The sequence below is a fragment of the Streptomyces erythrochromogenes genome (genome assembly GCF_040684695.1).
GTDB classification, from domain to species: Bacteria; Actinomycetota; Actinomycetes; order Streptomycetales; family Streptomycetaceae; genus Streptomyces; species Streptomyces erythrochromogenes_C.
This window is the reverse complement of sequence record NZ_JBFBGM010000035.1, coordinates 1-48,036: the sequence shown is the minus strand read 5'-3', so window position 1 is coordinate 48,036 and position 48,036 is coordinate 1. Positions and strand designations below refer to the sequence as shown.

The following is a 48,036-nucleotide window of genomic DNA, read 5'->3' as shown; positions in this document are numbered from 1 at the left end:
GAGAGGTGCGACGGTTCGAGGAAGCCATCGACACCCTCACCCAGGCCACCACCATCCACAAGGAACTCGACGACCGCCACGGCGAAGGCCAGGCATTGAACAACCTCGGCCTCGCCCAGCGAGAGGTGCGACGGTTCGAGGAAGCCATCGACACCCTCACCCAGGCCACCACCATCCACAAGGAACTCGACGACCGCCACGGCGAAGGCCAGGCACTGGACAACCTCGGCCTCGCCCTGCGAGAGGTGCAACGGTTCGAGGAAGCCATCAGCACCCACACCCAGGCCACCACCATCTTCCGAGCAGCCGGTGACCGCCATCGCGAAGGAATCGCGCTGAACAACCTCGGCGGCGTCCTGCAGCGTGCACGCCGGTTCGAGGAAGCCATTGACGCCCACACCCAGGCCACCACGATCTTCCACGAAGCCGGCAACCGCCACGGCGAAGGGACCGCGATGAGTAACCTCGGCGGCGCCCTGTTGCAGGCGCGGCGGTTCGAGGAAGCCATCGACACCCTCACCCAGGCCACCGCCCTCCACAGGAACGCCGGCGACGACCACGGCGCGGGAGGCGCGCTGAACAACCTCGGCCTCGCCCTGCTGCAGGTGCGACGGTTCGAGGAAGCCATCGACACCCTCACCCAGGCCACCACCATCTCCCGGGAACTCGACGACCACAACGAAGGCCAGGCACTGGACAACCTCGGCCTCGCCCTGCGAGAGGCGCGGCGGTTCGAGGAAGCCATCAACACCCTCACCCAGGCCACCGCCCTCCACAGGAACGCCGGCGACCGCCAGCGCGAAGGAAACGCACTGGGCAACCTCGGCCTCGCCCTGCAGGAGGTTCGGCGGTTCGAGGAAGCCGTCAACGCCTTCGCTCAGGCCACCACGATCTTCCGGGAAACCGGCGACCGCCACAGCGAAGGCCAGGCACTGTACAACCTGGGCAACTCACTACAAGAGGTATGGCGGTTCGAGGAAGCCATCGACGCCCACACCCAGGCCACCACGATCTTCCGGGAAATCGGCGACAGCCACGGCAACAGCCAGGGTCGGACGGCGTAAATCGCGCATAGCGGGTTCTGGCTGGAGTGAGCCCGACACGAACCGCCCGGGCGGGCAGCGGAGCGGGCCGTCGCCCTGTGGGGGCGACGGCCCGTGTGTGTCGGTCAGTGGCCGGTGGCCTTGGGGGCCGGCCGGGGGTGGGGGTTAGCGGCGGCGGCCCCAGGTCTCGGTGTCGACGGTGCGGCCGCGGTCGTCGCGGAGGGTGGCGGTGTCGGAGCGGTTGTCCCAGACGTAGTCGCGGCGGTCCTGGTAGAGGTCGGTGCGGGTGTCGCGGCCGTTGCCGGTGTGGATGCGGATCGTGGCACGGGAGCCGATGCGGACGTTGTCGAAGCGGTAGCGGTTGCCGTCGTTGTCGCGCAGGGTCCAGCCGCGGAGGTTGATCGGGTTGCGGGTGGTGTTGGTGATCTCCACCCACTCCGCGTTCAGGGAGCGGTTCGAGCGGTCCTCGCGTCCGGGGCTGTCGGCCTGGACCCGGCTGATCTCCACCCGCGGCCGCTGCTGGTGGTGACGGTCGCCGTCGTGCGCGGCGGCCGGCAGTGCGGCGGCGGAGACGATCGCACCGGCCGCCAGGACGGTGGCGGCGATACGGCGTACGGAGGAAGAAGCAGAAGACATGGGTGACGCTCCCTCAAGAACAGTCCCCCACCAGCCGAAACACGGTGGTGAAGGCGTTTGTCGTGATCGGCCCGGTTGAGCCGAGGACCCAAACTCTCGACCCGACACGAGGCTGGCGACAGGCCCCGACGACGCCGGTTACCGGACACGGACATATCCGTCACAGTCGACTTCCGGATGCACGCATTCCGCCCGAGCGTGCCCCTGACATTCACTGACCGCTACATCCACCCGCCCCGCAAACCGGACATCAGGGTCAACACGCTCCGGCGCACCACGGGGCGCACTTCTTCGTCGCCTCACCCGCTCGGACCAGGCGGTCGCGTAACAGCCGTTCTGCGGAATTCTTCGCACGTTGGTTCGGGATTCGTGCATGCGTCCCGGCCTGCGGCGCGCAAAAGGGCACGGCGGAGCGGGATGGTTCGGCCGTGGTCAGCCGGCGGGGTGGGGTCCCGGGGGTTCGGGCCGGCAGTCGCGGCAGTGACCGGGGGCGGGCGCGCGGAAGGCGCGGTCGCAGGTCTCGCAGTTCCGGAGCGGGTGTCTGACGGCGTCCGGCGCTGTCGCCGGGACGCTGAACGGCGGAACCGGCGGGAGCTGGGCCGCGAGGCGGTGCGCCAGCAGGGCGGCCGGGCGGTGCAGGGGTTCCGGCGGCAGCCCGGCCGTCAGGGCGTGGTGCACGGCGCTCGGCGGCAGGTCGCGCTCCAGCCAGGCCGCGACCGCCGGGGCGAGGTGCTCGACCTCCGTGGCGGAGAGCAGCAGGCGGGGATCCCCGCGGCGGAGGCCGGCGAGGACCTCGACGGCGGACCGCAGGAGGTCGGGGGCCGGGTACGCGGGCTGCGGCACGGCCGGGAGGGCGCGGCGCGGCGGCTCGCCCTCCCGGCGGGCGGGGCGCCGGGACCGCGGCTCCGGCCCCGGCGCATCCGCAGCGGCGGCACCGGCGCCGGAGCGGCCCGGCTGGTTGCAGGAGACCGTGCGGGTGACGACGCGGCCGCTGCTGGTGCGCTCGCAGGTGCGGCGCAGATAGCCGTGCGCCTCCAGCTCGCGCAGGGCCGCGGCGATGCGCGTCTTCCCCTCGGGGAACCGGGCCGCGAGGGTCCGGATGTCGATGAGCGCACCGCCGGGCAGCGACTGGATGTGCACCGCCAGGCCGATGGCCAGCAGCGACAGCTCGGCGTGCTGGGCCAGGTGGTTGCCGATCACCGTGAAGCGGCTGGTGTGGCGGGAGTTGTCGTGGATGACGCCGCCGGAGCGGGTGTTCGCACGAGTGCCCCGGGAAGGGTGGTTTTCCCCGCCGTTACGGGACCGGGCGTGCGGGCGCACGCTACTGTTCTGGGTATCCATCAGGAAGGTGCTTCTTCCTCGGTGGTCAGGCCCCCGCACTGGGATTCGCACTCCCGGCGGGGGCCGACGCATGTCAGCGGTGGTGTGGCCTGTCGCGCTGAGCGTAGATCAGTCAACCCGCCCCGAAGCCAGTCAAGTTGGTCTTTTTCACTCAAGCGAGTGAGCGTGCTCCGTGGGCGGAGACGAGTGGGACTTGGTGGGCCTCGGTGGGGCTTGGTGGGGCTTGGTGGGGTCCTTTCCGCTCGTGTCTTGGGTCCTGGGACCGTCCCCGCCACCGGCGTCCCACCGCGCGGTCGCCGGTCCCGGGTTCCGGTGCCGGTTGCCGGTCCCGGTCGCCGCCGCGGACCCCGGTTCCTACGATGGGAAGGTCGGCTCGGGGACGTGCATCAGAGGTGATCCCCCATGGGCCGGTACCGGACGCCCACCGCCCTCGCGGCGGCCTCCCTGCTGCTGACCGCGCTGTGCGCGGGCCAGGCCCCCGCCGCCGCCCCGCCCGGCCGGGTCGGCATCGACCCGGTGGTCGCCGAGAAGCTCGACGACGCGATCACCGCGGCCATGCGCGAGGCCGGCATCCCCGGCGTGGGAGTCGGCCTGTGGATCGACGGCGACGACTCCTACGTGCGCTCCTTCGGCACCTCCGACAAGACCACCGGCGTTCCCCTCAAGACCGACATGCACACCCGCATCGGCAGCGTCACCAAGACCTTCGCCATCACCGGCGTACTCCAGCTCGTCGACGACGGGAAGGTGCGGCTCGACGCGCCGATCTCGACCTACCTGGACGGGGTGCCGGGCGGCGAGAAGATCACCGTCCGGCAGCTCGCCGAGATGCGCAGCGGCCTCTACAACTACACCGAGGACCCGCGCTGGATGGCCGCCCTCAAGGCCGACCCGTACCGCTCCTGGACCCCGCAGCAGCTGCTGGAGATCGCCTTCCGGCACCCCGCCGACTTCGCGCCGGGCGCCCGCTGGGAGTACTCCAACACCAACACCGTCCTGCTCGGCCTGCTCGTCGAGAAGGTCAGCGGACAGCCCCTGCACACCTACCTGGAGCAGGAGGTCTTCGAACCGGCCGACCTCGACTCGACCTCGCTGCCGACCGGCGCGGAGATCACCAGCCCGTACGTGCACGGCTACACGAACTTCACCCCGGACGGCGCGACCGTCGACGCCTCCCAGTGGAACCCGTCCTGGGGCTGGGCGGCCGGCGCGATGATCTCCACCATCGACGACCTGCACTCCTGGGTCCCCACCCTGGTCAGCGGACGGCTGCCCGACGGCGACCGGATGCTGGAGCCCGCCACCCAGGCGCAGCGCCTGCGCATGCTGCCCACCGGGCACCCCGGGGTGCGCTACGGGCTCGGCATCGCCGACATCGCCGGCTGGATCGGCCACAACGGCGAGCTTCCCGGCTACGAGACCATCGCCGTCCGGCTCCCGCAGGACCGGGCCACCATGGTGATCGTCGTGAACTCGGACGTCGACGGGAAGTTCGGCAGCCTGAGCAGCCTCATCGCCAACGCTGTCACCGAGATCGTCACCCCGGAGCACGTGTGGGAGCTCCCGGCGGCGGCCCAGCCCAACCAGGTCCCGCAGCCGTCCACGCCCTCCACGCCCGCGACGCCCTCCACGCCCTCCCCGAGCAGCTAGACCATCGGGCCGTTCGGTCCGGCCCTGCGGCCCCTTCGGCCCTGTCACCGGTGACCTGCGGATTCCTAGGCTCGCCGCATGATCGACAACAGGCTCCGCTTACCGCGCACCGTGCTGCCCTCCGCCACCTGCCTCGCCCTCGCGGCCGCCGCCCTCCTGCCGAGCGGGGCGCACGCCGCCCCCACAGGACCGGCAGCAGCGGCCGCGGCCGGCGGCACCACGCTCTCCCCTGCCGGACACCGCTTCTCCGCCGTGGCCGAAGGGCCCGTCGTGTTCGAAGCCGGCCCCATCGTGGTCACCTGCACGGCTTCCTCCACCCTCCCGGGTGCCGAGGGCCGCAACACCCTCCCCGATCGTCCCAGTCCCGCGGGACCGGCGAGCGTCCGCATCAGCCCGCCCGCCTTCAAGGACTGCACCACCGACGCCCCCGGTCTACGGGTCGCCGTCGAGACCAACGAGCAGGCCGGCCCCTGGCAGGTACTGCTCCAGCACGGCTCCCCCAGCACGGCCCGGCTGTCCATCCCCGCGGGCGGCTTCGTCCTGCGCACCAGCGGCCTGCTGGCCTGCACCGCGGTCGCCGCCCCCTCCGTACCCGCCACCGCCGACGGCGCCTGGGACGAACGGGAGCGGTCCGCCCTGGTCCTCGACCGCGCCCCGATCCCGGTGAAGATCACGGGCTCCTTCTTCTGCGCCACCTCGGTCACCACGGCGACCATCACGGCACGCTACGCGGTCACCGACACCACCGACCCGACCCGGCGCATCACGGTGGGCCCCTGGCCGGTTGCCTAGGGGATGTCGGCCGGGCGGCCCTTCGGTCGGCGCAGGCCGGCCGCGGTGAGGCGGCGGACCAGTTCCTTGCTGCCGATCTCGACCGCGCCCGCGCCGACCGCGTCGGCGTAGCGGTGCGAGGGCACGTCGTAGTGGTCCCGCTCGAAAGCCCGCGGCGGACAGCCGATGCCCGCCGCGAAGGCGTGCAGTTCCTCGTACGAGACGTCGCTGACCAGGTGGGACCACATGCGGCCGTGGCCCGGCCAGGTCGGCGGGTCGATGTAGACGGTCACCGGCGGCTCACCGCAGGCCGAGGACGGGGCCCAGGCCGCCGACCGCGGCCACTCTCACGCCCGCCTCCGAGCACACCCAGTGCGGGTCGGGTCCCAGCTCCGGCTCCACGTCCAGGGCGTGGGGATCGCCGTGGTTGCAGACCGGGCACAGCGGCCAGCGCCCGTACTTCTCCAGCAGCAAGTCCTGTACGTCCTGGGCGACGAGCCCCGGCAGGTAGTCGACGCCCTCCGGCCACTGCTCCACCCACCACCGGCGGTGCGTGACCGAGTCCTCGACGAGGGAGACGACATCGGCATCGGCGACCTCACCTGCGGCGAGATCGGCGAGCACGAGTGCGCGGGCGACGTGCAGCGCCTGTTCCAGGGGGGTCGTATGGTCCATGGGGCCATTGTGGACCTGCCCGGCGCCGGTGAAGAAGGCCCGCCCCTCCCGGGCCCAACGGCGGATTCACCGCCACCCCGCCTGAAATGGCTTTCGCGCGTGACGAGAGAGCCGAGAGAAACCTCCGCCCGGCCGCCCGACCGCCCGACCGCCCGATGGCCTGCGGCCCAGCCCGCCGCCCCTCCCGAGTCCGCTCCGGCCGGCCGCGCCCCGGCCGTCCCTGCCGCCCGCGCCGGGCGCACCGGCCGGGACCGCCCAGGTGGGGACCCGCCCGCCTGTCTACGGGCCGCCACCGCACCACGCCGCACCGTCGGACACACCCGAGCCCGTCCGCTCCGCAGGCGTCCCACCCGCCCTGCGGGCCCGGCGGTCCCCGCGGCTCCGAACGCCGCACGACTCGCAGCCCGGATCCCGGCGGGTGCCGGGCGTGCCCAGGTCCGGCCGGGGTCTGCCGACCCCACGGCATACGCGGCCCCGCCCGCTCCGCAGGCGTCCCCGCGCCCTGCCGGCCCCCGTGGTTTCGGAGGGGCGCGGCGGCCGGGACCGGGTCCATGGCGTCCCGCCCGCCCGGAACGACCGTCCCCGGTGGTACCGGACTCCGCCCCCTCCGCATCGCGGAACCGAGCCGTGCCCGGCCGTACGGCGCCCGGGGTGCGTCCGTCGGGCCGCCATGGGCTGCGCGTACCCGAGCGGGTCCGTCGCCGTGGCACGGTGCCGTGGTGCGCCCGGGCGGGCGGGGCCGCCGCCGGCCTCCGCCACGCGGTGCTCCCCCGGGCCCGGAGGCACGCCGGTACGCCGGTACGCCCGACAACACCGCCGGCGGCGGACCGTAGGACACGACCCGGGCCCGGGTACGCCCGGCACCCGCCGAGATCCCGGCACGGGACCACCGCCGCGCGGGCCGACCGTACGGGACGCCGCCGGGCGGGCCCGGACCGTACGGGCGCGGCACGGACCGGCACGGGGTACGGGTACGGCCGACACGCGCCGGGGTGCCGCACGGGACGCCGCCGGGCGGGCAGGATCCTGCCGACGCTGCCCGGGACCCGGGCAACCGGCACGACGCACCGACCTCAGACCCCACCGAACCGCCGGAGGCCCCCGCCATGACCGCGTACGCCGAACTCCGCGCCCAGCTGGAGACGCTGACCACCGAGGCCTTCCGTCCCGAACTCGCCGAGATCGACCGGCTGTCCACCCTCGACATCGCCCGCACCATGAACGCCGAGGACGCCACCGTCCCGGCCGCCGTCGCCGCCCGGCTGCCGCAGATCGCCGCCGCAATCGACGCGATCGCCGAACGCATGGCCCGCGGCGGCCGCCTCGTCTACGCCGGCGCCGGCACGGCCGGCCGGATGGGCGTCCTGGACGCCAGTGAGTGCCCGCCCACCTTCAACACCGACCCGGCCGACGTCGTCGGCCTGATCGCGGGCGGCCCCTCCGCCATGGTCAAGGCCGTCGAGGGCTCCGAGGACTCCCCGCAGCTGGCCGCCGAGGACCTGGCCGCGCTGCGCATCGGCCCCGACGACACCGTCATCGGCATCTCCGCCTCCGGCCGCACCCCGTACGCGATCGGCGCCGTCGAGTCCGCCCGCGCCCGCGGCGCGCTCACCGTCGGCCTGTCCTGCAACGCCGGATCCGCGCTCGCCGCCGCGGCCGACCACGGCATCGAGGTCGTCGTCGGCCCCGAACTGCTCACCGGATCCACCCGCCTCAAGGCCGGCACCGCCCAGAAGCTCGTCCTCAACCTCATCTCGACGATCACCATGATCCGCCTGGGCAAGACCTACGGGAACCTCATGGTCGACATGCGCTCCTCCAACGAGAAGCTGCGCGCCCGCGCCCGCCGCATCGTGGCCCTGGCCACCGGCGCGCCCGACGAGGAGATCGAGGCCGCGCTCACCGCCACCGGCGGCGAGGTCAAGAACGCCATCCTCGTCGTCCTCGGCGGGGTCGACGGCCCGACCGCCGCCGAACTCCTCGCCGCCACCCACGGCCACCTCCGCGCGGCCCTCGCCCAGCCCGGCGCCCAGGCCGACGCCCAGGCCGACGCGCACGACCGGACCCGCTGACCCCACCCCCTACGGCAAGGCGACCACCACATGCCCACTGAGCCCACCGAGCCCACCACGCCCGCCACGCCCGCCACGCCCGCCGACAAGAACCGCGCCACGGCCGCCGCGATCCTCCCCCTCGTGGGCGGCCCGGACAACGTCACCTCGATCGCGCACTGCATGACCCGCCTGCGCATCGTGCTGCGCGACCGCTCGCTCGTCCGGGACGAGGCCCTCAAGGCCCTCCCGGCGGTCCTCGGCGTGGTGGAGGACGACACGTACCAGATCGTGCTCGGCCCGGGCGCCGTCGCCCGCGTCACCCCGGAGTTCGAGGCGCTGGTGGAGGAGGGCCGCTCGGCAGCACCACCCGCGGCACCCCCTACCGCCACCACCCCCCACCCGGTCACCGCCGACGAACTGGCTTCCCAGGGAGCGGCCCTGAAGGAGGCCCGGAAGGCGCGCAACGCCACCCCCTTCAAGCTGCTGCTGCGCCGGATCGCGAACATCTTCGTGCCGCTCATCCCGGCCCTCATCGGCTGCGGGATCATCGCGGGCCTGAACGGCCTCCTCATGAACCTGGGCTGGCTGCCCGGCGTCGTCCCCGCGCTCACCGCCATCGCGTCCGGCTTCATGTCGCTGATCGCCGTGTTCGTCGGCTACAACACCGCCAAGGAGTTCGGCGGCACCCCGATCCTGGGCGGCGCGGTCGCCGCGATCATCGTCTTCCCCGGCGTCGCGAAGATCACCGCCTTCGGTGCCGAGCTCCGGCCCGGCCAGGGCGGCGTCCTCGGCGCCCTCGCCGCCGCCCTCCTCGCCGTGTACGTGGAGAAGCGCTGCCGGCGCCTGGTCCCGGAGGCCCTGGACGTCCTCGTCACCCCCACCCTCACGGTCCTGGTCTCCGGCCTGGTCACCCTCTTCGGCCTGATGTTCCTCGCAGGTGAGGCCTCCGCCGCCATCGGCACCTTCGCCGATTCGCTGCTCTCCACCGGCGGCGCCTTCGCGGGCCTGGTCCTGGGCGGGCTCTTCCTCCCCCTGGTGATGCTCGGCCTGCACCAGGCCCTGATCCCCATCCACACCACGCTCATCGAACAGTCCGGCCACACCGTCCTGCTGCCGATCCTCGCCATGGCGGGCGCGGGCCAGGTCGGCGCGGCCATCGCCGTCCACTGCTGCCTCCCCCGCAACGGCTCCCTGCGCGCCACCATCAAGTCGGCCCTCCCCGCCGGCTTCCTCGGCATCGGCGAACCACTGATCTACGGCGTCTCCCTGCCGCTCGGCCGCCCCTTCGTCACCGCCTGCGTCGGCGGCGCGGCCGGCGGCGCCTTCGTCGGCCTCTTCAACCAGCTGGGCATCGCCTTCGGCTCCACCGCCATCGGACCCTCCGGCTGGGCCCTCTTCCCCCTGCTGGACGGCACCTCGAACCCCGGCGTCACCGTCGCCATCTACGCCGGCGGCCTGCTGACCGGCTACCTGGTGGGCTTCCTCGCCACCTACTTCTTCGGCTTCACCGGCCAGATGCTCACCGACCTCAACACCGACCCCGACCCCGACCCCGACCCCGACACCGACCCGGACCCGGACAGCGGCCCCGACGGCCCGGACGCGGTGTCCGGCCCCCCGAAGGAACGGGCCCTGGCCTGACACCCGCCCCGGCGGGGATGCTGGACCCGTGCAGCTCCCCGCCGAGGCCGTCGCCGCCACCGCCCTGATCGAGGTCGTACGCCTCACGGCACCGCCCGCGCGCCCCGGCCGTCCCTTCACCGGCACCCCGGTGGGCCACTGGGCCGCGGCGGAGGCGGAGTCCGCCCTCGCCCTCATCGGATCCCTGCCGGGCAGTGTGCAGCACCGCTGCGGATTCCGTCCCGGCTGGGCGGTCCGCGCGTACGAGGCCACGCTCACCCTCGCCCTGTTCGAGGCGCAGTTCTGCTTCGGCTGCCACGAGGTCCGCCTGCACGGCCCGTACGTCCCGCCCACCCCGGAACGGCAGTTCTTCGCCCCGGACGCTCCCGAGTCCCGCGCCCTCCTCGCCCGTTTCCGGCACTTCCGCGAAGGAACGGGCATGATCGGACCATGATCGATCCGATACCTCCCGTGGTCCCCGCCGGGCGCATGCGCGACCTCGCCCAGCCCGAACTGGCCCTCCCCGGCGGGATGCTCCTGCGCCCCTGGACCCCGGACGACGCCCCCACGCTCGTCGCGGCCCACGCCGACCCGGACGTCCGGCACTGGAACCGCCCGAGCCGGCTGGACCTGGCCGGGGCCGAGGCCCGGATCGCCCTCTGGCGCGAACGCTGGCAGGCGGAGAAGGCCGGGACCTGGGCCATCGCCCCCGAAGGCGGCCGGGCCCTCGGCCTGATCGGCCTGGCCGACATCGACCTCGCGGGCGGCAGCGGCGAGATCCTCTACTGGCTGCTGCCCGCCGGACGCGGCACGGGCGTCACCGTGAAGGCCACCGACCGCCTGGCCCGCTGGGCCTTCGACGACCTCGGCCTGCACCGCGTACGCATCACCCACTCCGTGGCCAACCCGGCCTCCTGCGCCGTCGCGACGAAGGCCGGCTTCCCCCTCGAAGGCACCATGCGCGGCGCCCTCCTGCACGCGGACGGCTGGCACGACGAACACCTTCACGCCCGCCTCCGCACCGACGCCACCCCGTAGAAGGACCGCATGGACACCGCAGCACTCCAACAGACCCTGAACGAGACCATCGAGCACCTGGTCGTGCACCACGGGTACACCACCTACATGCGCGACTACGAGGTCGTCATCTACGTATGGGACGCCCCCCAGGGTCCGATCCACCTGCGGTATCTCTTCCGGTACTGCGTGGAGGCCCGATGCGAGACGTTCCTGGCCGCGGACACCTGGCGGGCCTCCTTGGACGACCGCCTCCTCGACCGCGAAACCGCCGACCCCGACCTCGGCGGCTATGTGTGGGGCGCGAAGTACCACGAGATGTACGGGGCCGAGCTCCGCCCCGGGTCGGAGGCCGCCCGCCGCTGGTCGAAGGCCGTCGGCATCGACTTCCAGGAGGTGCACATCGAGACCAACGCGCACGATCTGACACTGGTCTTCTCGGACCTCGAAGTGAGCGAGGTCCCGGTCGGGTACACCCCCTTCGTCGCGGACTGAGCACCAGGCCTCCACCTGCGGCCCAGGTGGTCACCGCCACGCACCCCGCATCACCCCCGGGTCGCGCAGGTCGTCGCAGACCCCCTCGTCCATCAGCTCCACGAAGCGCCGCCGCAGGTCAGCGGCGGGCGGTGCGTCGTCCCGGATCGCGTCGTGGCGCGGATCGACCTCACCGTCCCGGACCAGCGTGACCCGCTGCCGTCCCGGCGGCGGAGGAGCCGGCGGCCCGCCCTGCCACCCGGCGTCGGCGAAGTCCTTCTCCAGCCAGCACAGCTTCCAGGCCAGCGCGAACTCCCAGCTCTGCGCCACCTCGAAGAAGCCCTCCAGAGCGGCCTCGCACCGGGTCCGCTCCCGGTCCCGGTCCCGGTCGGGGTCGCACTCGCTCATGGGTGGGCCCGCTCGTGGAGTACGGCGGCCAGTCGGAGCGCGGTGTCCAGGTTGCAGCGTCCCAGGTCGACCAGTGGCAGCCCGTACGTGCCGGCCGCCGAGACCCGTTCCACGCCCAGGGAGGGAAAGACGACGCCGACCCCGTCGAGGGCCTCCTTCAGTTCCCGTACGGCCTCCTCGGCCGCCTGGATACGTTCCGTGGGCGTGAGCACCATGTACTGCGCCTTTCTACGCTGAGTGGTCGGGTTCTGCACACAGCGTGGCGACGGGCTGGCTAGCCTTTCAAGCAAGCACCCAGAACAACCCCACCTGTTGGCCCGGGAGTTGCCATGGCAGGTAAGAACCTCGACCCCTCCTCCTCACCCCGTGCCCTGCTCGGCGCCGAACTGCGCGTGGCGCGCGAGAGGGCGGGGATGAGCCAGGCCGAGTTGGGCGAACCGCTCTTCGTGAGCGGCTCGTTCATCGGCCAACTCGAAGCGGGCACGCGCCGGATGCACATCGACTTCGCCCGTCAGATCGACGACATCCTCGATACGAACGGCTTCTTCGCCCGCAACTGCGGAGCCTTGGCCAAGTCTAAATACCCGAACCACTTCGCCGAGGCGGCCGAGGCAGAAGCGGAAGCGAAGACGATCCGCGAGTACGCGCCTCTGGCACTGCCCGGGATGCTCCAGACGGAGGCGTACGCACGGGAGGTCTTCATCGCGTACCAGCCGACGGCTCCGGACGAAGCCATCTCCGAGCTGGTCACGAACCGGCTGGATCGCGCCAAGCTACTGGCCAACCCAACAACACCACTGTTTTGGTGCGTGCTTGACGAGACCCTCCTCCGGAGGGTCGTCGGCAGCAAGAGGGTGATGGCGGAAGCCCTACGACACATCGCGGCTCTGGCCCGTACACGGCGAATCTTCGTCCAGGTACTGCCGTTCAGCGCAGGGGCACATTCGTCCATGGGGGGCACCCTGAAGCTGATGACCTTCGAGACTGCTCCGCCGCTCGCCTACGTGCAAGGGAACGCAATGGGCGTGCTGCTGGACGATCCGGCCACGGTTGTGAGGCACTCGCTGACCTACGATCTCCTCACTGCCAGCGCACTGTCACCGACCCAATCGCTGGCCTTGATCGAATCCGCGGCGGAGGATTACGAGCATGACCAGCATGCCTGAGTGCGACCTGTTGACGGCCATATGGCACAAGTCCAGCTACAGCGACGGCACCGGAGGCGACTGCCTGGAGATGGCCACCTGGCCGAAGACCACCCCCGCCGGGCCCAGCGGCAGCGTCACGGTGCCCGTCCGGGACTCCAAGGTGCCGGACGGCCCTCACCTCACCTTCCGCGGGTCCGCGTGGACGGCGTTCGTCGCCAGCCTGTGATCCCACCGGGCAGGGCGCCCGGCGGTTGCCGCGCGCCCTGGACCGGGCCGGGTCAGAGGCCGTTCGTGAACAGCAGCTTGTCGGGGCCGTTGTCGCTGAGGTTCTGGATGACGTCCTCGGTGGCCTCGTTCTTCAGGAAGTTCGCCACCTCGACCGGGCGGGCGCTGGGGTGCGCGGCCTTGTAGAGGGCGGCCACGCCCGTGACGTGCGGGGCGGCCATCGAGGTGCCGTTCATCGACACCGTGCCGCCGCCCAGCCGCGCGGAGATGATGTCCTGACCGGGGGCGTAGAGGTCGAGGAGCTCGCCCCAGTTGGAGAAGTCCGTCTCCTGGTCGAAGCGGTTGGTCGCGCCGACGGTCACCGCGTCGGGGGTGGAGGCGGGCGAGATGAAGCGGGCGTCGCGGTTGTCGTTGCCGGCCGCGAGGATCGGCAGCACGCCCCGGTCGAACACGGCGGCGGTGGCGTTGTTGACCGGCTCGTAGCGGTCCCCGCCGAGCGAGGCGTTCAGGACGGCGGGCTGGCGGGCGTTCGCGGCGACCCAGTCCAGGCCGGCGATGATCCCCGACCAGGAACCGCGGTTGTCGCAGCCGAGGACGCGGACGCTGACGAGGGTCACCTTGTGCGCCACGCCGACGTTCGTGCCGCCGACCGTGCCCGCGACGTGCGTGCCGTGGCCGTGGCAGTCCTGGCCGTTGCGGCCGTCCCCGATGGCGTCGAAGCCGAAGAGCGCCCGGCCGCCGAACTCGGGGTGGCGGTAGTCGATCCCGCTGTCGAGGATGAACGCGTACACGCCCTGGCCGTTGGTGTTGGGGCTGAACTGGTTGTCGAGCGGCAGGAACCGCTGGTCGATGCGGTCCAAGCCCCAGGAGTTCGAGGGCGCCTTGGTGGCGACCCCGGCCGGCGGCGCCGGCGGACCGGTCACCTGCCCGTCCTGCGCCACGGACAGCACGCCGCGCGTGTGCCGGACGGCCTTCAGCTGCTTCTCGGTGAGGGTGGCGGCGAAGCCGTTCAGCGCCGTCTCGTAGGTGAACTTCGCCTTCACGCCGACGGACTCGGCGACCTTCTCGGGATCGACGGACTTGGCGAGGGTGACGATGTAGCTGCCGGAGATGGCGTTCGCGGAGGTGATCAGCGGCGCCGGGGTCGGCTCCGGGGCGGCGGCGGAGGCCGTCCCGGCCGCCACCGGGGTGACGGTGAGCAGGGCGGCGGTGGCGAGGCGGGCGAGCAGGCGCATGACAGCGGGCTCCCTTGCGGGGTGGGGTGGGGGTGGGGGGTGGCATGGGGGAGCCGCGCCCGCGGCGTCGTACGCCTCCGCGGGAGCGGCCCCTCCTTGCATCGGGCCGCGGCCCGGCGCGGCTTGACCCGCTGCCCCCGCCCGGCCCATCGGTTCGCGGCCCCGTCAACCCGGATCGTCGGCACGCTGCAGAAAGGGTTAACCGCTTCTGCGGCCGGGCCTGTGACCCGGGCCCGGCGGGCCGGTGGCGGCCGCGGCAAGATCACCCGTACGGTCCGCCGCCACCCCAGGGGGGCGCACGACCGGTGCGCCGCCCGTGCGCCCGCCACACCTTCGGACGTCGTTGACCCGCACCGCGGCGCGTGATGGCCTCCCCCCATGCGCATCCTCCTGAGCCGAGCGGGCCGAGCCCTGCCCGTGGTCGCGGCCGCCGCCGCGCTGGCCGCCGTCACCGCCCTGCCCGTGGCCACCGCCACCGCTGCCACCACCGCTGCCGCGGCCTCACCCGTGACCCGTGCGGCCGCCGGCGACGAAGCCCCGTACATCGTCACCGTGCACAAGGACGTCGACCCGGCGACGGTGGCCCGGATGGTCGGTGCCTCCCCGGACTACGTCTACCGCACCGCCCTGCACGGCTTCTCCGCCCGGCTGAGCCCCGGCCAGGTCGCGGCCCTGCACGTCATCCCCGGTGTGGAGTCCGTCCAGGAGGACGGCGGCGTGTCCTCCTTCGGCACGACCGGCTGACCGGCTGACCGCACCGGCCCGCGGCACGTCCGCCCCGGCCGCACCGGACGCCCTGCCGCCCGGCTCCGCCCCGACCCCGCCCGGCGCTTAGGGTTACGTGGATCAACCCATCGGTTGGTCACGGGGGATCGGGGGGAGACCGATGAACAGCGCGACCGATGTGTTCCAGCCGCTGCGGGCCGACGATCCGCGGACCGTGGGCGGCTACCGCCTCGCCGCCCGGCTCGGGGCGGGGGGCATGGGCCGGGTGTACCTGTCGCACACCCAGGGCGGCCGCCCCGTCGCGATCAAGGTGGTGCATCCCGAGCTGGCCGAGGACCCGACCTTCCGGCGGCGCTTCCGCCGGGAGGTGGAGGCCGCGCGGCGGGTCCGGGGCGCCTACACGGCCGAGTTGATCGACGCCGACGCGGAGGCGACGCCTCCGTGGCTGGCCACCGTCTACGTGCCCGGCCCCTCGCTGTCGGAGGCCGTCGCCCGGCGCGGGCCGCTGCCGGACGCCGCGGTGGTGTGGCTGATGGCCGGCGTGGCCGAGGCCCTCGTGGCCGTCCACGGCGCGGGCATCGTGCACCGGGACCTGAAGCCGTCGAACGTGCTGCTGGCCGCCGACGGGCCCCGGGTCATCGACTTCGGCATCTCGCAGGCCTCCGGCCTGACGGCCACCGCCACCGGCAACACCATCGGCACACCCCAGTACATGGCCCCCGAGCAGGGGCTGGCGGGCGAGACCACGCCGGCCACCGACGTCTTCGCGCTGGGGCAGACCGCGGCGTTCGCCGCGCTGGGCAAGCCGCTGTACGGGGACGGGCCGTCCATGACCGTGCTGTTCCGGATCGTGCACTCCAAGCCCGACCTGACGCAGCTGCCGGAGCCGCTGCGTCCGCTGTTCGCGCTGTGCCTGGCCACCGAACCTGGGGAACGGGCCACCCCGGCGGAGATCCTGGCCTGGTGCCGCGCGTACCTGGGCGAGGAGGCCACCGCGGGCGGCGGACCTGCCGTCTGGCGGGAGGTGGCCGGCCTGGAGGAGGAGATACCGGAGCCGGTCGCACGCCCCGCCGCGGCGGGCACGGCCTCGGGAAACGGCACCTCGGAGGACACGGCCTCGGGCGGCGCGGGCTCGGGCGGCGCGGGCTCGGGCGGCGCTGCCCCGGGCGGCGCGGCACACGTGACGGCCGCCCCCGCGGGAGCCGCGGCGCAGGACGCGGAACACCCCACGGCCGCCCCGGCCGGGGCCTCGGCGGTACCGGCGACATCGGCAGTGGCGGCCGTATCGGCGGCGTCGACAGCGGCGGCGACAGCGGCGGCAGCCACCGGACGCAAGCGGCGACGGGCCTCGCGGATCGTCACCGTGGCGGCGGCGACGGGTGCGCTCACGCTGGGGGGCCTGGGCTGGAAGCTCATGGACATGACGGACCGGGCCGCCGAACGCGAGGCGGCCACGGCCAAGTCGGCCGCCCTGGCCCCGTCGGCCGTGCCCACCCCGACGCCCACTCCGACGCCGAGCGCCTCCGAGCCGCCCAAGCCCGTCCCGTACCCGGGGCTGGAGCTGAACGAGGAGAACTCGATCAGCATCAAGGAGCCCGTCCAGCACGACGACGGCGACCGCACGGGGGACATCCGCATGGAGTGCGGGCTTGCCAGCGGCTGCACGATGAAGAGCGACGCGGTGGTGTTCTCCATGCCCGAGAAGGCGGGCACCGGCAATCTCGAAACGTGCCGCGAGAAACTCGCCTTCGCCCGGCAGAACAAGCTGACGCTGCACGTCATGGCGGCCGGCAGCGAGGTGTGCATGAAGCACCCGTCCGGTGACATCGCGCTGTTCGTCATCGGCATCAAGTCGGCCCCGGGCCTGTCGAAGGACCCCAGCTGGATCAGGACCGACATGACGGTCTGGCGCGCCGCCTCCTGACGCAGGACGTCACGCCGCCCGCTGCGGCGCGTCCGCGTCGAGGGCCACGACGAGGAAGGCGTCCCGGTCGAGGTCCATCACGACGGTCGCCCGCTGGCCCCGCTCCCGGCACCTGGCCGCGTACTCCTCGGCGGGCCAGCTGCCGTAGGGGTCACCGGCGGGAAAGGAGTTCAGCACCTTCGTACGGCGCACGGCTGCCACCTCCTGCTCCTGGACGACGGACCGTCCTCACCGCCCGGATGCCCCGTCCGCCGCCTCCCATGCACCTGCCGGACGGCGGTCGTGGTCGCGGCGGCAACACCAGGGGTGTTGGCCGACCATGCCAGACCGGCCGCGCCGGCCCGGCCGCGCTAGCCGCGCGCCGCCTCGACGAAGGCGCGGATCAGGTCCGGCGACTTCACGCCGCGTTCCCGCTCGACCCCGCTGGACACGTCCACGCCCCACGCCCCGGTGGCCGCGAGCGCCTCGCGCACGTTGCCCGGGTTCAGCCCGCCGGCCAGCAGCCACCGGCCCTCGGGCGCGGTGAAGTCCGCCGAGCCCCAGTTCCACGGCTTGCCGGAACCCGGGTCGGGGGCGTCGAGCAGCAGCAGGTCCTCGCCGTACTCGCCACAGCGCTCCACGCGCCGGGCGGTGGCCCGCAGCAGGGTACGGCCCTCGGTGCGCAGCGCCGCGAAGTCCCCGGGGCCCTCCTCGCCGTGCAGCTGGACCCCCCGTACGCCGCTCTCCTCGGCGAAGCGGCGCACCTCATCGACGGACTGCCCGCGGAACACCCCCACGGTCAGCACCGTGGCCGGCACCCGGGCCGCCAGCTCGCGCGCCGTGGCGGCGTCGACCGTACGGGGGCTGCCGGGCGCGAACACGAAGCCGACGGCATCCGCCCCGGCCGCCACCGCGGCGTCGACGTCCGGCGCGGTGCGCAGCCCGCAGATCTTGACGAAGAGGTCAGCCATGCGACCAGCCTATGCGGCCGCGCCCGCGCTCCGGCGTCAGCGGCCGACCTGCACGGGCCCCAGCACCGCCCCGCCGATGGCCGCGGCGAGATGCGCCGCACCGACCTCGTCGGCGGACCGGAAGTGCACGTAGACCGTGTGCCGACCGTCGGGATGCTCCCCGTTGACGTCCAGCTCCACGCGCTGGTTCGTCGGGTCGGCCGAGTGGGACGGTATCTCGGGCACCCAGGGCCACGCCCCGTACCAGAGCAACGTGGCCGCGCCCCCACCCAGCGCCCGCAGCAGCGCCCCCTCGACCGGGCCCGGAGCCGCGTAGGAGTCCACGGTCAGCGGCAGCACCGCGGCCAGCTCCCGGTCGCCGCCGGGCAGCGCGGCACCCAGGTACCAGGTGTCCGCAGCCCAGTCGTACGACGGTTCGAACAGGCCGGTCGGCATCAGCGTCCCGAGCACCCGGGCCTCGGTGACGGTGGTCGCCTGCGCGCACAGCCACATCTCCGGTTCGAGCGGCCGCATCCGCGCGCAGAGCACCCGGGCCCGCCGGTACGCCTCGTCGAGGTCGTCCGTCCGGTAGACCGGATACGCCCGTGAACTCCCCACGTCAGCCCCGCTCCGGCGCGCCCAGCACGGCCCCGCCGATCGCGGCGGCGAGCCGCTCGGCCCGGCCGGGGTCACCCCACTTGGTCACGTGGACGTACAGCGTGTGCACCCCGGTCACCTGCCGGTCCCAGTCGCACGTGTCGCTGTTGAGGACGAGCTGCACGGCGTCGTACTTGGGCGAGCCGAACGAGCCCAGCTCGGGCTCGTCGGGCCAGCAGCCCTCCCACTCCAGGGAGGCCGGCCCGGCGCCCACGGCGCGGACGAAGCCCTCGCCGTCCACTCCGTCCGGCAGCTTCGTGCGGACGAAGTCGAGCGGTAGCTCCGGCGCCAGTTCGGCGTCGGTGGCGGTCCGCACGTCCGCGTCGAAGTCGAGGGGCTCGCCCGTCGCCGGGTCCTCGCGCATCCCGGCGTGGTCGTAGAACGCATCCGGTATCAGGCGCACCATCCGCCGCAGGTCCTCGACCGTCCGCAGCTCGGCCCCCACGTAGACCTGCGCGTACCGCGTGGCCAGCAGCCCGCGCAGATGTCGCGCCTTCTCGTATGCCTCGGCGGGATCGGCGGTGCGCAGCACGGGATAAGCGACGGAGTTCCCCATGGCCGTACGTTCACACGCCCCCACCCACCCCGGCCAGCGGTTTTAGCCACCCGATCGAGGGGGCCGCTCCCAGACCCCGACGTGGCCCGCGCAGCCGCACTAGCCTTGAACGGCACGGGCTCAGCGCTGCATGCCATCCGGAGGAATACGGTGACCATCATGATCGAGCGGGCCACACCCATAGATGAGTTGTCGGCGCCACCAGCCTTCGAGGACCTCCTGCGCACGGCCGCGGAGATGGACACGCCAGACGGCTTCAAGGCCGAGCTCATCCGGGGGAAGATCGTCGTGTCACCGTTTTCCAAGCTGCGCTACTACCACCCCATGCGTGTCCTGCGGGAACGGCTGCAGGCCCGAGCGCCCAAGGGGCACTACGCGGACGTCGCTCCCTTCCTCTTCCGGTTTCCGGAGGCGGAGCGCGCCTTCTGCCCCGATCTCTTCGTCGCGGACGGTTCCGCCTTCGAGGAGGACGGACGGCACGCGGACGGAGCCGCGCTGTCCCTGGTCGCGGAGTTCACCTCGGTGTCCACGAAGGACGCCGACTGGAACGAGAAGCTCGACGTGTACGGGCGCCTCGTACCGGTCTACCTCGTCGTCGACATGCAGGACTCGGAGATCACCTGCTTCCACGACCCGTCGCCCCACGGGTACCGCGCCCGCACGACGGTGTCCTTCGGCGAGCCCCTGCGCATCCCCGCGCCGTTCGACTTCACGCTCGACACCACGATCTGACCGTCCCCGGCCCGGCCAGGCCCCGGCCTGGCCCCGGACCGGGAACGCCCGAGGGCGGCACCCCCGTGGGGGTGCCGCCCTCGTTCGAGAACAGCCGATCAGCCAGGGGCCGATCAGAAGTCCATGTCACCGCCCGGCATGCCGCCCGGAGCGGCCGCGGCCTTCTCCGGCTTGTCGGCGATGACGGCCTCGGTGGTCAGGAACAGCGCGGCGATCGACGCGGCGTTCTGCAGCGCGGAGCGCGTGACCTTCGCCGGGTCGATGATGCCCTCGGCGATCATGTCGACGTACTCGCCGGACGCGGCGTTCAGGCCGTGACCGATCGGAAGGTTGCGCACCTTCTCGACGACGACGCCACCCTCGAGACCACCGTTGACGGCGATCTGCTTGAGCGGGGCCTCCAGGGCGAGCTTCACGGCGTTGGCGCCGGTCGCCTCGTCACCCTCGAGCTCCAGCTTCTCGAAGACCGCGGAGGCCTGCAGCAGGGCCACGCCACCACCGGCGACGATGCCCTCCTCGACGGCCGCCTTCGCGTTGCGAACGGCGTCCTCGATGCGGTGCTTGCGCTCCTTGAGCTCGACCTCGGTCGCGGCACCGGCCTTGATGACGGCCACGCCGCCGGCCAGCTTCGCGAGGCGCTCCTGGAGCTTCTCGCGGTCGTAGTCCGAGTCGGAGTTCTCGATCTCGGCGCGGATCTGGTTCACGCGGCCCTGGACCTGGTCGCTGTCACCGGCACCGTCGACGATGGTCGTCTCGTCCTTGGTGATGACGACCTTGCGGGCGCGGCCGAGCAGGTCGAGACCGGCGTTCTCCAGCTTGAGGCCGACCTCCTCGGAGATGACCGTGCCGCCCGTGAGGATGGCGATGTCACCGAGCATGGCCTTGCGGCGGTCACCGAAGCCCGGGGCCTTGACGGCGACGGACTTGAAGGTGCCACGGATCTTGTTGACGACGAGGGTGGAGAGCGCCTCGCCCTCGACGTCCTCGGCGATGATCAGCAGCGGCTTGCCGGACTGCATGACCTTCTCCAGGAGCGGCAGCAGGTCCTTGACCGAGCCGATCTTGGAGTTGACGATCAGGATGTACGGGTCGTCGAGGGACGACTCCATGCGCTCCATGTCGGTGGCGAAGTACGCCGAGATGTAGCCCTTGTCGAAGCGCATGCCCTCGGTGAGCTCAAGCTCCAGACCGAAGGTCTGGGACTCCTCGACGGTGATGACGCCTTCCTTGCCGACCTTGTCCATGGCCTCGGCGATGAGCTCGCCGATCTGGGTGTCGGCGGCGGAGATGGAGGCCGTCGAAGCGATCTGCTCCTTGGTCTCGACATCCTTGGCCTGGGCGAGCAGGGCGGCGGAGACGGCCTCGACGGCCTTCTCGATACCACGCTTGAGGGCCATCGGGTTGGCACCGGCGGCCACGTTGCGCAGGCCCTCGCGGACGAGCGCCTGGGCCAGGACGGTGGCGGTGGTCGTACCGTCGCCGGCGACGTCGTCCGTCTTCTTGGCGACTTCCTTGACCAGCTCGGCGCCGATCTTCTCGTACGGGTCCTCGAGCTCGATCTCCTTGGCGATGGAGACACCATCGTTGGTGATCGTGGGGGCGCCCCACTTCTTCTCAAGGACGACGTTGCGACCCTTGGGGCCAAGGGTGACCTTGACGGCGTCGGCGAGCTGGTTCATCCCACGCTCGAGGCCGCGGCGGGCCTCCTCGTCGAACGCAATGATCTTGGCCATCTGAAGTGGTCCTCCCGGACAGCGGTGGATTGCTCCCAGGACCGCGCCCGCGCCCGCGACGGACGGCCTGCGTGCCCGGCGGTTCCTTCCCACCGGACCCTGCGGGCCTCACCGACCCGGTCCTCGTTTCAGTAGCACTCTCACTCGTAGAGTGCTAACGCCAATGATTAGCACTCGACCCCCGAGAGTGCAAGCGGCTCAGGGGAACACCCCCCGCGCCGCCGGGGACACGCGAGGGGCCCACATCCCGTGTCCGGGATGTGGGCCCCTCGTAGGTCTTCCGGGTCTTCGACGGAAGACCGAGCGTCGGTGGTCGATGCTCCGGGACTAGCCGAGCGCGAGCTTGACCATGTCCGCCTGCGGACCCTTCTGGCCCTGCGAGATCTCGAACTCGACCCGCTGACCCTCTTCAAGGGTGCGGTACCCGTCCATCTGGATGGCGCTGTAGTGGACGAACACATCCGCACCACCGTCGACCGCGATGAAGCCGTAGCCCTTCTCCGCGTTGAACCACTTGACGGTGCCCTGAGCCATGCCTAACTCCCCTATTACTGGCCCTTGCGCGGGAACGCACTTCGCGTTACCGGGTCAGAACTTGCGTCGGAACGCTTCGACCGAGGCTGAATGTATCTGCGCGAGTGCTGTCTGCAACAGGTCAATCCGACGAGAAATCTGGACACCGAGAAACATTGAAATAGAGTGAAAATTTGGCATATTCCAGGGCAACTCGGGCCTGGCAAATTTCGCCAAAGCCCCATACCGCACCTGCACATTGACCCGATGTCGACCCTCACGCGACCCGTTCATATGCGGCGGGCAAGTCCAGCGGAGGGGACTTCCCCAACTCTACCGTGCCCAATCAAGCAGAATTACCCCCTCCACTTTTAGCGGAGGGGGTAATTTCGGTTTTCCGGGTGGGTCAGCAGCCGCCCGCGACGGCCGGGATGATCGAGACGCCGGCGCCGTCCGGCGTCACCGCCGCCAGCCCGCCCTCGAAGCGCACGTCGTCGTCGTTGACGTAGACGTTCACGAACCGGCGGAGCTTGCCCTGGTCGTCCAGGACGCGCGCGGCGATGCCCGGGTGGTTCTTCTCCAGGGACTCGATGACCTCGGCGAGGGTCGCGCCCTCGGCCGGGACCTCGGCCTGACCGCCGGTGTAGGTGCGCAGGATGGTGGGGATGCGGACGTTGACGCTCATGGCGCTACTGCCTTTCCGGGAGTGAGGAGATGTGGTCAGGCCAGGCCGGCGGCGCGGAACGCGTCCAGGCTGGGGCGGATGGTGGCGGTCTGCCCGCTGTCCGCGGCCACCGCCTCCAGGGTCTTGAGGCCGTCGCCGGTGTTGAGGACGACGGTGGTCAGCGCCGGGTCGAGCTGCCCGTTCTCGATGAGCTTCTTCGTCACGCCGACGGTCACGCCGCCCGCGGTCTCGGCGAAGATGCCCTCGGTCTGCGCGAGGATCTTGATGGCCTCGACGACCTGCTCGTCGGTCACGTCCTCGACGAAGCCGCCGGTGCGGCGCGCGATGTCCAGGACGTACGGGCCGTCCGCCGGGTTGCCGATCGCGAGGGACTTGGCGATGGTGTTCGGCTTCTGCGGGCGGACCACGTCGTGACCGGCCTTGAAGGCGGTCGACACCGGGGAGCAGCCCTCGGCCTGGGCGCCGAAGATCTTGTACGGCTTGTCCTCGACGAGGCCGAGCCTGATCAGCTCCTGCAGACCCTTGTCGATCTTCGTCAGCTGCGAGCCGGACGCGATCGGGATGACGATCTGGTCGGGCAGCTGCCAGCCGAGCTGCTCGCAGATCTCGTACGCCAGGGTCTTGGAGCCCTCGCCGTAGTAGGGGCGGAGGTTGACGTTGACGAAGCCCCAGCCCTCGCCCAGCGGGTCGCCGATGAGCTCGGAGCAGAAGCGGTTGACGTCGTCGTAGTTGCCCTCGATGCCGACCAGGTCGCCGCCGTACACACCGGCCATGACGACCTTGCCCTGCTCCAGGTCGTGCGGGATGAACACGCAGGAGCGGAAGCCGGCCCGGGCGGCCGCGGCGCCGACGGCGCCGGCCAGGTTGCCGGTGGAGGAGCAGGACAGCGTGGTGAAGCCGAAGGCGCGGGCGGCCTCGACGGCGATGGCCACGACGCGGTCCTTGAAGGAGTGCGTCGGGTTGCCGGAGTCGTCCTTGACGTACAGCTTGCCGGTGACGCCCAGCTCCTTGGCCAGGTTGGCCGCGTCGACGAGCTTGGTGAAGCCCGGGTTCAGGCTCGGCTTGGACGCCACGTCGGCGGGGACGGGCAGCAGCGGCGCGTAGCGCCAGATGTTGTTCGGACCGGCCTCGATCGCGGCGCGCAGGGCTTCGGGGTCACCGGTGGGGAGGTCGTAGGCGACTTCCAGAGGTCCGAAGCACTCGGCGCACGCGAAGATGGGACCGAGCTCGAAGCGGGTACCGCACTCGCGACAGGAAAGGCCCGTGGCAGGTCCGAGATCGACAGAGGTGGCGACAGTCTGTGCAGCCATGATGGCGAGGCCCTTTCTCCTCATCTTCCCCATGGCGCATTTCGCCATGAGACGGAATTGGCACCTTCCCTAGCCGGGGACCTCGCTGACGAGCGCTGCTGCGCGATCGCGAGAACCGACTGGAGGGTTGCCGGGGCTTCAACGGGCCGTGTCCCTCTGCCCCTCTGGATGAGCGGTATGGCACCGGCACACGCGCTCTGTGGCGCGCCGGTGCGTTTGTACGCGGGGGACCCCGGCATGCGGTGGTCCTTCGCGTTGTTCAAGACTGTAACCGAAGGGACGGGCGGTTGAGACAGCCGTCCGAACCGCGAGATGGATCACGAAACGGCCGATAACGCCGACGAGCAGGGAGTGCTGAGGGTGCTGGAAGAGGTGGAGCGATGGCTGGCCGACCGCTCCTGGTCCGCCGCCGACCGACCGCTCGACCAGCTGCTCGACCTCAAACGGGCGGCCGGAACCACGGTCAGCGTGGTGCTGCCCGCGCTGGACGAGGAGGCGACGGTCGGCGCGATCGTCGAGGTCGTCCGGCGTGAGCTGATCGAGGGACTGCCGGTCCCGCTCGTGGACGAGCTGGTCGTGGTCGACTCGGGCTCGGCCGACCGGACCGCCGAGGTCGCGGCGAAGGCCGGCGCCCGGGTGGTGCACCGCGACGAGATCCTGCCGAGGATCCCGGCGCTGCCCGGCAAGGGCGAGGTGCTGTGGCGCTCGCTGCTGGCCACCACCGGCGACGTCGTCTGCTTCGTGGACGCCGACCTGCGGGACTTCTCGGCCTCCTTCGTCTCGGGGATCGTGGGCCCGCTGCTGACCGACCCCGGCGTGCAGTTCGTCAAGGCGATGTACGACCGGCCCCTCGGCGACGCCCCCGGCCAGGGCGGCCGGGTCACCGAGCTGGTGGCCCGGCCCCTGCTGAACCTGCACTGGCCGCAGCTGGCCGGCTTCGTGCAGCCGCTGGGCGGCGAGTACGCCGTGCGCCGCTCGCTGCTGGAGCGGCTGCCGTTCCCCGTCGGCTACGGCGTCGAGCTGGGCCTGCTGGTCGACGCCCTGCACACGGTCGGGCTGGACGCGCTGGCCCAGGTGGACGTGGGCGTACGCCTCCACCGCCACCAGGACGGGCAGGCGCTGGGCCGGATGGCCGCGGCGATCTACCGCACGGCCCAGGTGCGGCTCTCGCGCGGGCACCTCGTACGGCCGGAGCTGACGCAGTTCGAGCGGGGCCCGGAGGGCTTCGTGCCGCGCACGTACCCCGTGGACACCGAGGAACGGCCGCCGATGCTGGGCGTGAAGGAGTACGGCCGGCGCCACGTCGCGTGACCGTGTCCATACGTTTGAGCGAGCGCGGGCCGGGCTAGGTTCGGCCCATGGCTTCTCAGGTACTCGTCGCGGCGAACCGCGGCCCGCTCTCCTACGCCCTCTCGGACGACGGGACGCTCAGCGCCCGGCGCGGCGGGGGCGGTCTCGTCTCCGGACTCTCGGCGGCCCTCGCGGAGCAGCCGGGGGCGCTGTGGATCTGCGCGGCGCTGTCGGACGCGGACCGGGAGGCGGTCCGCCGGGACGTCTCCGAGCCGGGCGTCCGGATGCTGGACATCGATCCCACGATGTACGACGACGCGTACAACGGCATCGCGAACTCGGTGCTGTGGTTCACCCACCACCACCTCTACGACGTGCCGCGCGAGCCGGTCTTCGACGCGGGGTTCCGGCGCCGCTGGGACTCCTACGTGGCGTACAACGAGGCCTTCGCGCGCGCCCTCGCCGAGGAGGCGGCGCAGGGCGCCCGCGTGCTGGTGCAGGACTACCACCTGGCGCTGGTCCCGGGGCAGCTGCGGGAGCTGCGGCCGGACCTGCGGATCGCCCACTTCACGCACACGCCGTGGGCCTCGCGGGAGTTCCTGGACATGCTCCCGGCCGACGTCGCCGGGCAGTTGGTGTGGGGGATGCTCGGGGCGGACGTGGTGGGCTTCCACACCCGCGCCTGGGCCGACGCCTTCGCGGGCGCCGCGCAGCCGGACGACGCAGGGCGCGTGGCCGTCTTCCCGCTGGGTGTGGACGCGGACGAGCTGCGGGCGCTCGCGCACCGGCCGGAGGTGGACGGGAAGCTGGCCGAGCTGCGGGCGGAGGTCGCGGGCCGCCTGACGATCGCCCGCGTGGACCGGACCGAGCTGTCGAAGAACATCCTGCGGGGCCTGCTGGCCTACCGGGAGCTGCTGGAGGTCCGCCCCGAGTGGCGCGGCCGGGTGGTGCACCTGGCCTCGGCGTACCCGTCGCGGCAGGACCTGAAGGTGTACCGGGACTACACGGCGGCCGTCTCGGAGCTGGCCGCGGAGATCAACGCGGAGTTCGGGACGGAGGACTGGCAGCCGGTGCTGGTGTCGGTGAAGGACGACTTCGCGCGGTCGCTGGCGGTCTACCGGATGGCGGACGTGGCGCTGGTGAACCCGGTGCGGGACGGGATGAACCTGGTGGCCAAGGAGATCCCGGTGGTCTCGGAGGCGGGGTGCGCGGTGGTGCTGTCGACGGGGGCGGGCGCGTACGAGGAGCTCCGCGAGGACGCGCTGACGGTGAACCCGTACGACGTCTCGCAGACGGCGCAGGCTCTGCACGCGGCGCTGTCCATGCCGGTGGCCGAGCGTGCGGAACGCACCAAGCGCCTGGCGGCGGCCGCCACGGCCCTCCCCCCGGCCCAGTGGTTCACGGCCCAGCTCGCCGCCCTGGAGGCCTGAAGCTGCCGGGCTCTGCCCGGACCCGCTCCTCAAACGCCGGAGGGGCTGGAGTCTGCGACGGCTCGGGCCAGGGCGGCCAGGAAGGCGGCCACGGAGCCCGGTCCGGGGAGGACGAGGTCGGCGCGCGCGGCGAGTTCGGGCACTTCGGCCGAGCCGCTGCACACCAGCAGTCCCGGCAGGCCGTCGGCCCTGCGCTTCTCGACGGCCGAGTACGCGGCGAGGTCGCCCAGGTCGTCGCCGGCGTACAGCACCGTCTCCGCGTCCCGCTCCGCCAGGAACTCCGTCAGGGCCACGCCCTTGTCCATGCCCGGGGGCCTCAGCTCCAGCACGGCCCGTCCCGGTTCGACCATCAGCCCGTGCCGGGCGGCGAGCTCCGTGAGGGGTTCGCGCAGGGCGGCGAAGGCCGCCGCCGGGTCGTCGGCCCGCCGGGTGTGGACGGCGAGCGCCCGGCCCTTCTCCTCGATCCAGGTGCCGCGCCAGGCTCCGATGGAGTCGAGGAACCCGGGCAGCTCGGCCCGTACGGCCGCCACTCCGGGGTGCTCGGCGGGGGCGTGGACTATGCCGGTGACGGCGTCCCAGCGTTCGGCGCCGTAGTGGCCGAGGACGACGAGGTGCTCCAGTCCGGGCACTCCGGCGAAGCCCCCGTAGCGGACGGCGACGCCCGCGGGCCGCCCGGTGACCACGGCCACCGAGTCCACCTCGGGGGCGAGCGCCGAGAGCGCGGGAACGGCTTCGGGATGTGCCCGGGCCTGGTCCGGGTCCGGGACGATGTCGGCGAGGGTGCCGTCGAAGTCCAGGGCGACCACGGACCGGCGGGGTGCGCGGAGCAGGGCTTCGAGTCCCTCGCGTCCGGCTGCGGTGACGGGCATCGGCAGATCGTGCGGATGGCTCCCCATACGCACGACCCTAACGGCCCGGCGGCCCGGCGGCTACGGCTATCGCCGGGATCGCTGGGCCTCGCGGATCCTGCGCAGGCGGTTGACGGTGCCCGGGGCGTGGGCCAGCGCCCGCGGGTCGTCCATGAGGGCGTTGAGCAGCTGGTAGTAGCGGACGGGGGTCATCCCCAGCCCTTCCCTTATGGCCCGTTCCTTGGCTCCGGGCCCCGGCCAGGTGCGTCCCTCGTACGCGAGCACCGCGGCCTCCGCGGCCGTCAGCTGCCCCTCGTCCGTCATACCGCCAGGTTAACGCCGCCGTCCGACAGACGGCGGCGTGCCCCGTGCCGGCGGGCTCAGCCCTTGTCCGCCGCGCGCGCCGCGGTGGCGATCTCCTCCAGCACCTTGGTGGGCTGGCCGCCGGGCTGGACGGCCGTGCCGATCTTCTGCTTGATGTCCTCGCTGACGCCCGCCCAGGACTTCTTGCCGACCGGGTAGAGCCGCGAGCTGGGCAGCGCCGCCAGGAAGGGCTTCAGCTGGGCGGCGGAGCCGTTCGTGGCGGCCTGCTTGGCCTGGAAGCCGGTGGTGGTGGCGGGCAGCAGGTCGTACTTCTCGGTGAAGGCCGTCACGTTCTTGGGCTGGTACAGGTAGTCCAGGAACTTGCCGGACTGCTCGCGGTGGCCGTTCTTGAAGGCCATCACCCAGTCCGCGACGCCCATCGCCGGCTGCGCGGAGCCGTCGGACGCGGGCAGCGGCACCATGCCATACTTCACGCCCTTGGCCTCGGCCTGCTTCATCAGCGTCGGGTGGCCGTTGAGCATGCCGACCTCGCCCTTGGTGAAGGCCTCGAAGGCGGCCTGGCGGTCCAGCTTGGCCGGCTCGACCGGCCCGGTGAGCCCCTGGCCGACCATCTTGTCGCGCAGGAACTCCAGCGACTTGACGTTGTCGGCGGAGTCGATGGAGTAGCCCTCTTCGTTGTCGGTGTAGCCGCCACCGCCCGCGAGCATCCACATCATCGTCTCGGCCTGTGCCTCCTCGCGGCCCAGGGGCAGCGCGAAGGGGGTGGCCACGCCGGCGCCCTTGAGCTTCTTCGCGGCGGCCTCCAGGTCGGCCCAGCTCTTCGGCTGCCAGCCCTTGCCGTCCTTGCCGATCACGCCCGCGTCGGCCAGCAGCTTCTCGTTGTAGAAGAGCAGCCGGGTGCTGGAGACGAAGGGCATGCCGTACTGGGTCTGCTTGACCTTCCCGGCGTCCGCGAGCGGGGCGAGGAAGTCGGCCTCGGTCTTCACCGAGAGCAGCTCGGCCGTGGAGTACAGCTTGCCGGCGGCCGCGTAGTCGGCGTAGGCGCCGATCTGCGCGATGTCGGGGGCCTTGCCGGCCTTGACCATCTCGGCGACCTTGGCGTCGACCTCGGACCACGAGTAGACGCTGACCTCGACCTTCACGTCGGGGTGCTCCTTCTGGAAGCCCTCGGCGAGGCCCTTCCAGTAGGCCGTCGAGGAGTTCTGCGGATTGTCCCCGTAGTCGGCCGCCACGACCCGCAGGGTCACCTCGTTGTCTCCGGTGAGTCCGCCGATGGCTCCGCAGCCCGTCAGCGTCACGGCGGTCAGGCACAGCGCGGCGCCGGACGCGGCCAGGCTCTGGTAACGGCCCTTCACAGGTATCGATCCACCCCTTGTTGTACGTACGATCCACGTAAGGTCTACACCACTTTGGCGGCTCGTCCACATCAGGCCCCCCACCAGGGCGCCCGATTTGTATGGCCACTCAACAATCCCCCTCATTGGACTAGACCTTTCGCCCCCGAGCACGCGAGACTGTCTCTGTGAAACCCGTGAAACACGTCATCGCCCTCGATGTGGGCGGCACCGGGATGAAGGCCGCCCTCGTCGCCGACGACGGCACCCTGCTGCACGAGGCGCGCCGCGCCACCGGCCGCGAGCGGGGCCCGGACGCCGTCGTCGAGACGATCCAGGACTTCGCCGCCGAGCTCCTCGCCACCGGCCGGGAACGCTTCGGACGGGCCGCCTCGGCGGCCGGCGTCGCCGTCCCGGGCATCGTCGACGCCGACCACGGGATCGCCGTCTACGCGGCGAACCTCGGCTGGCGCGACGTCCCGCTGCGCGCGCTGCTCGCCGCGCGCCTGGGCGGCATCCCCGTGGCCCTCGGCCACGACGTGCGCACGGGCGGCCTCGCCGAGGGCCGCATCGGCGCCGGCCGGGGCGCCGACCGCTTCCTCTTCGTCCCGCTCGGCACCGGCATCGCCGGCGCCATCGGCATCGCCGGCCGCATCGAGGCCGGCGCCCACGGGTACGCGGGCGAGATCGGGCACATCGTGGTCCGCCCCGGCGGCCCCGACTGCGGCTGCGGCCAGCGCGGCTGCCTGGAGACCCTCGCCTCCGCCGCCGCCGTCAGCCGCGCCTGGGCGGCCGCCTCCGGCGACCCCGGGGCCGACGCCGCCGACTGCGCCAAGGCCGTCGAGTCCGGTGACGGGCGGGCCCGCGAGGTCTGGCTGGCCGCCGTGGGAGCCCTCGCCGACGGGCTGGTCACGGCGATCACCCTGCTGGACCCGCGCACGCTGATCATCGGTGGCGGGCTCGCCGAGGCGGGGGAAACCTTGTTCACACCACTACGGAAGGCCGTGGAGGAGCGCGTGACGTTCCAGCGGCTCCCCCACATCGTGCCGGCGGCCCTCGGGGACACCGCCGGCTGCCTGGGCGCAGGGCTGCTCGCCTGGGACCTACTCGCCACGGAGGTACCGGCCTGATGTCCGGAAGCGCACACAGCACTGTTCTCTCCGGCGCCAGGGTGGTGCTGCCCACCGGGACCGTGGCGGGCGGGCGGGTCATCGTCGACGGCGACCGCATCGCCGGCAGCGCCCGCGAGGGCGCCGAGATCGTCGACCTGACCGGGCACTGGATCGTCCCCGGCTTCGTCGACATGCACAACCACGGCGGCGGCGGGGCCTCGTTCACCTCCGGCACCGCCGAGGACGTACTCCAGGGCGTGCGCACGCACCGCGCGCACGGCACCACCACCCTGGTCGCCTCCACCGTCACCGGGGACCTCGACGAACTCGCCCGGCGGGCCGGGCTGCTGGCCGAGCTGACCCAGGCGGGCGAGATCGCCGGCATCCACTTCGAGGGGCCGTTCATCAACCCCTGCCGCAAGGGCGCCCACAAGGAGGACCTGCTGCGCGACCCCGACCCGGCCGAGGTCCGCAAGCTCATCGACGCGGCCCACGGCGCCGCCCGCATGTTCACCCTGGCCACCGAACTCCCGGGCGGCCTGGACTCCGTACGGCTGCTGGCCGAGCACGGCGTCATCGCCGCGATCGGGCACACCGACGCCAGTTACGAGCAGACGCGCGCCGCCATCGACGCGGGCGCGACCGTGGCCACCCACCTCTTCAACGCGATGCCCGCGCTCGCGCACCGCGAACCCGGTCCGATCGCCGCCCTCCTGGAGGACGAGCGGATCACCGTCGAGCTCATCAACGACGGCACCCACCTGCACCCCGCCGCCCTCGAACTGGCCTTCCACCACGCGGGCGCGCACCGCGTCGCACTGATCACCGACGCCATGGACGCGGCCGGCTTCGGCGACGGCACCTACCACCTCGGCCCGCTGGAGGTCGAGGTCAGGGGCGGTGTGGCCCGCCTCGTCGAGGGCGGCTCCATCGCCGGCTCGACCCTCACCCTGGACACCGCCTTCAAGCGCTCGGTGACCCTCGACAAGCTGCCGGTGGAGTCCGTGGTCCAGGCGATCTCCGCCAACCCGGCCAAGCTGCTCGGCCTGTACGACGAGGTCGGCTCGCTGGAGCCCGGCAAGTACGCGGACCTCGTCGTCCTGGACGCCGCCTTCGACCTCAAGGGCGTCATGCGGCGCGGCGAATGGGTCGTCAGCCCCGCTCTCCGCGAGGCCGTCTGACGGCCCGGCGGCCGGACAGAGGGTAGGCGGTCGGCCCGTGGGACTGGGCCGACCGCCCTGCGTTTGGCATGATCCCGGCAGCAACAGACCCGGGGGTGCCCATGATCCTGACCGTGACGCTCAACACCGCACTCGACGTCACCTACCGCGTGCCGCGGCTGCTTCCGCACGCCTCGCACCGGGTCACCGCCGTCACCGAACGGCCCGGCGGCAAAGGGCTCAACGTGGCCCGCGTCCTGGCGGCGCTCGGCCACCAGGTCACCGCGACGGGCTTCGCCGGCGGCCCGGTCGGCTCCGTCGTGCGCGACGCGCTGGCCGCCTGCCCCGGGGTGGTGGACGCCCTGCTCCCCTGCGAGGGCGCCTCGCGCCGCACCCTGGCCGTGGTCGACGAAACCTCGGGCGACACCACGCAGTTCAACGAGCCGGGCCCGCTGATCACGCCCGCGGAGTGGTCGCGGTTCCTCGCGCACTACGAGGAGCTCGTGGCCGGGGCGCGGGCGGTGGCCCTGTGCGGAAGCCTCCCGCCGGGCGTGCCGGTGGGCGCGTACGCGGTGCTCGTACGGGCGGCCCGCGCGGCCGGGGTCCCCGTCCTGCTGGACACCAGCGGCGAGGCCCTGCGCCGCGGGGTCGCCGCCCGGCCCGAGATCATCAAGCCGAACGCCGCCGAGCTGGCCGAGCTCACCGGCTCCCGCGACCCGCTCCCCGCAAGCCGCGACGCCCGCCGCCGCGGCGCGCACGCGGTGGTCACCTCGCTGGGCCCGGCCGGCCTGCTGGCCGCCACCGCCCGGGGCGCCTGGCAGGCGGCCCCGCCGCGCCCGCTGTCCGGCAACCCCACGGGAGCGGGCGACTCCGTCGTCGCCGGCCTGCTGTCCGCCCTGGCGGAGGGCCTGGACTGGCCGGACCGCCTCACCCGCGCGGTCGCCCTCTCCGCGGCCACGGTCCTGGCCCCGGTCGCGGGAGAGTTCGACCCCCGCACCTACGAAGAGGTACGGGGGTCGGTGGAGGTCACGCCCGTCTAGCGGGCGCAGGAGCGGATCAGCCCTGTTCCAGCCAGAGCTGGTCGAGGACGACGTCGCACTGGTTGCCCGCCTCGCACGAGATCTTGATCGTGTTGGCGCCCTGCTTGAGGTCCACCAGCGAGTACGTGTTCGTCCAGCCCTTGGCCCAGTCGCCCGGGGCCGCCTTGGAGAAGTTCGCCATGTTGACCGGCCGGGTCTGCACCTCGCCGTTGACGGTCAGCGTGGTGCTGGCGTCCTTGCCCGGCACCCCGTAGGTCATCTTCAGCTTGTACTTGCCCGTCTTGGGAACGTCCAGCGACCAGGTGGCCGCCGCACCCACCGCGTTCAGGCCCGTCACGTACTGGCCGTTCTCGCTCTTCGCGCCCGGCAGCGTGTTCTGCAGGTTCGCGCCGCCCGTGAGGGACATGCCGGCGCCGCCGAAGTCGGCCTTCGGCAGCGGGGCCTGCGACGGCTTCGCGCTCGGGGTCGGGCTCGCCGGGTCCTGCGGGGCCTGCGACTGCTGGCCGCCGTTCGCCGTGTCGCTGCCCTTGTCCTCGCCCTTGTCCTTGTCGCCGAACGCGAGGGCAGCGCCGATGCCGATCACGACCGCGCCGACCACCGCGACGGCCGCGATCAGCAGGCCGCGCCGGCTGGAGCCGCCGCCGTGGCCGCCGTGACCGCCGGGCTGCCCGATCGTCTGGGTCTGGTGCTGCGGGGACTGGGGCTGCTGCGGAACGCCGTAGCCGCCGGCCTGGAGCGCCTCGGGGGCCTGGTACTGGGCCTGGTAGCCGGGGCTCTGCTGGTGCGGGACGGGGCCGCGCTGGCCGCCGCCGTTCCTGCGCTCGCCCACCGTCCGCACCTGGTGGTGCGAGGTGCGGGGGACGCCGGGCTGGGGACCGGGGTGACCGCCCGCCGCGCCGGGGTAGCCGTACCCGCCGCCCGATGTGGGCGGGGTGGCTCCCGCCGCCTGGCCGTCCTCGTAGAGGTAGCCGAACGGATCATCGTCCTCGGGCTTGTTCGCCCCACCGTGCGGGCCGTTGTTCGCGGGCGTCGTCATCGCAGGTCACTCCTTTCGACCCACGGGAGCCTACCCCGAACACGTGCGCACACGGGTGACGGACCGCCTCAGCCCGCCCGGCGGTGCGCCTTGGAGCGGGACCTCTTCTCGATGTACATCCGCTGGTCGGCCGAGCGCAGCACCTCGTCCGCGGACATGCCGCAGCTGGCCCAGCCGATGCCGAAACTCGCGCCCACACGCACCGCGCGGCCGTCCACGCGGATCGGCGGGATGATCGCGTTGCGCAGCCGGACGGCGAGGTCCGCGGCGTCCGCGGCACCGAGGCCGTCGGCCAGAACGACGAATTCGTCACCACCCAGCCGGGCGACGGTGTCACCGTCCCTGACGCCCGTCGTCAGCCTCCGGGCGACCTCGATCAGGACCGCGTCGCCCGTGTGGTGCCCGAACCTGTCGTTGATCGACTTGAAGCCGTCGAGGTCGCAGAAGAGGACCGCCAGCCCCTTCGTCCCGTCGTCGACGTCGGTCGCGGGCGCCACCGTGTGCACGTGGTGGTCGTACGGTCCGTCCGTCGGGGCGGTCGGCGCCCCGGGGAAGTCGAAGGGATCGGACGCGGTGTACCGGTCGGGGCCGTCGGGCTGGAATCCGTGCTCGCCCGCACCACCCGCGGCACCCGCCTCCCGCCGCACCTCGTGTCCGTCGTGCCCGCCGTGCACCTCGCGCCCCTCGTAGGCCGCGTCCAGGGCCTCGATCGCGCTGGCCCGCGCGGACTGTGGCCTGCGGCACAACCGGGCGCCGAGCCGGGCCCGCAGTTCGGCGCTGTTGGGCAGGCCGGTCAGCGAGTCGTGGCTGGCCCGGTGGGCGAGCTGGAGCTCGTGGCGCTTGCGCTCCTCGATGTCCTCGACGTGCGTGAGCAGGAAGCGCGGCCCGTCGGCGGCGTCCGCCACGACGGAGTTGCGCAGCGAGACCCACACGTACGTGCCGTCCCGGCGGCCCAGGCGCAGCTCGGCGCGGCCGCCCTCGGCGGAGGTGCGCAGCAGGGTGCCGATGTCCTCGGGGTGGACCAGGTCGGAGAAGGAGTAGCGGCGCAGTACGGAGGCGGGACGGCCGAGCAGCCGGCACAGCGCGTCGTTGGTCCGCAGCAGGCGGCCGTGCTGGTCGCCGCCCATCTCGGCGATGGCCATGCCGCTGGGGGCGTACTCGAAGGCCTGGCGGAACGACTCTTCACTGGCGCGGAGCGCCTGCTGCTCGCGTTCCAGCCGGACGAGGGCGCGCTGCATGTTCGCGCGGAGCCTCGCATTGCTGATCGCAATCGCCGCCTGGAAGGCGTACATCTGGAGCGCTTCGCGGCCCCAGGCACCGGGCCGGCGGCCGTTGCGCGGTCTGTCCACCGAAATGACACCCAGAAGTTCCCCGCCGGACGCGTACATGGGTGCGTAGAGCCGGTCCTCGGGGTGCCACTCGTCCTCGAAGCGCGGATCGGGGCCGTCGGTGTGCCACTGGGGGACGTCGTCCTCCAGCAGGACCCAGCCCTCCGTGTGCGGGATGAAGCGGAGCCCGTCCCAGCACTCACCCATCGTCAGACGGCGCTCCCAGGAGGCGCGGGAGCCCACGCGACCTGTGATGAGGGCCTCCGCGGCAGGGTCGCCCGCGAAGGCGGCGACGACCAGATCCCCGTCGGGGCGAACGAGGTTGACACAGGCGAGCTCATAGCCGAGGCCCACGACGATGCCGTCCACGACGGTCTGCAGAGTGTCCGCCAGGCTCCGGGCCGTATTGAGATCGGCCACCACCCGGTGCAGCTGCCGCAGGGTCGCAAGACGGACGTACGGCTCCGACTCGGTCTCCATTGCTCGCTCTCCCCGAGACCTCGACAGCAACTCCAGGTTTGTCATCGGCGTTTCGTTGCGGTGTCCCGTCCACTGAATCACAGTGAGCTGTGCGGCAGGTACACAGGGTCAACAAATCTTGCCCTCTGTGACTCAAGTCACATGAGATGAATAACGGTACGCGCTGGGACGGTTCGGACTGGGAGCGCTCCCCCGGCTTCTCGTGAGCAAACGATACGCCCGGGCCTAGGCCGAGGGGCGGGGGCACGACTCGGACCAGGGCCCGATGTGCCGTACGAGAGGGCGAGATTAGCGTTTCAGGGTGCTGAAGACGACCCCCGTACCCGCCCCGCCCGACACGAGCCCCCATGCTGAGGGGGTGAGCAATGACGAGTTCCGCGCCGCGATGTCCCGGCTGACCGCGGGCGTGTGCCTGATCACCGCGCACGAGACCCCGCTGACGGCCGACGGGCCGCGCGGCGAGGACGTCGGCATGACGGCGACCGCCTTCCTGTCCGTGTCCCTCGACCCGCCCCTGGTCCTGGTGAGCCTGCGCGAGGGCTCCCGCATGGACGACCTGCTGGCGGAGCAGCCGCTGTGGGCGGTCTCCGTCCTCGCCGACCACCAGCTCCAGATCGCGGGCCGCTTCGCGATGAAGGGCCGCATCAGCGACCGGCTGCTCTTCGCGGACCTGCCGTACGTACGCGGCGAGGCCTCCGGCGCGCCCCTGCTGAGCGGCGCCCTCGCCACCCTGGAGTGCCGGACGGAGAACCGCGTCGAGGCGGGTGACCACACCCTGGTGATCGGCCGGGTCCTGACCGCCGCGCTGCCCTCCCCGGACTCCGCGCCGCTGACGTACTTCCGCGGGCGCTACCGGCACCTGGGCTGATCCCCCGGGCGGCCCCCCGGGCCGAACCCGCGGGCCCGGCTCCCGGGCCGATCCCGCAGGACCGGCTCCCGCCGCGGCTACCGGTCCCGGCGCGGCTACCAGTCCCGGCCGGTCCGGCCCCGCTTGGTCTCGGCCCGCGCCTTCTTCTCGCGCAGCCGCCGCTCGTTGATCCCGCGCGGGATCTTCGTCGCCCGGCGCTGCTTGGGCGGCGGCGCCGTCGCCTCCGCCAGCAGCGAGGCCAGCCGGACCAGGGCCATCTCCCGGTTGCGCAGCTGCGAGCGGTGCTCGGAGGCCCGTACGGTCACCACCCCGCCCACCAGCCGGCCCGCGAGGCGCTCCAGCGCCCGCTCCTTCCAGACCTCGGGCAGCGCCTTGGTCGCCGCCAGGTCGAACAGCAGCTCCACGCGCGAGTCCGAGGTGTTCACGTGCTGCCCGCCGGGCCCTGAGGACCGCGAGAAACGCCAGGAGAGCTCCCCCTCGGGGAGCGCGACCGAACCGCGGATGACATAGGGACCAGGCATGCCCCCTATGATCCGCGCCCGCCGGGCCCGCGTCACCCGCATTTGTCGTCATCCGGAATTCAGGACGGGAACCCGACCGGCCTCTCGTCGCGTTATAGAGGTCAGCGGTACCTTGACCGCCTGTACGTGCATGTTGGATGAGGAAAGGGACATTCCCATGGCTGTCAGCCTGTCCAAGGGCGGCAACGTCTCGCTCACGAAGGAGGCCCCGGGCCTCGCTGCCGTCACGGTCGGTCTCGGCTGGGACGTCCGTACGACCACCGGTGTCGACTTCGACCTCGACGCCTCGGCCATCGCCGTCAACGCGATGGGCAAGGTCGTCTCCGACGGCCACTTCGTCTTCTTCAACAACAAGTCCACCCCGGACCAGACCATCGTCCACACCGGTGACAACCGCACCGGCGAGGGCGCGGGCGACGACGAGGCCATCAACGTCAACCTCGCCGGCCTGCCCGCCGACGTGGACAAGATCGTCTTCCCGGTCTCGATCTACGACGCCGAGAGCCGCAGCCAGAACTTCGGCCAGGTCCGCAACGCCTACATCCGCGTCGTGAACCAGGCCGGCGGCGCCGAGATCGCCCGCTACGACCTCTCCGAGGACGCGGCGACCGAGACCGCCATGGTCTTCGGCGAGCTCTACCGCAACGGCGCCGAGTGGAAGTTCCGCGCGGTCGGCCAGGGCTACGCCTCGGGCCTCACCGGCATCGCCCAGGACTTCGGCGTCAACGTCTGAGTCGGCACGGTCCGCCGCTGACGGACACCAGCGGTGGCGAAGCCCCCTCCCGGCCGTCCGGGGAGGGGGTTTCGCTACCGTTCCGCAGGTGATCCTCCAACCGCTGGTCCCCGTGGACGGCGCCCTCCCCGGCCCGGTCCTGACCGAGATCGCCGCCCTCTACTCGACCAACCACGCGTTCTTCGAACTCAGCGGCGACTTCCCCGACCCGAACCGCATCACGGTCGAACAGGTCGCTGCCTCCCTCGCCGACGAACTCGCCCACGACGGCGCGGAGATCCTCCTCGCCCGCAGCGCGGGCCGCCTCGTCGGCCTGGCCGCCACCCTGGACCGCAACCCGGCCGCCGCCCCGGGGGACGACGACCCGTGGATCGGGCTCCTGCTCATCGACGCCACCGCGCACCGCGAGGGCTACGGCCGCGCCGTGGCCACCCTGGTCGAGGACCGCTTCCGCGCCGCCGGGCGCACCGGCGTGCAGATCGCCGTACTGGACAACAACCCCAAGGGCCTGGCCTTCTGGCAGACCCAGGGGTACTCGCCCGTGCGCCGCGCCAAGGACCGCGAACTGGGCCGCGACTGCACGGTGCTGCGCAAGCCCCTCGACACGGACCGGCTCGACACGGCCTAGGAGGGGACGGCGGTCCTACTTCGGGCGGTCCTTCCCGTACAGCCAGACGTCCCAGACCCGCTTCAGGTCGTGGCCCGTCTTCTGCTGCGCGTAGGCGGTGAAGTCGGCCGTACTCGCGTTGCCGTACCGGTGGTCGGCGGCCCAGCCGCGCACCAGGGCGAAGAACTTCTCGTCGCCGACCTCCTGCCGGATCCGCTGCAGGACCATCGCGCCGCGCTGGTACACCGGACTCGCGGAGATGTCCTGCGGCCCGGGCGGGTCGGCCGGCGGGAAGGCGTCCCAACCGGAATCCGCCGCCGCGTCGACCTCCGTGTCCCCGGACAGCAGGGCGTCGAAGTGCTGCTGCGCCGTCGGCCCGCCGTGGTCCTCGTCCCACAGCCACTCGGCGTAGGTCGCGAAGCCCTCGTTGAGCCACATGTCCTTCCAGGTCTTCGGCGACACCGAGTTGCCGAACCACTGGTGGGCCAGCTCGTGCAGCACCAGCGCCTCGTCCTCGGGCGCACCCGGGTACACCGGCTTGGTCTGCGTCTCCAGCGCGTAGGCGAGGGTCCCCGCCGGCAGTACGACGGCACCCGCCGTGCCGAACGGATAGGGCCCGAACCGGCCGCTGCCCCACTCGACCATCTCGGGCAGCCGCGCGAGCGACCGCTCGCTCGCCGCCGCCTCCTCGGGCGACACCGCGTTGTAGACCGACACCCCCGAAGGCGTCTTCCCCGTGGTCACCTTGTACGGGCCGACGACGGCGGTGGCCAGATAGCTGGCCATCGGCTCCGGGCTGTGCCACGCGAACCGCGTCCGCCCGCCGGCGACTTCGGTGCGCGAGCGCAACTCCCCGTTCGACACGGCCTCGTAGCCGTGCGGGACGGTGATCGTGATGTCGTAGGAGGCCTTGTCGCTCGGGTGGTGGTTGCCGGGGAACCAGGTCATCGAGCCCACGGGCTCGCCGACGCCGACGGCACCCCTCTCGCCCGTGATCCAGCCCTCCCTGGAGCCGTCCGCGTCCGTGAGGGCCTTGGGCCTGCCGCTGTAGGCGACCTCCGTGCGGAAGACCTGGCCCTTCTTGAGGTCGTCGGCCGGGCGCACGGTCAGCTCGTTGCCGGTCCGGTTGAACCGGGCCCCCGCACCCTCGACGTCCACGCCCTCGACGCGCAAGCCGCTCAGGTCGAGGTTGAAGGAACTGAGCCCCTGCCGGGCCCGCGCGGTGATGACGGCCTTGCCGTGCAGCACCCCGTCCGCAGGGTCGTAGGCCAGGTCCAGCCCGTAGTGCTCGACCTGGTAGCCGCCGTTGCCGGCCTTGGGGAAGTACGGGTCGCGCAGCCCCGACGCACCCGGCCGCCCCTGCACCGGTCCCCCCGTGCACGCCGTGGTGACGGCGAGCAGGGCGGCGACGGCAGGAGCGGCGAGGCGGGGAAGTGCGCGGTGGTCCACACACCCGATCCTAAGCGGGCAAAGGGCGCGATCTACTTGCCCAGCGCGTCCACGCCGGCCTTGGCGAACTTCTCGTCCAGGTCGCCGCTCGGGGCACCGGCCACACCGATGCCGGCGACGGGGGCGCCGTTCGCCTGGACCGGGGTGCCGCCACCGAGGAAGAGGGTGCCGGGGATGTCCTTCAGGTTCGGGGTCTGGGCGAGCCGGCCGACGAGCACCGAGGTCGGGGCGTTCCAGGACACGGCGGTGAAGGCCTTGCGCTGCGCCGACTCGTAGGACTGCGGGCCGGCGCCGTCACCGCGCAGGGTGACGATGGTGTTGCCGTTGCGGTCCACCACCGCGACGGTCACCTTCTGGTTCTCCGCCGCGGCGGCCCGGAGGGCGGCCTGGGCGGCGCGGGTGGCGGCGTCGACGGTCAGGTGCGTCGTGGTGGTGAAGTCCTTGTCGCTCGGGCCGTCCTTCTTCCCCGAGACGGCGGCGGCCCGGGCGGTGGTGGCGGCGGGGCTCGCGCTGGCGCTCACGGCACCGAAGGCTCCGGCGCCCAGGGCGACGGCGAGGGCGGTACCGGTGAGAACGCGGGTGCGGGTCTTCATCTCTGCTGCTCCTGAGAACGGTGGCACGTGGGCACGTGGGCACGTGGGCACGTGGGCACGGTGACGGCATCGGGTCGGTCCGGGCCGGTCGGGCCGGTCGGGTCGGGCCGGCTCCTTCGCTGCTCCAAGCCTGGGCCCGGGACCCCGTCCGCCCCGTCCCCGTACCGGCTCGCCCCGCCCACCGCACCGGCTGACACGGGGGTCAACCGATCGGCCGATGCGCTTCGCCTCCGGCGCGGTATTTGCTGGTCGGACCCGCACCCGGGCGGGGTCCGGCGCGGGGTCCGGGCCGGAGTCCCCGGAGCGGCGGCGCAGCCGCCGGCCCCACCGCCACGCGCCGCAGGCAACCGGCGCCGCAGCCGACAATGGACGCATGCCCCCGACCGAGGAGCACCCCGTGACACCCGCCCCGCCGCGCGACGACACCCGCACGCTGGCGACGGTCGCCCACACCGCGTTCTTCCTGCTCCTCGGCGCCTCCGTGGCCCGCTTCCTCCTGCGCCACCCCGGCGAACCCCGCACCCCGTGGGTCATCGCCCTCAGCATCACCCTGGCCCTGCTCTACGTCCTCGGCCCCGCGCTCGGCGCCGCCCCCACCCGCCGCCGCCTCCTCTGGCTCGGCCTGGTCGTCACCACCTGGGTGGTCCTCGTCGTCCTCGCGCCCAGCTTCGCCTGGTGCGCCGTACCGCTCTTCTTCACCGCCCTGCGCACCCTCCCGCCGCGCGCCGCCATCGTCCTGGTGGCCCTCCTCACCGCCTTCGTCGTGACGGCCCAGCTCCAGCTGTCGAAGTCCTTCGACCCCAACCTGCTCCTGGCCCCGCCCGCCGTCGCCGCCCTCGCCACCGCCGTCTTCGTCCACATGGAACGCCAGGCCCAGGCCCAGCGCGCGCTGATCGACGACCTGATCCGGACCCGCCGGGAGCTGGCCGCCACCGAACGCCGCGAAGGCACCCTCGCCGAACGCCAGCGGCTGTCCATGGAGATCCACGACACCCTCGCCCAGAACCTGTCCAGCCAGCAGATGCTGCTCCAGGCCGCGGACCGCACCTGGGACACCGACCCCGCCACCGCCCGCGGACACGTCCGCACCGCCACCGGCATCGCCGCACACGGCCTCGCCGAGGCCCGCCGGCTCGTCCACGACCTGGCCCCTTCCGAGCTCGCCGACGGCGCCGGCCTCGCCGAAGCCCTGCGCTCCCTCGACGCCGGACCCGGCATCGAGGTCCGCTTCCACCTCGAAGGCGCCCCCGCCCCGCTCCCCGACCGCGTCCAGTCGGCCCTGCTGCGCATAGCCCAGGGCGCCCTCGCGAACGTACGGGAGCACTCGGGCGCCCGTACGGCCGCACTCACCCTGAGCTTCCTCGGGGACCAGGTGGTGCTCGACGTCGCCGACGACGGCCACGGCTTCACCGGGCCCCGCACCGCCCCCGACACCGACGGCCGCGGGCACGGCCTGCCGGCCATGCGGGCCCGCGTCCGCCAGCTGGGCGGCACCCTGACCGTCGAATCCACGCCGGGCGAGGGCACCGTCCTCTCCGCGGCCATCCCCCTGGAGCCCGCTCCGTGACGACGATCCTGCTCTGCGACGACCACGTGGTGGTCCGCGCCGGCCTGCTGGCCCTCCTGGGCAGCGAGCCCGACATCGAGGTCCTCGGCGAGGCCGGCAGCGGCGAGGAGGCGGTCGCCCTGGCCGCCAAGCTCCACCCCGACGTCGTGCTCATGGACCTCCAGCTCGGCGAGGGCATCGACGGCGTCGAGGCCACCCGCCGCATCACCGCGCTCCCGCGGCCCCCGCACGTCCTGGTCCTCACCACTTACGACACCGACGCCGACATCACCCGGGCCATCGGCGCGGGCGCCACCGGCTACCTCCTGAAGGCCGAGCGCCCCGAGGAGCTCTTCGCGGCCATCCACTCCGCCGCCCAGGGCCGCACCACCCTCTCCGCGCCGGTCGCCAGCCGCGTCATGGCCCACATGCGCGGCGGCCGCCCCACCCTCACCGACCGCGAACTGGACATCCTCGGCCAGCTGGCCCGCGGCCTCGGCAACCGCGACATCGCCCGCGCCCTGTTCATCAGCGAGGCCACCGTCAAGACCCACCTGGGGCGCATCTACGACAAGCTCGGCGTCGACACCCGCGCGGGCGCCGTGTCGGTCGCGAAGGAACAGCGCCTCCTGCCGTCCTGACGACCGGGGTGGGGACCTCCGCGCACCCGTGACACCATCGGGTACGTGCTCGACATCGGCTACTCCCTCTCCCGGCGCTTCCCCGACCCCCCGCAGACCGACTACCGCTCGGCGGACGTCCACACGCTGCGCCACGACCTGTTCTGCGGGGACGTGTACCTCGCCGACACCAACTCGGACCGGGAAGTATCCACAGCCTGGGGATGGGTGCCCGTGCTGGACTTCGCCTGGGCGCTGTGCGACATCGTCGAGCAGCTCGACCAGGACCCGCGCGGCAGCCGCTCCGCCCACCGCCAGTACGCCGAGCTCGACTTCACCGAGTCCACGGACCGCATGCTCTTCGAGCGCCGCTTCGGCTGGGTCGACGTCGAGGCCGACTGGATGCCGGCCGAGGAGGCCCCGCTGACCTTCAGCCACCGGCTGCTGCGCCGCGAGGCCCGCGACTTCCTGCACGACCTGCTCGCGGACCTGATCGACATGCACGACGGCCTCGCCGACAACCCGGCGGTATGGACCCTCCAGGCCCGCTTCCCGCGCGTCCCGGCGTAGCCCGCCCGGGCCCGTCCTCCGGTCAGCCCGTCCTCCGGTCAGGGCCGCCTCCGGTCAGAGCCGCCTCCGGTCAGGGCCGCCTCCGGTCAGGGCCGCGATCCGCCGGAGACGAGCTCCCGGAACACCTGAGCGGAGCGCGGGTTCTGCGCGCACTGCCACACGCCGTGCGGGCAGTAGTCGGTGATGCTGTGGTAGAGCGGCTCGTGCTCGGCGAACCAGGCCAGCATGCCCCGTACGTAGTCCGGGTTGTCGCCGTGCCGGAACAGCCCCCACTCGGGGTAGGAGATCCGCTTGCCGTGCGCCTTCGCGAAGTCGACCTGCTGCTGGAGCCCGTAGGGCTGGGTGACCTGCTCGTCGAAGGTGCGGCCGGGCTCCTGGTCGTAGGAATCCATGCCGACGACGTCGACCACGTCGTCGCCGGGATAGCAGCGGGTCCAGGCGATCGCGTCACTCCCGCGGTTGGGGGCGTAGTCGAACCGGAACCGCTGCCCCTGCACGGACCGCATGGCGGCCACGATGCGCCGCCAGTACGTCTTCCAGTTCTCCGGGTCGGGACGGCAGCGGTGGGTGTAGTTGAAGCCGTTCATCTCCCAGCCGAGGACGATCACCGTGTCCGGCACCCCGAGGTCGACCAGCCGCCCGGCCAGCCGCCGGAAGTGGTGGTCGTTCGCACCCCCGGCACCGGCCCGGATCAGCTCCGCGACCCGGGCGTCGGGAACGCCGGCCTCGTTGCGCTCCTGCATGGGCACGTTCAGGACGAACAGCCGGTCGGCCCGCTCCTTGCGCCACCGCGCCCAGGTGCGCAGGGAATCCGGCGCCCCCTCGATGTTCGTCCACGTGTCGCCGGGGAGGTACGTGTGCCCGGCGCGCAGCTCGGCACCGCCGAGCCAGCGCGAGAGCTCCGCCATCCGCTCGACGCCGGGCGAGCCGTAGTGCAGGTAGGCGCCGACGGCCGTCCCGGCGGCCCCCGCACCGCCCCCGGCGCCCGGCCGCGGCGGTCGCGGCCCGGGGCCGCCGAAGCCCCCCACGACGAGCAGGGCGACGGCGACTGTGCCGCCGCAGGCGGCCGCCAGCCTGGGGAACCGACGGAACATGACACCTCCACGGGCCTCGTGCAGCGGTGCGTCTGCCAGCACGTTAGACACCCGCCCCGCCGCCCCGCCCGTCCGCACCCCGACGGCTCGGCCATTCGCCACAGCCCCACCGGCCCGTCCCGGCCCCGCAGGCGTTCGAGGCACGCGGGCACGAGCCGGGCTGGGGCTACGGCTACGGCTACGGCTACGGGACCACCCGCACCCCCAGCTGGGAGGCGAGCGCCGGCGCCAGGTCGAACAGCTGCGCCGGGCTGATCACCGCCCCGGCCAGCGCTTCCACCCCCCGCGCGATCTCCAGTACGGCGGCCTCCCGCAGGTCCACGTCCGCCATCCGGGCCCCGCTGAAGTCGACCCCGCGCAGCGCGCAGTCCCGGAACTCCACCCGTTCCAGCACCGCGCCCGCGAAGTCCGGCTCCACCAGCACGCACCCCTCGAAGACCACGTCCCGCAGGCGCGCCTTCCGCAGGTTCAAGTAGTCGATCTTGCCGCCCCGGACCACCACCCGCTCCAGCCCGGCCCCGTGCAGCTGCACCCCGCCCAGGCGCGCGTCCACCAGCTCCACGTCCCGCAGCGAGGCCCCCGACAGGTCGGTCCCCACCCCGCGGACCCCCTCCAGCACCGAATCCAGGATCCGCGCCTTCGCCAGGCCCGCCTCGTCCAGCGCGCAGCGCCGCACCGCGCAGTCCATGAACCGGGCCCCGACCCCCTCCTGCCCCGCCAGGTCCAGGTCCGCGAACTCCAGCCCGTCGTAGTCCCCGTCCGGCTCCAGCTCCCGCCCGTCCCAGGGAGCCAGCTCCGGAAGCCGCAGCTCCGGCCTCCGCGCCGCCTTCACCGTCTGCTGCCGCCCGTTTCGCACCATGCCCCCATCGTGACCGACCGCACCGACAACGGCCCCCGCCCTTGACCTCAACCCAAGTCGAGGTCGCAGCCTTGATCCATGCCGACCGACACGCACACCACCGCGCACCCCCTCACCAACACCACCATGAACGCGATCCGCCTCCACGCCTTCGGCCCCGCCGAGAACCTCACCCACGAACGCACCGCCGTCCCCGTCCCCGCCCCCGGCCAGGTCCGCATCGCCGTCGCCGCCGCCGGCGTCCACCTCCTCGACACCAGCCTCCGCCAGGGCATCCAGGGCCCGCCCGCCCCGCTCCCCGAGCTCCCCACCGTCCCCGGCCGCGAGGTCTCCGGCACCGTCGACGCCCTCGGCCCCGGCACCGACCCCGCCTGGCTGGGCCGCGAGGTCGTCGTCCACCTCGGCTTCGCCCCCGGCGGCTACGCCGAGTACGCCGTCGCCGATGCGGCCCGGCTGCACCCCGTACCGGACGGCCTCGACGCCGCCGAGGCCGTCGCCATGATCGGCACCGGCCGCACCACCCTCGGGATCCTCCAGTTCGCCGACCTCGGGCCCGGCTCCGTCGCCCTCGTCACCGCCGCCGCCGGCGGCATCGGCACCCTGCTCGTCCAGTACGCGAAGAACGCCGGCGCCACCGTCGTCGCCCTCGCCGGCGGACCCGCCAAGACCGCCATGGCCGCCGCGAACGGCGCCGACCTCGCCCTCGACCACACCGACCCCGCCTGGCCCGAAGCCGTCCGCGCCCACCACCCCGACGGCGCCACCGTCTTCTTCGACTCCGTCGGCGGACCGATCGCCCGCACCGCGCTCGGCCTGCTCGCCCCCGGCGCCCGACACCTCGTCTTCGGCTGGTCCGGTGGCCCGCTCGACCTCACCGACGCCGATCGCGCCGAGCTCACCGCCCGCGGCATCACCACCCAGGGCGTACTGGGCCCCGTCATGCTCCAGCGGGCCGGCGGCGAAGACCCCCTGCGCCTCCTGGAGACCCGCGCCCTCGCCGAAGCCGCCGCCGGCCGCCTCCGCCCGGCCCTGACCCGCTACCCCCTCGCCCGCGCCGCCGAAGCCCACCGCGACCTGGAGACCCGCGCCACCACCGGCAAGGTCGTCCTCGAACCCTGACCCCTCCGGGGCGGGTCGGGGTCATCGGGTCGTCCACCACGCGGTGACCCCGGAGCAGCCGACCGCGACCAACATGCTCATCAGACGCACGGGCGCCTTCTGCACCACCAGATGGAACCCTCCCGCGCGGAGTTCCAGAAACGGTTTCTGCGACTTGATCTCGGACACGGCACGCTCCGGAAGGTCAACCAGCCAACGGGACGACTCATTGCCGATCGGCGGCACGCGCAGCCACCCAACCACACTACATAGTAGGCCAGTTGTGACTACTTGAAGATGGTCGTACCGGACTATTCTCAGAGGCGCGCGACTAGTTCGAACGGGCCATGCGCAAGGGGCGCGGCCGCGGCGCGCCCGTACCGCTCACGCCCCTGCACCGCCGGTCCCGCCCGCCCCGCCGGTCCCGCCCGCCCCGCCGAGCGCGGCCAGCGCCCCGTCCGTCAGCCGGTACACCGACCACTCCTCCTGCGGCCGCGCACCCAGGGCCTCGTAGAAGGCGATGGTCGGCGCGTTCCACTTCAGCACCGACCACTCCAGCCGCTCGTAGCCGCGCTCGACGCACGTGCGCGCCAGCTCTGCCAGCAGCGCCCTGCCGTGACCGCCACCGCGCACGCCCGGCCGTACGTACAGGTCCTCCAGGTAGATGCCGTGCACACCGCGCCACGTGGAGAAGGAGAGGAACCACACCGAGAAGCCGACCGCCTCCCCCTCGTCCGTCTCCGCGATGTGCGCGAACACCGCGGGACGCTCCCCGAACAGCGCCTCCCGCAACTGCTCCTGGGTGGCCCGCGCCTCGTGCGGCACCTTCTCGTACTCCGCGAGTTCACGGATCATCGCGTGGATGACGGGGACATCGGCGACTTCGGCGCTACGGATCATGCCCGCAGCCTAGGGCGGATCACCGCCCCAGCAGCAGCCGCGCGACCGCCAACTGCTCCTCGTCCAGCCTCCCTTCGCCGTCCTCCACGTCCCACAGGCAGTTCTGCAGCACCCGCCCCAGCGTCCAGGCCCGCGCCCGCTCCCGGTCCAGCCCGGCCGCCTCCGTCAGCAGGTCGAACCGCCACCGCACGTCCTCCGCACGGAAGTTGTTGACGATCGCCGGCATCAGGTCGAAGCCGGGGTCGCCGGCCAGCGGCTTCGGGTCGATCGCCAGCCAGGGCTCCCGGCCGCCCGCGAGCACGTTGCCGTAGTGCAGGTCCCAGTGCAGCAGCCGGTCCCCGGGCTCGCCCGCCACCTCCGCGACCGCGGCCGCGCAGTCCCGCAGCAGCCGCCGGTCCCGCTCGTCGACCAGCCGCGCCAGCGCCTGCGGCACCTCCGCCAGCATCCCCGCGGCCATGTCCCCGAGCCCGCGCAGCCCGGCCGGAGCGGGCACCGCCGTCAGCCGCGCCAGCAACTCCCCGACCACCCGCACCGCCTGCCGCGCGTCCCGCCGCGCGAGGGCCGCCAGGTCGCGCCCCGCATCCAGCCGCTCCAGCAGCAGCGTGCCGGTGTCCGCGTCGTGGTCCAGCAGCCGTACGCAGCCGTCCCCGTCCCAGGCGCGCAGCGCGACCGGCTCCCCCGCGCACTCCTCGTCCAGCGACACCAGCTTCAGCACGGCCCCGCTGCCGTCGGCCCGCTCCACCGGCAGCACCAGGGCCGTCACCCCGTGCATCGCCGGCCCGGTGCGCCGCAGCCCCCACCGCTCCAGGAACTCCGCCGCCCGCGCGGGCAACGCGGCGATGAACTCCCGCCCGGCGTCCCCGTTGAACCCGACCTGCGCCTCGACCAGCCCGTCCGGAATCTCCACCCTGTCAAGCATGCTCCGACGCTATCCCCCTGCGGGGTGCCCTGCGGGCGGCTCGGCCGGCCCCCTGCGGGGTGCTCGGCGGGGCGGTGTCGGTCCGGTTCGGGGAGCGGGGCCGCCGCCGGGGTGTCCCCTCGGCTCGGCGCGTGCGGGCACCTCGCGGCTGTCGGGCCGTGGTCGCGCGCTCGTCCTGCGGGGACACCCCGCCACGACCCCGCTCCCCTCGGCCC

General features: G+C 72.8%; 52 protein-coding genes, 1 pseudogene and 1 riboswitch. Of the genes and pseudogenes, 25 read left to right on the top strand and 28 right to left on the bottom strand.

Annotated features, from left to right (window positions below; genetic code table 11):
* On the top strand, positions 1-1,064 hold a 1,064-nt coding region (locus AB0O53_RS34650; protein ID WP_365200994.1), incomplete at its 5' end, for a tetratricopeptide repeat protein.
* Positions 1,065-1,208: 144 nt separating this feature from the next.
* Here the strand turns inward: AB0O53_RS34650 and AB0O53_RS34645 are convergent.
* Positions 1,209-1,679 carry a lamin tail domain-containing protein gene (locus tag AB0O53_RS34645; protein ID WP_350998828.1) on the bottom strand — a complete coding sequence of 157 codons (471 nt, stop codon included), beginning with the start codon at positions 1,677-1,679 and terminating at the stop codon, positions 1,209-1,211.
* 432 nt (positions 1,680-2,111) lie between these two features.
* Positions 2,112-3,020: a helix-turn-helix domain-containing protein gene (locus AB0O53_RS34640; RefSeq protein ID WP_365200992.1), complete on the bottom strand. Its 909-nt coding sequence runs from the start codon at positions 3,018-3,020 to the stop codon at positions 2,112-2,114.
* A gap of 402 nt (positions 3,021-3,422) precedes the next feature.
* Between AB0O53_RS34640 and AB0O53_RS34635 the strand changes: the two genes are divergently transcribed.
* Together AB0O53_RS34635 and AB0O53_RS34630 are read left to right on the top strand one after the other, a co-directional pair.
* Complete coding sequence (locus AB0O53_RS34635) at positions 3,423-4,670, top strand: serine hydrolase domain-containing protein (RefSeq protein WP_365200989.1); 1,248 nt, start codon at positions 3,423-3,425, stop codon at positions 4,668-4,670.
* Positions 4,671-4,748: 78 nt separating this feature from the next.
* On the top strand, positions 4,749-5,462 hold the full coding sequence (locus AB0O53_RS34630; protein ID WP_365200986.1) for a hypothetical protein: 714 nt from the start codon (positions 4,749-4,751) through the stop codon (positions 5,460-5,462).
* Here the strand turns inward: AB0O53_RS34630 and AB0O53_RS34625 are convergent.
* Both AB0O53_RS34625 and AB0O53_RS34620 read right to left on the bottom strand, forming a co-directional pair.
* Positions 5,459-5,734 (bottom strand): DUF4031 domain-containing protein, encoded by a 276-nt coding sequence (locus AB0O53_RS34625; RefSeq protein WP_359119357.1) that lies wholly within the window; start codon positions 5,732-5,734, stop codon positions 5,459-5,461. The two genes, AB0O53_RS34630 and AB0O53_RS34625, sit on opposite strands and share 4 nt — an antisense overlap.
* Positions 5,735-5,741: 7 nt before the next feature.
* The gene (locus tag AB0O53_RS34620) at positions 5,742-6,116 is read right to left on the bottom strand and encodes a DUF8819 family protein (protein ID WP_365200983.1); all 375 of its coding nucleotides are present in this window, start codon (positions 6,114-6,116) and stop codon (positions 5,742-5,744) included.
* Positions 6,117-7,222: 1,106 nt separating this feature from the next.
* On the opposite strand from AB0O53_RS34620, the gene murQ reads away from it, so the two are divergent.
* From murQ to AB0O53_RS34595, 5 genes are read left to right on the top strand one after another with little or no spacing between them, the layout of a single operon-like run.
* Positions 7,223-8,188 carry an N-acetylmuramic acid 6-phosphate etherase gene (gene murQ, locus AB0O53_RS34615; RefSeq protein ID WP_365200980.1) on the top strand — a complete coding sequence of 322 codons (966 nt, stop codon included), beginning with the start codon at positions 7,223-7,225 and terminating at the stop codon, positions 8,186-8,188.
* A 30-nt stretch (positions 8,189-8,218) separates the two neighbouring features.
* The gene (locus AB0O53_RS34610) at positions 8,219-9,811 is read left to right on the top strand and encodes a PTS transporter subunit EIIC (RefSeq protein WP_365200977.1); all 1,593 of its coding nucleotides are present in this window, start codon (positions 8,219-8,221) and stop codon (positions 9,809-9,811) included.
* Positions 9,812-9,839: 28 nt separating this feature from the next.
* A complete protein-coding gene (locus AB0O53_RS34605; RefSeq protein WP_365200974.1) occupies positions 9,840-10,244 on the top strand; it encodes a hypothetical protein in 405 nt (134 codons plus the stop codon).
* Positions 10,241-10,828, top strand: a complete 588-nt coding sequence (locus AB0O53_RS34600; protein WP_365200971.1) for a GNAT family N-acetyltransferase — start codon at positions 10,241-10,243, stop codon at positions 10,826-10,828. The genes AB0O53_RS34605 and AB0O53_RS34600 overlap by 4 nt, the downstream gene beginning before the upstream one ends.
* A 9-nt stretch (positions 10,829-10,837) precedes the next feature.
* A complete protein-coding gene (locus AB0O53_RS34595) occupies positions 10,838-11,302 on the top strand; it encodes a YxiG-like protein (RefSeq protein ID WP_350998802.1) in 465 nt (154 codons plus the stop codon).
* A gap of 30 nt (positions 11,303-11,332) precedes the next feature.
* Here AB0O53_RS34595 and AB0O53_RS34590 read toward each other — a convergent pair whose 3' ends face one another.
* Positions 11,333-11,689: a hypothetical protein gene (locus AB0O53_RS34590; protein ID WP_365200968.1), complete on the bottom strand. Its 357-nt coding sequence runs from the start codon at positions 11,687-11,689 to the stop codon at positions 11,333-11,335.
* Positions 11,686-11,904: a hypothetical protein gene (locus tag AB0O53_RS34585; protein ID WP_030854634.1), complete on the bottom strand. Its 219-nt coding sequence runs from the start codon at positions 11,902-11,904 to the stop codon at positions 11,686-11,688. Before AB0O53_RS34585 ends, AB0O53_RS34590 begins: the two co-directional genes overlap by 4 nt.
* Positions 11,905-12,018: 114 nt before the next feature.
* Between AB0O53_RS34585 and AB0O53_RS34580 the strand changes: the two genes are divergently transcribed.
* A complete protein-coding gene (locus tag AB0O53_RS34580; protein ID WP_350998799.1) occupies positions 12,019-12,855 on the top strand; it encodes a helix-turn-helix domain-containing protein in 837 nt (278 codons plus the stop codon).
* Entirely contained in the window at positions 12,839-13,063 is a 225-nt protein-coding gene (locus AB0O53_RS34575) for a DUF397 domain-containing protein (RefSeq protein WP_365200964.1), read from the top strand. The genes AB0O53_RS34580 and AB0O53_RS34575 overlap by 17 nt, the downstream gene beginning before the upstream one ends.
* A gap of 52 nt (positions 13,064-13,115) precedes the next feature.
* On the opposite strand, the gene AB0O53_RS34570 is transcribed toward AB0O53_RS34575, so the two are convergent.
* Positions 13,116-14,297 carry a S8 family peptidase gene (locus tag AB0O53_RS34570; protein WP_350998793.1) on the bottom strand — a complete coding sequence of 394 codons (1,182 nt, stop codon included), beginning with the start codon at positions 14,295-14,297 and terminating at the stop codon, positions 13,116-13,118.
* Positions 14,298-14,675: 378 nt separating this feature from the next.
* On the opposite strand from AB0O53_RS34570, the gene AB0O53_RS34565 reads away from it, so the two are divergent.
* Both AB0O53_RS34565 and AB0O53_RS34560 read left to right on the top strand, forming a co-directional pair.
* Positions 14,676-15,041: a protease inhibitor I9 family protein gene (locus AB0O53_RS34565; protein WP_350998790.1), complete on the top strand. Its 366-nt coding sequence runs from the start codon at positions 14,676-14,678 to the stop codon at positions 15,039-15,041.
* 142 nt (positions 15,042-15,183) lie between these two features.
* Complete coding sequence (locus AB0O53_RS34560; protein WP_365200961.1) at positions 15,184-16,947, top strand: serine/threonine-protein kinase; 1,764 nt, start codon at positions 15,184-15,186, stop codon at positions 16,945-16,947.
* A gap of 9 nt (positions 16,948-16,956) precedes the next feature.
* Here the strand turns inward: AB0O53_RS34560 and AB0O53_RS34555 are convergent, their stop codons facing one another.
* The 4 genes from AB0O53_RS34555 to AB0O53_RS34540 form a co-directional block, all read right to left on the bottom strand.
* Positions 16,957-17,148, bottom strand: a complete 192-nt coding sequence (locus AB0O53_RS34555; RefSeq protein WP_350998784.1) for a DUF8839 family protein — start codon at positions 17,146-17,148, stop codon at positions 16,957-16,959.
* Positions 17,149-17,297: 149 nt separating this feature from the next.
* A complete protein-coding gene (locus AB0O53_RS34550; protein WP_350998782.1) occupies positions 17,298-17,897 on the bottom strand; it encodes a phosphoribosylanthranilate isomerase in 600 nt (199 codons plus the stop codon).
* Positions 17,898-17,933: 36 nt separating this feature from the next.
* The gene (locus AB0O53_RS34545; protein ID WP_350998779.1) at positions 17,934-18,494 is read right to left on the bottom strand and encodes a hypothetical protein; all 561 of its coding nucleotides are present in this window, start codon (positions 18,492-18,494) and stop codon (positions 17,934-17,936) included.
* A 1-nt stretch (position 18,495) separates the two neighbouring features.
* Positions 18,496-19,089 (bottom strand): hypothetical protein, encoded by a 594-nt coding sequence (locus AB0O53_RS34540; protein WP_350998776.1) that lies wholly within the window; start codon positions 19,087-19,089, stop codon positions 18,496-18,498.
* Positions 19,090-19,248: 159 nt separating this feature from the next.
* Here AB0O53_RS34540 and AB0O53_RS34535 point away from each other — a divergent pair, with 159 nt between their 5' ends.
* Positions 19,249-19,821: a Uma2 family endonuclease gene (locus AB0O53_RS34535; protein WP_350998773.1), complete on the top strand. Its 573-nt coding sequence runs from the start codon at positions 19,249-19,251 to the stop codon at positions 19,819-19,821.
* 113 nt (positions 19,822-19,934) lie between these two features.
* Here the strand turns inward: AB0O53_RS34535 and groL are convergent, their stop codons facing one another.
* The 4 genes from groL to thrC form a co-directional block, all read right to left on the bottom strand.
* Positions 19,935-21,554, bottom strand: coding sequence for a chaperonin GroEL (groL, locus tag AB0O53_RS34530; protein WP_350998770.1), 1,620 nt, complete (start codon positions 21,552-21,554; stop codon positions 19,935-19,937).
* A 327-nt stretch (positions 21,555-21,881) separates the two neighbouring features.
* On the bottom strand, positions 21,882-22,088 hold the full coding sequence (locus AB0O53_RS34525; protein ID WP_030009783.1) for a cold-shock protein: 207 nt from the start codon (positions 22,086-22,088) through the stop codon (positions 21,882-21,884).
* A gap of 385 nt (positions 22,089-22,473) precedes the next feature.
* Positions 22,474-22,752 (bottom strand): MoaD/ThiS family protein, encoded by a 279-nt coding sequence (locus tag AB0O53_RS34520; RefSeq protein ID WP_030854668.1) that lies wholly within the window; start codon positions 22,750-22,752, stop codon positions 22,474-22,476.
* A 35-nt stretch (positions 22,753-22,787) separates the two neighbouring features.
* Positions 22,788-24,086, bottom strand: coding sequence for a threonine synthase (gene thrC, locus AB0O53_RS34515; protein WP_150257995.1), 1,299 nt, complete (start codon positions 24,084-24,086; stop codon positions 22,788-22,790).
* A riboswitch (SAM riboswitch) is annotated at positions 24,080-24,237 on the bottom strand. (Overlaps the previous gene by 7 nt.)
* 185 nt (positions 24,238-24,422) lie before the next feature.
* Here thrC and AB0O53_RS34510 point away from each other — a divergent pair.
* On the top strand, positions 24,423-25,373 hold the full coding sequence (locus AB0O53_RS34510) for a glucosyl-3-phosphoglycerate synthase (RefSeq protein WP_365201048.1): 951 nt from the start codon (positions 24,423-24,425) through the stop codon (positions 25,371-25,373).
* A 47-nt stretch (positions 25,374-25,420) separates the two neighbouring features.
* Complete coding sequence (locus AB0O53_RS34505) at positions 25,421-26,782, top strand: alpha,alpha-trehalose-phosphate synthase (UDP-forming) (RefSeq protein ID WP_365200955.1); 1,362 nt, start codon at positions 25,421-25,423, stop codon at positions 26,780-26,782.
* A gap of 29 nt (positions 26,783-26,811) precedes the next feature.
* On the opposite strand, the gene otsB is transcribed toward AB0O53_RS34505, so the two are convergent.
* Genes otsB through AB0O53_RS34490 form a run of 3 tightly spaced genes read right to left on the bottom strand, consistent with a single transcriptional unit; the run spans position 26,812 to position 29,309 of the window.
* Positions 26,812-27,678 carry a trehalose-phosphatase gene (gene otsB / locus AB0O53_RS34500; protein ID WP_350998762.1) on the bottom strand — a complete coding sequence of 289 codons (867 nt, stop codon included), beginning with the start codon at positions 27,676-27,678 and terminating at the stop codon, positions 26,812-26,814.
* A 39-nt stretch (positions 27,679-27,717) separates the two neighbouring features.
* Complete coding sequence (locus AB0O53_RS34495; RefSeq protein ID WP_350998759.1) at positions 27,718-27,954, bottom strand: DUF3263 domain-containing protein; 237 nt, start codon at positions 27,952-27,954, stop codon at positions 27,718-27,720.
* Positions 27,955-28,010: 56 nt separating this feature from the next.
* Positions 28,011-29,309 (bottom strand): ABC transporter substrate-binding protein, encoded by a 1,299-nt coding sequence (locus AB0O53_RS34490; RefSeq protein WP_350998756.1) that lies wholly within the window; start codon positions 29,307-29,309, stop codon positions 28,011-28,013.
* 176 nt (positions 29,310-29,485) lie between these two features.
* On the opposite strand from AB0O53_RS34490, the gene AB0O53_RS34485 reads away from it, so the two are divergent.
* The 3 genes from AB0O53_RS34485 to AB0O53_RS34475 all read left to right on the top strand — a co-directional run bounded on the left by AB0O53_RS34485 (position 29,486) and on the right by AB0O53_RS34475 (position 32,600).
* Positions 29,486-30,418, top strand: coding sequence for an ROK family protein (locus AB0O53_RS34485; RefSeq protein WP_350998901.1), 933 nt, complete (start codon positions 29,486-29,488; stop codon positions 30,416-30,418).
* On the top strand, positions 30,418-31,581 hold the full coding sequence (nagA, locus tag AB0O53_RS34480; RefSeq protein ID WP_350998753.1) for an N-acetylglucosamine-6-phosphate deacetylase: 1,164 nt from the start codon (positions 30,418-30,420) through the stop codon (positions 31,579-31,581). The genes AB0O53_RS34485 and nagA overlap by 1 nt, the downstream gene beginning before the upstream one ends.
* A gap of 101 nt (positions 31,582-31,682) precedes the next feature.
* The gene (locus tag AB0O53_RS34475; RefSeq protein WP_350998751.1) at positions 31,683-32,600 is read left to right on the top strand and encodes a 1-phosphofructokinase family hexose kinase; all 918 of its coding nucleotides are present in this window, start codon (positions 31,683-31,685) and stop codon (positions 32,598-32,600) included.
* Between the two features lie 16 nt (positions 32,601-32,616).
* On the opposite strand, the gene AB0O53_RS34470 is transcribed toward AB0O53_RS34475, so the two are convergent.
* Positions 32,617-33,636 (bottom strand): CBM35 domain-containing protein, encoded by a 1,020-nt coding sequence (locus AB0O53_RS34470; RefSeq protein ID WP_350998748.1) that lies wholly within the window; start codon positions 33,634-33,636, stop codon positions 32,617-32,619.
* A 68-nt stretch (positions 33,637-33,704) separates the two neighbouring features.
* Complete coding sequence (gene cdgB / locus AB0O53_RS34465) at positions 33,705-35,444, bottom strand: diguanylate cyclase CdgB (RefSeq protein WP_350998745.1); 1,740 nt, start codon at positions 35,442-35,444, stop codon at positions 33,705-33,707.
* Between the two features lie 301 nt (positions 35,445-35,745).
* Between cdgB and AB0O53_RS34460 the strand changes: the two genes are divergently transcribed.
* A complete protein-coding gene (locus AB0O53_RS34460; RefSeq protein WP_350998742.1) occupies positions 35,746-36,312 on the top strand; it encodes a flavin reductase family protein in 567 nt (188 codons plus the stop codon).
* Positions 36,313-36,407: 95 nt separating this feature from the next.
* Here the strand turns inward: AB0O53_RS34460 and arfB are convergent, their stop codons facing one another.
* Entirely contained in the window at positions 36,408-36,833 is a 426-nt protein-coding gene (gene arfB / locus AB0O53_RS34455) for an alternative ribosome rescue aminoacyl-tRNA hydrolase ArfB (protein WP_031158137.1), read from the bottom strand.
* A gap of 157 nt (positions 36,834-36,990) precedes the next feature.
* On the opposite strand from arfB, the gene AB0O53_RS34450 reads away from it, so the two are divergent.
* Entirely contained in the window at positions 36,991-37,566 is a 576-nt protein-coding gene (locus AB0O53_RS34450) for a TerD family protein (protein WP_030854704.1), read from the top strand.
* An 88-nt stretch (positions 37,567-37,654) separates the two neighbouring features.
* Positions 37,655-38,194, top strand: coding sequence for a GNAT family N-acetyltransferase (locus tag AB0O53_RS34445; protein WP_350998738.1), 540 nt, complete (start codon positions 37,655-37,657; stop codon positions 38,192-38,194).
* Between the two features lie 15 nt (positions 38,195-38,209).
* Here the strand turns inward: AB0O53_RS34445 and AB0O53_RS34440 are convergent, their stop codons facing one another.
* A complete protein-coding gene (locus AB0O53_RS34440) occupies positions 38,210-39,622 on the bottom strand; it encodes a M1 family metallopeptidase (RefSeq protein ID WP_365200948.1) in 1,413 nt (470 codons plus the stop codon).
* Positions 39,623-39,654: 32 nt separating this feature from the next.
* On the bottom strand, positions 39,655-40,215 hold the full coding sequence (locus AB0O53_RS34435) for a GlcG/HbpS family heme-binding protein (protein ID WP_365200945.1): 561 nt from the start codon (positions 40,213-40,215) through the stop codon (positions 39,655-39,657).
* 373 nt (positions 40,216-40,588) lie between these two features.
* On the opposite strand from AB0O53_RS34435, the gene AB0O53_RS34430 reads away from it, so the two are divergent.
* The 3 genes from AB0O53_RS34430 to AB0O53_RS34420 are packed head-to-tail and all read left to right on the top strand — an operon-like array spanning position 40,589 to position 42,951.
* A complete protein-coding gene (locus tag AB0O53_RS34430; protein ID WP_365200942.1) occupies positions 40,589-41,782 on the top strand; it encodes a sensor histidine kinase in 1,194 nt (397 codons plus the stop codon).
* Positions 41,779-42,402 carry a response regulator gene (locus AB0O53_RS34425; protein ID WP_350998726.1) on the top strand — a complete coding sequence of 208 codons (624 nt, stop codon included), beginning with the start codon at positions 41,779-41,781 and terminating at the stop codon, positions 42,400-42,402. The genes AB0O53_RS34430 and AB0O53_RS34425 overlap by 4 nt, the downstream gene beginning before the upstream one ends.
* 45 nt (positions 42,403-42,447) lie before the next feature.
* The gene (locus AB0O53_RS34420; protein WP_350998723.1) at positions 42,448-42,951 is read left to right on the top strand and encodes a hypothetical protein; all 504 of its coding nucleotides are present in this window, start codon (positions 42,448-42,450) and stop codon (positions 42,949-42,951) included.
* An 89-nt stretch (positions 42,952-43,040) separates the two neighbouring features.
* Here the strand turns inward: AB0O53_RS34420 and AB0O53_RS34415 are convergent.
* Positions 43,041-44,045 (bottom strand): annotated as a pseudogene (locus tag AB0O53_RS34415) (glycosyl hydrolase); the annotation flags it as partial.
* A gap of 184 nt (positions 44,046-44,229) precedes the next feature.
* Positions 44,230-44,904, bottom strand: a complete 675-nt coding sequence (locus tag AB0O53_RS34410; protein ID WP_359119412.1) for a pentapeptide repeat-containing protein — start codon at positions 44,902-44,904, stop codon at positions 44,230-44,232.
* Between the two features lie 126 nt (positions 44,905-45,030).
* On the opposite strand from AB0O53_RS34410, the gene AB0O53_RS34405 reads away from it, so the two are divergent.
* The gene (locus tag AB0O53_RS34405; protein ID WP_365201046.1) at positions 45,031-46,023 is read left to right on the top strand and encodes a zinc-binding dehydrogenase; all 993 of its coding nucleotides are present in this window, start codon (positions 45,031-45,033) and stop codon (positions 46,021-46,023) included.
* Between the two features lie 21 nt (positions 46,024-46,044).
* On the opposite strand, the gene AB0O53_RS34400 is transcribed toward AB0O53_RS34405, so the two are convergent.
* The 3 genes from AB0O53_RS34400 to AB0O53_RS34390 form a co-directional block, all read right to left on the bottom strand.
* Positions 46,045-46,191 carry a hypothetical protein gene (locus AB0O53_RS34400; RefSeq protein ID WP_350998717.1) on the bottom strand — a complete coding sequence of 49 codons (147 nt, stop codon included), beginning with the start codon at positions 46,189-46,191 and terminating at the stop codon, positions 46,045-46,047.
* Positions 46,192-46,386: 195 nt separating this feature from the next.
* Positions 46,387-46,902, bottom strand: a complete 516-nt coding sequence (locus AB0O53_RS34395; protein WP_365200938.1) for a GNAT family N-acetyltransferase — start codon at positions 46,900-46,902, stop codon at positions 46,387-46,389.
* A 19-nt stretch (positions 46,903-46,921) separates the two neighbouring features.
* Positions 46,922-47,821 (bottom strand): aminoglycoside phosphotransferase family protein, encoded by a 900-nt coding sequence (locus AB0O53_RS34390; RefSeq protein WP_365200936.1) that lies wholly within the window; start codon positions 47,819-47,821, stop codon positions 46,922-46,924.
* Positions 47,822-48,036: the final 215 nt, after the last annotated feature.

Excerpts from the sequence above, each read along its gene's own strand:
- AB0O53_RS34645 (WP_350998828.1), bottom strand. The coding sequence starts at position 1,679 with ATGTCTTCTGCTTCTTCCTCCGTACGCCGTATCGCCGCCACCGTCCTG.
- AB0O53_RS34640 (WP_365200992.1), bottom strand. The coding sequence starts at position 3,020 with ATGGATACCCAGAACAGTAGCGTGCGCCCGCACGCCCGGTCCCGTAAC.
- AB0O53_RS34635 (WP_365200989.1), top strand. The coding sequence starts at position 3,423 with ATGGGCCGGTACCGGACGCCCACCGCCCTCGCGGCGGCCTCCCTGCTG.
- AB0O53_RS34630 (WP_365200986.1), top strand. The coding sequence starts at position 4,749 with ATGATCGACAACAGGCTCCGCTTACCGCGCACCGTGCTGCCCTCCGCC.
- AB0O53_RS34620 (WP_365200983.1), bottom strand. The coding sequence starts at position 6,116 with ATGGACCATACGACCCCCCTGGAACAGGCGCTGCACGTCGCCCGCGCA.
- murQ (WP_365200980.1), top strand. The coding sequence starts at position 7,223 with ATGACCGCGTACGCCGAACTCCGCGCCCAGCTGGAGACGCTGACCACC.
- AB0O53_RS34610 (WP_365200977.1), top strand. The coding sequence starts at position 8,219 with ATGCCCACTGAGCCCACCGAGCCCACCACGCCCGCCACGCCCGCCACG.
- AB0O53_RS34600 (WP_365200971.1), top strand. The coding sequence starts at position 10,241 with ATGATCGATCCGATACCTCCCGTGGTCCCCGCCGGGCGCATGCGCGAC.
- AB0O53_RS34595 (WP_350998802.1), top strand. The coding sequence starts at position 10,838 with ATGGACACCGCAGCACTCCAACAGACCCTGAACGAGACCATCGAGCAC.
- AB0O53_RS34590 (WP_365200968.1), bottom strand. The coding sequence starts at position 11,689 with ATGAGCGAGTGCGACCCCGACCGGGACCGGGACCGGGAGCGGACCCGG.
- AB0O53_RS34585 (WP_030854634.1), bottom strand. The coding sequence starts at position 11,904 with ATGGTGCTCACGCCCACGGAACGTATCCAGGCGGCCGAGGAGGCCGTA.
- AB0O53_RS34580 (WP_350998799.1), top strand. The coding sequence starts at position 12,019 with ATGGCAGGTAAGAACCTCGACCCCTCCTCCTCACCCCGTGCCCTGCTC.
- AB0O53_RS34575 (WP_365200964.1), top strand. The coding sequence starts at position 12,839 with ATGACCAGCATGCCTGAGTGCGACCTGTTGACGGCCATATGGCACAAG.
- AB0O53_RS34570 (WP_350998793.1), bottom strand. The coding sequence starts at position 14,297 with ATGCGCCTGCTCGCCCGCCTCGCCACCGCCGCCCTGCTCACCGTCACC.
- AB0O53_RS34565 (WP_350998790.1), top strand. The coding sequence starts at position 14,676 with ATGCGCATCCTCCTGAGCCGAGCGGGCCGAGCCCTGCCCGTGGTCGCG.
- AB0O53_RS34560 (WP_365200961.1), top strand. The coding sequence starts at position 15,184 with ATGAACAGCGCGACCGATGTGTTCCAGCCGCTGCGGGCCGACGATCCG.
- AB0O53_RS34550 (WP_350998782.1), bottom strand. The coding sequence starts at position 17,897 with ATGGCTGACCTCTTCGTCAAGATCTGCGGGCTGCGCACCGCGCCGGAC.
- AB0O53_RS34540 (WP_350998776.1), bottom strand. The coding sequence starts at position 19,089 with ATGGGGAACTCCGTCGCTTATCCCGTGCTGCGCACCGCCGATCCCGCC.
- AB0O53_RS34535 (WP_350998773.1), top strand. The coding sequence starts at position 19,249 with ATGATCGAGCGGGCCACACCCATAGATGAGTTGTCGGCGCCACCAGCC.
- groL (WP_350998770.1), bottom strand. The coding sequence starts at position 21,554 with ATGGCCAAGATCATTGCGTTCGACGAGGAGGCCCGCCGCGGCCTCGAG.
- AB0O53_RS34525 (WP_030009783.1), bottom strand. The coding sequence starts at position 22,088 with ATGGCTCAGGGCACCGTCAAGTGGTTCAACGCGGAGAAGGGCTACGGC.
- AB0O53_RS34520 (WP_030854668.1), bottom strand. The coding sequence starts at position 22,752 with ATGAGCGTCAACGTCCGCATCCCCACCATCCTGCGCACCTACACCGGC.
- thrC (WP_150257995.1), bottom strand. The coding sequence starts at position 24,086 with ATGAGGAGAAAGGGCCTCGCCATCATGGCTGCACAGACTGTCGCCACC.
- AB0O53_RS34505 (WP_365200955.1), top strand. The coding sequence starts at position 25,421 with ATGGCTTCTCAGGTACTCGTCGCGGCGAACCGCGGCCCGCTCTCCTAC.
- otsB (WP_350998762.1), bottom strand. The coding sequence starts at position 27,678 with ATGGGGAGCCATCCGCACGATCTGCCGATGCCCGTCACCGCAGCCGGA.
- AB0O53_RS34495 (WP_350998759.1), bottom strand. The coding sequence starts at position 27,954 with ATGACGGACGAGGGGCAGCTGACGGCCGCGGAGGCCGCGGTGCTCGCG.
- nagA (WP_350998753.1), top strand. The coding sequence starts at position 30,418 with ATGTCCGGAAGCGCACACAGCACTGTTCTCTCCGGCGCCAGGGTGGTG.
- AB0O53_RS34475 (WP_350998751.1), top strand. The coding sequence starts at position 31,683 with ATGATCCTGACCGTGACGCTCAACACCGCACTCGACGTCACCTACCGC.
- AB0O53_RS34470 (WP_350998748.1), bottom strand. The coding sequence starts at position 33,636 with ATGACGACGCCCGCGAACAACGGCCCGCACGGTGGGGCGAACAAGCCC.
- cdgB (WP_350998745.1), bottom strand. The coding sequence starts at position 35,444 with ATGGAGACCGAGTCGGAGCCGTACGTCCGTCTTGCGACCCTGCGGCAG.
- arfB (WP_031158137.1), bottom strand. The coding sequence starts at position 36,833 with ATGCCTGGTCCCTATGTCATCCGCGGTTCGGTCGCGCTCCCCGAGGGG.
- AB0O53_RS34450 (WP_030854704.1), top strand. The coding sequence starts at position 36,991 with ATGGCTGTCAGCCTGTCCAAGGGCGGCAACGTCTCGCTCACGAAGGAG.
- AB0O53_RS34435 (WP_365200945.1), bottom strand. The coding sequence starts at position 40,215 with ATGAAGACCCGCACCCGCGTTCTCACCGGTACCGCCCTCGCCGTCGCC.
- AB0O53_RS34430 (WP_365200942.1), top strand. The coding sequence starts at position 40,589 with ATGCCCCCGACCGAGGAGCACCCCGTGACACCCGCCCCGCCGCGCGAC.
- AB0O53_RS34410 (WP_359119412.1), bottom strand. The coding sequence starts at position 44,904 with ATGGTGCGAAACGGGCGGCAGCAGACGGTGAAGGCGGCGCGGAGGCCG.
- AB0O53_RS34405 (WP_365201046.1), top strand. The coding sequence starts at position 45,031 with ATGAACGCGATCCGCCTCCACGCCTTCGGCCCCGCCGAGAACCTCACC.
- AB0O53_RS34395 (WP_365200938.1), bottom strand. The coding sequence starts at position 46,902 with ATGATCCGTAGCGCCGAAGTCGCCGATGTCCCCGTCATCCACGCGATG.
- AB0O53_RS34390 (WP_365200936.1), bottom strand. The coding sequence starts at position 47,821 with ATGCTTGACAGGGTGGAGATTCCGGACGGGCTGGTCGAGGCGCAGGTC.